The organism is Hymenobacter bucti (assembly GCF_042681145.1).
Lineage (GTDB): Bacteria > Bacteroidota > Bacteroidia > Cytophagales > Hymenobacteraceae > Hymenobacter > Hymenobacter bucti.
Genome location: NZ_JBHUFD010000001.1, coordinates 1,278,907 through 1,319,317, shown reverse-complemented (window position 1 = coordinate 1,319,317; position 40,411 = coordinate 1,278,907). Strand labels below are relative to the sequence as shown.

At 61.9% G+C, this 40,411-nt stretch carries 27 protein-coding genes (1 of these 27 cut by a window edge); 15 read left to right on the top strand and 12 right to left on the bottom strand.

Features of this window, described 5'->3' with window-relative positions:
• Positions 1–62: 62 nt before the first annotated feature.
• A complete protein-coding gene (locus ACFSDX_RS05410) occupies positions 63–1,226 on the bottom strand; it encodes an endonuclease/exonuclease/phosphatase family protein (protein ID WP_382312180.1) in 1,164 nt (387 codons plus the stop codon).
• Between the two features lie 155 nt (positions 1,227–1,381).
• Between ACFSDX_RS05410 and ACFSDX_RS05405 the strand changes: the two genes are divergently transcribed.
• The 3 genes from ACFSDX_RS05405 to ACFSDX_RS05395 all read left to right on the top strand — a co-directional run bounded on the left by ACFSDX_RS05405 (position 1,382) and on the right by ACFSDX_RS05395 (position 8,345).
• Positions 1,382–5,509, top strand: a complete 4,128-nt coding sequence (locus ACFSDX_RS05405; protein ID WP_382312179.1) for a DUF7948 domain-containing protein — start codon at positions 1,382–1,384, stop codon at positions 5,507–5,509.
• 546 nt (positions 5,510–6,055) lie between these two features.
• Complete coding sequence (locus ACFSDX_RS05400) at positions 6,056–7,426, top strand: flippase (protein WP_382312178.1); 1,371 nt, start codon at positions 6,056–6,058, stop codon at positions 7,424–7,426.
• Positions 7,427–7,430: 4 nt separating this feature from the next.
• Positions 7,431–8,345 carry a glycosyltransferase family 2 protein gene (locus ACFSDX_RS05395; protein WP_382312177.1) on the top strand — a complete coding sequence of 305 codons (915 nt, stop codon included), beginning with the start codon at positions 7,431–7,433 and terminating at the stop codon, positions 8,343–8,345.
• Between the two features lie 78 nt (positions 8,346–8,423).
• On the opposite strand, the gene ACFSDX_RS05390 is transcribed toward ACFSDX_RS05395, so the two are convergent.
• From ACFSDX_RS05390 to ACFSDX_RS05380, 3 genes are all read right to left on the bottom strand, one after another.
• Positions 8,424–10,049: a hypothetical protein gene (locus ACFSDX_RS05390; RefSeq protein WP_382312176.1), complete on the bottom strand. Its 1,626-nt coding sequence runs from the start codon at positions 10,047–10,049 to the stop codon at positions 8,424–8,426.
• Positions 10,050–10,201: 152 nt separating this feature from the next.
• A complete protein-coding gene (locus ACFSDX_RS05385) occupies positions 10,202–11,434 on the bottom strand; it encodes an OmpA family protein (RefSeq protein ID WP_382312175.1) in 1,233 nt (410 codons plus the stop codon).
• 267 nt (positions 11,435–11,701) lie between these two features.
• On the bottom strand, positions 11,702–12,250 hold the full coding sequence (locus tag ACFSDX_RS05380) for a hypothetical protein (protein ID WP_382312174.1): 549 nt from the start codon (positions 12,248–12,250) through the stop codon (positions 11,702–11,704).
• A gap of 365 nt (positions 12,251–12,615) precedes the next feature.
• Here ACFSDX_RS05380 and ACFSDX_RS05375 point away from each other — a divergent pair, with 365 nt between their 5' ends.
• The 11 genes from ACFSDX_RS05375 (at position 12,616) to ACFSDX_RS05325 (ending at position 26,971) form a co-directional block, all read left to right on the top strand.
• On the top strand, positions 12,616–13,398 hold the full coding sequence (locus tag ACFSDX_RS05375) for a polysaccharide biosynthesis/export family protein (protein ID WP_382312173.1): 783 nt from the start codon (positions 12,616–12,618) through the stop codon (positions 13,396–13,398).
• 47 nt (positions 13,399–13,445) lie between these two features.
• Positions 13,446–15,833 carry an exopolysaccharide transport family protein gene (locus ACFSDX_RS05370; RefSeq protein ID WP_382312172.1) on the top strand — a complete coding sequence of 796 codons (2,388 nt, stop codon included), beginning with the start codon at positions 13,446–13,448 and terminating at the stop codon, positions 15,831–15,833.
• Positions 15,834–15,856: 23 nt separating this feature from the next.
• The gene (locus tag ACFSDX_RS05365; protein ID WP_382312171.1) at positions 15,857–17,437 is read left to right on the top strand and encodes a lipopolysaccharide biosynthesis protein; all 1,581 of its coding nucleotides are present in this window, start codon (positions 15,857–15,859) and stop codon (positions 17,435–17,437) included.
• Positions 17,434–18,648 carry a glycosyltransferase family 4 protein gene (locus ACFSDX_RS05360; protein ID WP_382312170.1) on the top strand — a complete coding sequence of 405 codons (1,215 nt, stop codon included), beginning with the start codon at positions 17,434–17,436 and terminating at the stop codon, positions 18,646–18,648. The genes ACFSDX_RS05365 and ACFSDX_RS05360 overlap by 4 nt, the downstream gene beginning before the upstream one ends.
• A gap of 65 nt (positions 18,649–18,713) precedes the next feature.
• Positions 18,714–20,009, top strand: a complete 1,296-nt coding sequence (locus ACFSDX_RS05355) for an O-antigen ligase family protein (protein ID WP_382312169.1) — start codon at positions 18,714–18,716, stop codon at positions 20,007–20,009.
• Between the two features lie 90 nt (positions 20,010–20,099).
• Complete coding sequence (locus ACFSDX_RS05350; RefSeq protein WP_382312168.1) at positions 20,100–21,122, top strand: nucleotide-diphospho-sugar transferase; 1,023 nt, start codon at positions 20,100–20,102, stop codon at positions 21,120–21,122.
• Positions 21,119–22,402: a glycosyltransferase family 4 protein gene (locus ACFSDX_RS05345; RefSeq protein WP_382312167.1), complete on the top strand. Its 1,284-nt coding sequence runs from the start codon at positions 21,119–21,121 to the stop codon at positions 22,400–22,402. The genes ACFSDX_RS05350 and ACFSDX_RS05345 overlap by 4 nt, the downstream gene beginning before the upstream one ends.
• Positions 22,399–23,694: a glycosyltransferase family 4 protein gene (locus ACFSDX_RS05340; protein WP_382312166.1), complete on the top strand. Its 1,296-nt coding sequence runs from the start codon at positions 22,399–22,401 to the stop codon at positions 23,692–23,694. Before ACFSDX_RS05345 ends, ACFSDX_RS05340 begins: the two co-directional genes overlap by 4 nt.
• A 35-nt stretch (positions 23,695–23,729) precedes the next feature.
• Positions 23,730–24,569, top strand: coding sequence for a glycosyltransferase family 2 protein (locus tag ACFSDX_RS05335; RefSeq protein ID WP_382312164.1), 840 nt, complete (start codon positions 23,730–23,732; stop codon positions 24,567–24,569).
• A 5-nt stretch (positions 24,570–24,574) separates the two neighbouring features.
• On the top strand, positions 24,575–25,774 hold the full coding sequence (locus tag ACFSDX_RS05330; RefSeq protein ID WP_382312163.1) for a right-handed parallel beta-helix repeat-containing protein: 1,200 nt from the start codon (positions 24,575–24,577) through the stop codon (positions 25,772–25,774).
• 9 nt (positions 25,775–25,783) lie between these two features.
• Positions 25,784–26,971 carry a glycosyltransferase family 4 protein gene (locus tag ACFSDX_RS05325; protein WP_382312162.1) on the top strand — a complete coding sequence of 396 codons (1,188 nt, stop codon included), beginning with the start codon at positions 25,784–25,786 and terminating at the stop codon, positions 26,969–26,971.
• Positions 26,972–27,106: 135 nt separating this feature from the next.
• Here ACFSDX_RS05325 and ACFSDX_RS05320 read toward each other — a convergent pair whose 3' ends face one another.
• Positions 27,107–28,210: a glycosyltransferase family 4 protein gene (locus ACFSDX_RS05320; RefSeq protein ID WP_382312161.1), complete on the bottom strand. Its 1,104-nt coding sequence runs from the start codon at positions 28,208–28,210 to the stop codon at positions 27,107–27,109.
• A gap of 126 nt (positions 28,211–28,336) precedes the next feature.
• Positions 28,337–29,206 carry a polysaccharide deacetylase family protein gene (locus tag ACFSDX_RS05315; protein WP_382312159.1) on the bottom strand — a complete coding sequence of 290 codons (870 nt, stop codon included), beginning with the start codon at positions 29,204–29,206 and terminating at the stop codon, positions 28,337–28,339.
• Positions 29,207–29,728: 522 nt separating this feature from the next.
• Between ACFSDX_RS05315 and ACFSDX_RS05310 the strand changes: the two genes are divergently transcribed.
• Positions 29,729–32,926: a T9SS type A sorting domain-containing protein gene (locus ACFSDX_RS05310; RefSeq protein ID WP_382312157.1), complete on the top strand. Its 3,198-nt coding sequence runs from the start codon at positions 29,729–29,731 to the stop codon at positions 32,924–32,926.
• A gap of 51 nt (positions 32,927–32,977) precedes the next feature.
• Here ACFSDX_RS05310 and ACFSDX_RS05305 read toward each other — a convergent pair whose 3' ends face one another.
• From ACFSDX_RS05305 to ACFSDX_RS05280, 6 genes are all read right to left on the bottom strand, one after another.
• Complete coding sequence (locus tag ACFSDX_RS05305) at positions 32,978–33,724, bottom strand: WecB/TagA/CpsF family glycosyltransferase (RefSeq protein ID WP_382312156.1); 747 nt, start codon at positions 33,722–33,724, stop codon at positions 32,978–32,980.
• A gap of 50 nt (positions 33,725–33,774) precedes the next feature.
• Complete coding sequence (locus tag ACFSDX_RS05300) at positions 33,775–35,172, bottom strand: exopolysaccharide biosynthesis polyprenyl glycosylphosphotransferase (RefSeq protein WP_382312155.1); 1,398 nt, start codon at positions 35,170–35,172, stop codon at positions 33,775–33,777.
• 732 nt (positions 35,173–35,904) lie between these two features.
• On the bottom strand, positions 35,905–37,398 hold the full coding sequence (locus tag ACFSDX_RS05295; RefSeq protein WP_382312154.1) for a murein hydrolase activator EnvC family protein: 1,494 nt from the start codon (positions 37,396–37,398) through the stop codon (positions 35,905–35,907).
• Positions 37,399–37,658: 260 nt separating this feature from the next.
• Positions 37,659–38,450, bottom strand: coding sequence for a lipoprotein insertase outer membrane protein LolB1 (gene lolB1 / locus ACFSDX_RS05290; protein WP_382312153.1), 792 nt, complete (start codon positions 38,448–38,450; stop codon positions 37,659–37,661).
• Positions 38,443–40,257 carry a tetratricopeptide repeat protein gene (locus ACFSDX_RS05285; RefSeq protein WP_382312152.1) on the bottom strand — a complete coding sequence of 605 codons (1,815 nt, stop codon included), beginning with the start codon at positions 40,255–40,257 and terminating at the stop codon, positions 38,443–38,445. Before ACFSDX_RS05285 ends, lolB1 begins: the two co-directional genes overlap by 8 nt.
• 114 nt (positions 40,258–40,371) lie before the next feature.
• Positions 40,372–40,411 carry the 3' end of a sugar phosphate nucleotidyltransferase gene (locus ACFSDX_RS05280; protein WP_382312151.1) on the bottom strand. It continues 971 nt past the right edge of the window, so only the last 40 of its 1,011 coding nucleotides appear in the window; its start codon lies beyond the right edge, outside the window — the gene reads right to left on this strand; its stop codon occupies positions 40,372–40,374.

Genomic DNA, 40,411 nt, shown 5'->3' with positions numbered 1-40,411 from the left:
AAGAACGAGCCGTTGGGGTGCGATTGCTTCGTCGTTCCTCCTCGCAACGACAGACACTATATTTACTCCTTACCCCGGCCCAACTGATACAATCCTTCGACGGGAAAATGGTCGGCGTACGGAATTTCGGAATGGATGCGGCATGCCAGCACCCGCCACTGCGGGCCGGCAAACTGCTGGTCGATGCGCAGCACCGGCGGCAGGCGCCCGTGGTAGGTATTGCCGAGCCCGAAGCCTACCGTGGCCCAGGCGTTTTGCAACTCGCTGGCCAGCTGCGAGTACGCGTAGGAATACGGCAGGTCGTTGAGGTCGCCGGCCAGCAGCACCGGGTAGGGCGAGCGCCGCACGTGGGCCAGCAGCGTATCGGCCTGCCAGGCGCGGGCCGCGGCGCCGCGCGCAAAGCGACCCAGCAGGCTGCGGCCCTTGCGCTGGAAGCCCGCCCGCGACGAGCCCGCCGCCACAATGTCGCCCTCATCAAGGCTCATGCTTTGCAAATGAGTATTGAAGATGCGCACCGTGTCGCCGCGGCCGGGGCCCGCCACATCGACCCACATGGCGTGGTTCTGGGTGAGGCGGCCAAACGTGATTTCGCCCCGCCCCACAATGGGCAGCCGCGAGAAAATAGCTAGCCCAAACTCGGCCCCTATGCTGTTGGTGAGCGTTTTGGACACGAATACCTGGCGGCCGCTGCCTGCCCCCAGCCGCTCGCCCACCCGGTAGAGCTGGCCATCGTTGGAGTGCGTGCCGGCCGGCTCCTGGTAGTATTCCTGCAGGCACAGCACGTCGGCTGGGCTGGCCGCCAGCCACGCAATGGCCTTGGCCGGGGCGGCGGGGTCGAGCTGCCGCAGCTGCGGGTACACGTTGAAAATGCGCACGTTGTAGGAAAGCAGGCGCAGGGTGTTGCTTCGGGCCTGGTGCCTAGGTGCCTGGGAGGTGGCGGTAGCTCCTTCGGCCAGCGTAGCTGATGCGGCGCTACCTAGGTGCAGCGGCAGGCCGCGCTGCACCTGCGGCCAGGCCAGCGCCAGCCCCGCCAGTGGCAGCAGCGCCACGCGCCAGTTGCGGCGCAGCCAGTAAAGCGCCACCAGCGCCACCAGCCCCAGCCACAGTGGCACGGTGAGGGCCAGCAGCGGGGCCAGCGACCAACTGCCGGCGGGCACCCGCTCGCCCAGCAGCACGCTTAGGGCCAGGCCCAGGAGCACCAACCAGGTAAAACGATAACGAAACAAGCGGCGCACCAAGGCAACAGGGCCGCCGGCCGAGTGGCCACCGGAACGGCAAAAATACGCCCGGCCCCACCGGCGTCCCTAACTTAATTTTCGGCTGGTGCTGGCGCGTGGGCGGCGCTAGCGTAGCTTTACCAGTAGTTTGGCCGGTCCATTTTATGCAAAAAAACCTTTACTTGCTCCTCTCCATCTTGCTATTGGCAAGCCGCTTAGCTACGGCCCAGGTTACGCCCGTTACCGATGGGCGCACGCTGCAGTTTATCCCTAACCAGGGCCAGTGGCCCGCGGCGGTGCGCTACGCCGGGGCGGTGCCGGGCGGCCACCTGTACCTAGAGCCGACCGGGCTGCACTACGTGCTGCTGGAAGCCATTAGGCACCCGCACGAGCCGGCGGGCCACGCCCCCAACGCCGGGCAGCTAACCCGCCCGGCCGCGGCCCTAAAAGCGGCCAACCTGCCCGCCGCCGATAGTCCCATTCGGGGCCACCAGCTGCGAGTGCGCTTCGTGGGCGCCGATGTTACGACGCCGCTCGTGCCCGCCGAAACAACCGGCGAAACCTACAATTACTTGCAGGGCAATGACCCGGCGCGCTGGGCCAAGGGCGTGCCGAGCTACCGCCAGGTGCGCTACCAGGCGCCGTGGCCGGGCATCGGGGCGCGGTTTTATGAGAATAAGCAGCAGCAGCTGGAATACGATTTTGAGCTGGCCGCCGGCGCCAACCCGGCCCTGGTGAAGCTCAAGTACCAGGGCGCCAGCAGCCTGCGCCTGGGTAGCGACGGCCGCTTGCACGTAGGCACCAGCGTGGCCAATCTGACCGAGCTGGCGCCGCAGGCTTACCAAACTAACCCCGCCACCGGGCAGCCGCAGCCCGTGGCCTGCCACTACCGCCTGAACCTCGCCGACTCGACGGTGACCTTTGCCCTAGGGCAGTACGACCGCAGCCGGCCGTTGGTCATCGACCCCACGGTGCAGTTTTCGACTTACACCGGAGCGCGGAGCGATAACTGGGGCTTTACGGCGACCTACGACGCGGCGGGCAACATGTATTCGGGCGGCATTGTGCTGAGCGAGTTTCAAGCTTCGCTCACCAGCTTTCCGACTACGGTCGGGGCCTTCCAAACTCAGTTTGGCGGCGTCATTGACATTGCCATCATCAAGTATAATACGGCGGCGAACGGGGCGGCTTCGCGGGTCTGGGCCACCTACCTGGGGGGCGACTCGCACGACTACCCCAGCAGCCTGGTTGTGAACAGCCAAAATGAGCTGGTGATGCTGGGCACCACCTCGTCGAGCAACTACCCCACCAGCGCTTCGGCAGTGCAGCGGAATTTTCGGGGAGGCACGGCGGCCGACCCATTTGGCGACGCGACGGGCGACAGCTTCTTTCTCGTCTCGCGCGGCACCGACATCGTGGTGACGCGCCTGAACAGCAACGGCGGGCTGGCCGCCTCGACCTACCTAGGGGGCAGCGGCACCGACGGGCTGGTGCCCTTCGTGCAGAACTCGACCGCCCGCCAGCTGCCGCAGAACTACGGCGACGCGTTTCGGGGCGATGTGCTGACCGATGCGGCGGGCAACATCTACGTGGCCTCGGTAACGAGCTCCACCGATTTTCCGACGACCAGCGGCAGCTTCGGCACCAGCAGCCGGGGCGGCACCAGCGACGCGGTGGTGCTGAAGCTGCCCGCCGCTCTCAACACCGTGACCTGGAGCGGCTACCTAGGGGGCAACGCGGCCGATGCGGCCTACTCGCTCCAGCTCGATGCCAGCAGCAACGTGTACGTGACCGGGGGCACGCTCAGCCCCAACTTTCCGGTGACCAGCGGCGCGCTCCTTACCGCTGCCCAGGGCAACGTGGATGGCTTCGTGGCGCGCATCGCGGCCAATGGGGCCAGCATTCAGCGGGCTACCTACCTAGGCACCAGCAGCTACGACCAGTCGTACTTTTTGCAGCTCGGGGCCGATGGCGGGGTGTACTTGCTGGGCCAAACGATGGGTCCCTGGCCCATAACGGCCGGCGCGTACAGCAACGCGGGCAGCCACCAGTTTATTCAGAAGCTGAGCGCCGACCTCGACCAGCGCCTGCTGAGCACGGTATTTGGCAGCGGGCGCACCACGATAGACATCTCGCCCACGGCCTTTCTGGTTGACCAGTGCGACCGGGTGTACGTGTGCGGCTGGGGTGGCAACAACAACCAGGCTATCTACACCTCGGCCACCTTCCGGTTCAACGGGTACACGCACGGCCTGCCCGTGACCACCAACGCGGTGCGCAGCGCGCCCGATACGCCGGGGGCCGGCTCCGACTTTTACCTGGCGCAGTTTTCGCCGGGCCTCACCCGCCTGCTCTACGGCACTTACTACGGCAATGCGGGCGTGAACTCTGTGGGCGACCACGTGGACGGGGGTACCTCGCGCTTCGACCCTAGGGGGGTGGTTTACACCGCTGTGTGCTCGTGCAGCAACAACGCCAGCTTTCCCATTCCGGCCGGCGCCTACAGCTACTCTACCACTAATAATAGCTCGAACTGCAACAACGCGGCCTTCAAGCTCAATTTCGAGCCGCAAACGGCCACCGTGGGCCTCGACCAGACGGTGTGCGCCACCGCGGCGGCCGTGCCGCTGGTGGGCACGCCCAGCGGCGGCGTGTGGACGGGCGCCGGCGTGACGGGCTCGGTAACCGCGGGCTACGTCTTCACGCCCAGCACGGCGCTGGTGGGGGTGCAGACCCTGACCTACACCCTGGCCGGCGTTATTCCGGTGTGCACGGCCACGGGCACGCAGCGCATTACGGTGGCGGCGGTGGGGCCGGCGGTGCTCAGCGCGTTGCCCCAGGCCGCTTACTGCCTGCAACCCGGCACTACTATCGCGCCCGTGGCGCTGGTGGGCAGCCCGGCGGGCGGCGTCTTTAGCGGGCCCGGCGTCACGGGCAATCAGTTTTCGCCTACTGCCGCGGGGCCGGGCCGGCATACCATTACGTATGCTATCAGCGCGGGCACGCCCTGCGCCAGCCTCGCCACGCAGGTAGTGACGGTGGTGCAGGCCACGGCCGGCGCCGCGCTCACGCTCTGCGTCAGCAGCCCGGCGGTAGCCCTCACGAGCGGGCAGCCGGCGGGTGGCACGTGGTCGGGCCCCGGCGTGAGTGGGTCGGCCGCCACGGGCTACGTCTTCGCGCCCACCGCCGCCATGAGCGGCACCACCCAAATCTTGACCTACAGCGTGCCTGCCCCCGATGGCTCGTGCGCCGCCACTACCACCCAGAGCGTGACGGTGGTGGCTGGGCCGCAGGTGAGCGTGCGCAGCCTACCCGGCGTGTGCGCGGGCAGCGGGGCGCTGGCCCTCACGGCGGGCCAGCCGGCGGGCGGCACGTGGTCGGGCCCCGGCGTGAGCGGGTCGGCCGCCACGGGCTACGTCTTCACGCCCACGGCGGCTCTACTAGGTACCCAAACGCTAACGTATACCCTCACCTCGGTGCTGGGCTGCACGGGCCAGGCCACGCTCACCGTAGAGGTGTCGCCGGCTGCGGTGCAGATAGCAATGCCCGCCGACACAGCGCTCTGCCCCGGCAGCAGCCGCGCGTTTCAGCTGCGTGCCTCGCCCGCGGGCGGCGTTTGGAGCGGCACGGGCGTCACGGCCAGCGGTTTGTTTACACCACCTAGCGCGCCGGGCACAGTGGCGATGCTTTATACGATGGGGAGCGGCACGCCCTGCGCCACGTCGGCCACGCGGCGCATTACGCTGCTGGCGGCCCCCACGCTGGCGCCCACCGAGCAGCCCCTAGTATGCCGCGCCGATTCGTCGGTGGCTAGCAGCTCCGCGCCGGCCGTGGCGCCGTACACGGTGCGCTTCAGCCAGCCCAGCGTTTCGCTGCTGGCCGATGCGGTGCTAACCTGGGACTTTGGCGATGGCAGCGCCCCGGCCACCGGCCTAAGCGTGTCGCACACGTATACTAAGCCCGGCAGCTTCCAGCCCACGGCCACGCTGCGCTACAGCGGCAGCCACTGCTCGGTGCAGGTGTCACTGGCGCCAGTCCAGGTGCAGGAACCCTTGATACCCAACGTCTTTACACCGAACGGCGACCAGCAAAATGACTTCTTCGCGCCGCGCCTGGGCGGCTGCCAGCCGCGCCTGCAAGTGTTCACGCGCTGGGGCCAGAAGGTATACGAAAGCCCCGCCTACTTCAACAACTGGGACGGCCAGGGCCAAGCGGCGGGCATCTACTACTTCCTCATTACCCCCACCGATGGCCGCGCGCCCATTAAGGGCTGGGTCGAGCTGATTCGGTAAAAACGGCCGGTAGCAAGACCACCCCAACGCGGCGGGCGGCTCCCTAGGGGGCCGCCCGCTTTTGTTTGCGGCGTAGTGAGCGGGTAGTTAAAGCAGTCTTCAGGTTAGGGCTCAGTCGTTATTCAAAGGGTCGAAACTCCAGCTGGTGCGCCCCTGCACCTTGCGCACACTAACCTGAAAACCACTCTGGGCCAGTGCCTCGTTGCGTTTGCCAGCCAGCGTACGCTGCTCCCTTGCCTTAAAATAGCCTTAAAATATATAAGCCGCACGAGCTGAATTCTGCGCCTGCCTAAGCGCGGGCGGGGCAGCGGCTCAGCGCGCACCTGTCAGCGGCCTAGGCTTACAACTCAGCGGCTAAGCTCGACGTTAGTAAGCGCTACCCACGGACGAGTTAACAATTACTTAACATACTGGTCGCGCCACTCGGGCACCCTATTTGCCGTACATGTAGCTGAATAATAGCTATTTTAATATGAATAGTTCTATATTATCTCCCGCCCATTAGCCTACTTATCACGCTGCTTCATCACCGACTTCTGCTACTTAGTGAGTAACGACATTACCATTGTAAAAAACGAGGCGGGCGTGGCCAAGCCCACCATGAAACGCTTCGCCGTGAATGTGGCGTCGCTCTTCAGCGTCCAAATCGCCAACTTCCTGCTGCCCCTCCTGACCGTACCCTACGTGGTGCGCATCATCGGGCCCGACAAGCTGGGCCTGCTCAACTTCTCGCAGGCCTACGTCACGTACTTCAGCCTGCTGATTAACTACGGCTTTGACATGGCCGCCGTGCGCTCCATCGCTGCCAACCGCGACGACAAGGAAGCCACCAACCGCATTTTTAGCCAGGTAATGGCCGGCAAAGCCCTGCTGTGGGTGCTCTCGACCATTGTCTTCACCATCGTCACGATGGCCAACCCCGAGTTTCGGGGGCATCTGTTTTTGCACGTCTGCACCTACCTCGTGTGCATTGGCACAGTACTGTCGCCCTTCTGGCTCTACCAGGCCATGGAGGACCTAGGGCGGGTGGCCATCTTCAACCTAGCCGTCAAGCTCATTTTATCGCTCTCGGTATTCTTGCTCATTCACAAGGCCGAGGACTATTTCTACCAGAACCTGGCCATCAGCGCCTCGCAGATTATCGTGAGTGTGGCGGCGCTCTACGTGGCTATGCGGCGCTTCCACATCAAGTTTACCTGGCCCACCGGCCCCGAGCTGCGCACCCGCTTCAAGGAAGACCGCACGATATTCTTCTCGTCGGTGATGATTACGATTTACGCCAGCTCCAACGTCTTCATCCTGGGGCTCATCAGCCTGCCCTACAACGTGGGTATCTACTCGGCCGGCACCCGGCTCGAGAGCATGGCCGACTCGTTTGTGGGCTTGGCCCTCAACCAAGCGCTGTTTCCGGTGGTGGCGCAGGCCTTCGGGCAGGGCCGCGAGCAGGGGCTAAAAATGGTGCGTACCACGTTTTTTCCGCTGTTCTTTTTGATGGTGCTCGTGGCGATTGGGCTCTGGATAGTGGCGCCCTTCTTCATCACACTGCTCTACGGGGCCAAGTTTCAGGAAGCCATTACCATTCTGCGCATTGTATGCGTGCTGCCGCTCATCATCGGCCTGAGTAGCCTGTTTGGGCTGCACACCATGCTCAACCTGCGCCTCGACCGGGCCTTTTTCATGGTTACGGCCGTGGGTTCGGTTGTCGGGCTGGGGTTGAATTTACTGCTCGTCAACCGCTTCGCGCACATTGGGGCGGCCTACGCCCTTGTTCTCACCGAGCTCTACATCACGCTGGCCATGTACGGCTACCTGCGCTGGAAGGGCTACGATGTCGTCAAGCTCTCGCACTTGCACGAGGCCATTGCTTTTACCAAGGCCCGCGCGCAAACCCTATTAAATCGTAAACCTAGCGTATAATATAATGTCTAAGGAAACTGTTGCAGCTGTGCTGGTTACGTATAACCGCCTCGCCGACCTCAAGAAATGCGTGGATACCCTGCGCGAGCAAACCCGGCCGCTCGAGGCCATTTTTGTCATCAACAACGGCAGCACCGACGGCACCGAGGAGTGGCTGGCCACCCAGCCCGACCTGCGCGTGACCACCCAGGCCAACCTAGGCGGCGCGGGCGGCTTTGCCACCGGCCTCGACACGGCCTACCGGGCCGGCTACACCTGGCTCTGGTGCATGGACGATGATTGCCTGGCCGCGCCCGACGCGCTGGCCAACCTGCTAAATTCGCCCAACCTAGGGCCGTGCATCAAGAACTCGATGTCGGTGAGCGTGAACAGCCGCGACGAGCTGGCCTTTTTTGTGGACCGCCCCAACCAGTCGTACCGCAAGGTGAGCGACATGGAAGGTCTGGACTTGATTTACGGCGTGGCCTCGTTCTTCAACGGTACGCTGGTGCACTCGGGCGTAGTCGAGGCCATTGGCGTACCCGATAAGAACCTGTTTATTTGGGGCGATGAAGTTGAGTACATGACCCGCGCCCAGAAAATGGGCTTCCCCGTGGTGACGGTGCCCAGCAGCGTCTTCTACCACCCCGCCTCGTTCGACCGCGACGGCATTCCGTGGCCCGCCGCCTGGAAGCAGTACTACGCCGTGCGCAACCAGCGCCGCGTGCTCCAAAACCAGTTTGGCAACACCTTAGGGCGCGTGCTTTTCGCCAGCTGGGCCACCAAAGCCACCTTTCAGCAGGCCATGTCGAAGCGCCAAAACCGCTTCTACAACTTCTTGCTCTACGGCGAGGCCACGCTCGACAGCCTGACCAACAACTTTCGCAAGCGGCCCGATACCATCAAGACCTTGCAGCTGTATAAGCGCAATCATAAGTAACCTAGGCTACTTTAGCCAAAAGGAAAGGTCGCCCTGGATTATCCAGGGCGACCTTTCCTTTTGGCTAAAGTAGCAGAGCTACAGACCTATCGAGGGCGGCGGCGGACCCTGGTCACCCCGGGCCACGGGCGCGGCCACGCCCGTGAAAGTGCATTCCAGGATGCGGTGCCCGGCAATGCTGGTGGGAATGGTGCGCACCACGCGCACTTGGCCCGTTTCCAGAAACTCCTCAATCTGATAGTGGCTGCGCTGGTCCATCACGTAGAAGCGCGGGAAGCGCTGGGTATTGAACTCGTTGAGCCGCACCACCTGCGGCACGTGGTAAATATTGCGCAGCGACACGATGATGCCGTAGTCGATGGTCGAGCTGAGCGTGGGCGACTTCAGCGCCGCTGGCCAGTCGAGCAGGAAGTACGTGTTGGGCCGCAGGTGCTGGTACCACACCGGCAGGAAGTAGTCGGCCGACTCGAAGAACAGCGGGTACTGCGGATTGAGCCCCGCCAGGGGCGGCAGAATCACGCTCGGGAAGATAACCGTCTTGCGGTTTTGGTAGAAGATAAACGGCAGCAGCAGCACCGCGTAGGCGGGCAGCCAAAGCCCCCGGCCCGGCACGGTGCCCGCCCGGAAGAAATAGTGGTAGGCGTAGATAACCACCGCCGCAAATAGCAGGTGGTTGGGCCACATGTAGCGGTTCAAAAACACCGAGGCTACCGTGAACGAGGCCACCAGCGTGAGCACCGTAGTACCCAGGGCCACGAAGCTGGCTTGCAGAAAAAACAGCGCCGCCGGGTCCTTCACCAGGTCGGCGTAGCCCTGGCGCAGCCGCGGCACCCCTAGGTAGAGGATGAGCCCCACCACGGCCGCTACCCGCAGCACCGGCAGAAATTGCAGATAGGGCCGGGCCTCCAGGCTGGCCGACACGGTGGGCAGCAGGTCGCCGACGGTGTGGAAAAACGACTGCAACGTGGGCAGCGGAATCCAAGAATGGGGCTTGCCAATCTGCGATTGCAGCCGAAAATTGGTAAACCAGCCCCCAAACCAGATGCCGGCCACGGCCGCCAGCGCGCCCAGCACGCGCAGGTACTCCCAGCGCCGCGACCACAGCAGCAGGCCGAAGAAAAAGGCCGCCATCGTGGCCACGTAGAGCAGGCCGAAGTTGTGGGCATACACCACGGCCGTGCCCAGTGCCACCTCCAGCAGCAGTACCCCCAGGCGCGTGGGCGCGGTGGTAAGGCGATGCGAATTGAGAAAAAACAGCATGTGGAGCAGCGAGAACAGCGCGTAGCTCCGCACCTGGGTGGCGAGGGTAAAGTTGAGGTAGGTGAGGCACACAAAACCCGTCAGCACCACAAAATTGGCCACCGGCCTACCTAGCAAACCCGTGATGTAGCGGTAAAACAGCGCCACCGTGAGGGCAAAAAACACCACCGAGCACGAGCGCAGAAACAGCGGGCTCATGCTGATGCCGTGGCCCAGCAGCCAATAAGCGTTCATGGTCAGGGGCGGGTTGGCCTCCAGGCCGCTGACCACCGCCTTATTGGCGTGGGCCAGCGAGGCATCCGAAAGCAGCACGTAGCTACTCACCTCGTCCATCCACAGCCACCGCTCCTTGAAAAAGAGCGAGACTATCAGGCCCGCCGCCAGAATAATTAAAATTGCTACACTCAGCCTAGTAGTTTGCCACCGAGTAGAAGGTATTATCATAGAGCTGATAAAGAGGTATGTATTGCTAAAAGTCAAAAATAAAGCTGGACTGTAGTTGGCCACCGCCCACGCGCACACCGAGCGGCCTTGGTGGCCGCCCGGTGCGGGAAAAATTACGTAAGTAGCTGGGTGAGTTGCTTAGCGGCTGCAGGTTATTTCTGTATCACCTGCAAGCTGACGCGGGGGTTGGGGTCCGTGTCGCTACCGGCCGTGGGGTCGGGGGCCTCGTAGGCCGTAGCCGCTAGGTGGTCGGCAGGTACCCCTAGGCGCACTAGCACCCTCTTGATAGCCTCGGCCCGTTGCTGGTACAGGCGCGGGTTAGGGCTAGGCTTGCCGGCCGCGCCGGTGTAGTCGCCAATCTTGACTTTGGCCGCCGGAAAGCGCTTCAGAATGCTGGCCACGTTGGCCAGTTGCCACAGCGACTCACTGGTAAGCGTGGCTTTGCCAGCATCGAAGGCAATGCGGTCAAACCCAATCCGGTTTTTCGTAGGGTCGACTAAGTTCACTTCCTGGCTTGGGTCAATCAAAAACCGGTAGAGCTTGCTTTCAGTTGAAGTAGCCTTGATAAACTGGCGCGTCCCATTCTTGAGCCTGAGCACCACCGGCATTACTAACCTAGGGGGCGCCGCCCGGTTAGCCACTGGCCCGGCCGCGTAGCGCTCCGAAGTTGCCCCCGAGCTGACCACTGGTCCGGCTACCGGGGTGCGCGCTATCGTCTCAGTGGCTGCGCTGCCCTCCGGCCGCGTGGCGAGGATGTAGCCAAATTCGGCGGCGGCTACCACGCTCATCACCACCAGCAGCACATTGGTTGGCTTGGTAAACCAGGACGCAAGGCCGGGTGTGGCCGCGGGCGCGAGCGCGGGCCGGGCCACCACCCTAGGTGCCACCGGCGGCGCCAGAGATACTGGTGCCGGCACCGGCACCACCGGCACCTGGTGGCGCGGCCGCAGCCATTCGGCCAGCTGCTGGGCCGTCCAGCGCTGCTCGGCCACCAGCGCACCGATAATTACTAATGCGGCAGCGGGCACCAGCCCGAGCAAATAGCTCACCGTGGCCACCGATACGCCCGTTGCGGCGGCCGTGGCGCTCACCGTGCCGTGGTAGCGGTCGTCGAGCACCTTCCGGAGTAGGTTACCGCCTGGGGCGGCGGTAGCGGCGGTGGCCGGCTCCACCGCGGCGGCTTCGCTCGCGGCGTGCCAGAGCGCGTCGAGGGTGCTGGGCTGGCCCGCCAGCTCGGCAAAGCTACGCATCACCAAACCAGCTACTTGTGTTATGGCTCGCTGCAACGACTCGGGCTGCTCCAGGGCTTGCACATCGGCTCGCACCAGGTTATGCTGAGAGATGAAACGGAGTACTTCATCTGGCATTTGTTGCAGCAAGACCATACGGCGGGAAGGAGCGGATGTGAGGCGAGGGAGCGTCTTTACTTCAATAAGTATTTCTTAGTTACGAGAATAATTAGTCGGGCAGTTTGATAACCTTTAATTATGCAAAACCTGTAGATACCGGCTGGCCGTTCGCAAGAAGGCAAACGCAACTGCTCGGCGGAAACCGATTCCGGCTTTAGTTAACCTAAACCGTTGCGTTTCTAATCTGGCACTCAACAGGTGAGTAAAGAGTCACTTTGCATTCTCACCCTTTGGCTGGTGTAGCTACAGCCGCTCTACCTGGCCAGTGGTGTACACGACAAACGTGGCGCTATCGAGCAGCATAAACCCGCTTCTAGCTCTCGTGCGGTAGGTGTGCCTAACCGCGGCACCTAGGCGCGCAGTGTCCGCGGCCCCATCAAGCTTGGTGGCGAGGGCGAGCAAAGAGTCGTTGTACCTGTTGGCTTTGCCGTAGCGCGCTTTGAATGCCGCTGTTTTAGCTGGGGCATCGCGGCGGGCCAGCGAGGCTTTGTAGTTGGCAAGTGCCTCTCTACGAGACGCCAGCGCGTTGTCAAACAGCTGCATGGCCACCACGCCTTGGCTGGCTGCTTCGCTCGCTTTGGTGTAAGCCGTGGGGCGGCCCCAGCGCACGGGCTCGTACCCCGCAAAATCGGCGGTGTTGGCCCTGATGTAAGCGGCCACAGCCTGTCGCACAGCGGCAGCATTCGGCTGAGCCTGAGCTAGGGCGCCAACCGGGGCCGCCGCCGCGGGCTCAGACGGCGGGTTGCAGCTGGCAGCAGCAAGCAGCCCGACTAGGGCAAACGCTTGTTTCATAAAAATTAAATTGCACTGACGCGGTAACCGGTACCGAGGTATCAACCCCCTAGTGCTTGCCCCCCACCCGTACGCAGCCCGCCGCGCCAACTGCACTTTACGACAACCTGTAGCCGAGAGTTGCCTCCGCCTGGGCACTTTGTTTATTCTTATTTCTTCTTTGACCAAGCAGGCTTGGCAACGTAGCGGCCTACAACCTAAACTACCCTGAGTTTCGTATCTGCCGCCGGGGCCTGGCCCCTGTCCTCACTTACTTTTGGTAGCCACCTGCATTTTGTTTGGTGCAGCCAAGTAAGTATCTTAGTATTTGAATACTTAGGATATACATCCATTTATTTCATTCTTTAAGTAAAATGCGCCCACGCATGATTTCACGTTTCCGACTGCAACTAATTATTTTAGGGGGGTTACTGTTAGGCTTAGGCGGCTGCGTTACCCAAAGCAAGCTGCCTTATCTGCAAACGGGGGCCTACTCGACGCAGAAGCCTCTTCAAACCGAGAATATTCGCCCCGTATATAAGCTGCAGGCGGGCGATGTGCTGAGCATCCGGGTGCAGAGCGTGCAGCCGGTGCTGAGCGATATCTTCAACGTACCCGGTCCCCAGACTATCACATCGAGCGACCCCGGCACCCTTTACCTCACCGGCTACGCCGTCGACGACACAGGCAGCATCCATCTGCCCACCGTGGGCCGGGTAAAGGTGCAGGGCCTGAGCATGGAAGAAGCCCAGGCTTTTTTACAGCAAAAGGTAGCCGCCTACGTGCGTGATGCCAACGTGCTGGTAAAGCTGCTGAGCTTCAAGATTACGGTGCTGGGCGAAGTTCGCGCCCCGGGCCGCTACTTTATTTACAACCCCCAGGCCACGGTATTTGAGGCTCTGGGCATGGCCGGCGACCTCACCGAATTTGGCAACCGCGAGAACATCAAGCTCATCCGCCAAACTCCCAAAGGCTCAGAGGTAGTGCTCATTAACCTGACGGACGCTAACCTGCTGAAGTCGCCTTACTACTACCTGCTGCCCAACGATGCGCTGTACGTGGAGCCCATGAAAGCCCGCACGAGCCGCGGCAACGCTACCAACCTAGGCATTGTGTTTGCTGGCATTTCAGCGGTAGTGCTGTTGCTCAGCTACATCGTCAACAAATAACTACTCTTGGCCTTCCTTCCGGGCCCCACTTATTTCTGCTATAAAGTATGGACACCCGACCTGCACCTTTCTCTGCTGAACTGGACCTAAATGAGCTATTTTTCAACCTGCGCCGCCGGTGGCCGGTTTTTCTGATTTCGCTGCTGGTAGCCGGCGCGCTGGCCTGGACTTATCTAAAAGTAAAATCGCCGACCTACGACTTCAAGGCCACGCTGCTCATTGGCGACCAATCAACGGGTTCGAAGCAGGCGCAAGAGCTCCTTCAACTGCTCGATAGCAAGCCCAAGGGCCTGAAGCTGGAAGATGAAGTGGGCCTGCTCACTTCCTCCGACATGCTGCGACGTACTCTGGCGCAGCTGCCCTTCTCGGTAAGCTACTTTGCGGAGCCCGACTCGTGGCTAAACCTGGTGAAGCCGCTGCAAGTGCGCGAGCGGGCCGCCGGCGACATGCCTTTTTGGGTGACCGCGGTGCCCAACCGGCCGCAGCTCACGGGCGTGCCCATTTACGTAGAAACGCTGGCCGACAACAAGTTTCGGGTGCACGCCGATGCCAAGCGCGGCGAGCTGCGCCAGCTAGCCACGGGCGACCTGGTGCGCGAAGTGCAGGATGTAAAATTTGACCAGGTGGTAGCCGCTGGCGACACGCTGCGCAGCGCTTTGCTGACGGTAGTATTTCGGCCAGAGCCCGACCAGCTTAGCGGCCAGGGCGGCCATTACTTTTTTAAGCTCAACGACATCAACAGCCTCGTGGGCGAGTATCAGTCGCGGCTCAAGGTGAAGCCCACAGACCACGAGTCGCGCATTCTGGAGCTCACCACTACGGGCACGGTACCAGCCAAGGAAACGCAGTTTCTGAACACGCTGATGACCACCTACGTGCAGGACGACCTGACCCAGAAAAACCAGGTTGGCGGCAAGACTGTGGCTTTTCTGGACAACGAGATTGCCAAGCTGGCCGAGTCGAAATCGCGGGCCGGGCAAAGCCTGAGCAGCTTTCGCGCCTCCAATAACGTGGTGGACGTAAGTGCCCAATCGGGCGCCGGTATCCAGCAGCAAAGCGCCCTAAATTCTGACCGGGCCCGGTTAGCAACCAACCGCCGCGTGTACCAGAATCTGCTGTCCTACCTGAAGGCGCACCGCGACCCCAGCGACGCCGTGGCCCTGAGCAGCAACGGGGTGGAAGACCCCGCCACGACCGGCCTCATCCAGCAGCTATCCGACCTAAACAGCCAGCGCTCGGAGCTGACCGTGAATGCCAGCGACATCAATCCCGTTGTGCGGGTACTGGACGAAAAAATCGGTACTACCAAAGAACTGCTCATTCAAAACCTGAGTAGCCTGGTAGATGCTTCGGCCAGCGCCTTGCGCGACGCCGACCAGCGCTTAGGCGCCGTGCGCGGCGAGCTCAGCCGCATTCCTGAGAACGAGCGCCAGTTGGGTACGCTCACGACCACCAGTAGCTTCAACGAGAAGAACTACAGCTATTTGGTAGAGAAGCGCAACGAGGCCGCCATTGCCCTGGCTACGAACTCGACCGATAAGAAAATCGTGGATGCGGCTAAGCAAAACGGCACCGGGCCTTCGTCGCCCAAGCCGCTACTCATCGGGCTGCTGGCGCTGCTGGCTGGTATAGTACTGCCCGCCGGCGTGGTGCTGATGCAGGAAAAAACCAACAGCCGCGTGCAAAGCAAGGAAGACCTGGCCCGCCTCACCAACATCCCGATGCTGGGTGTAATACCGCACGGCACGACCCAGGACAAGCAGACGATGCTCAACGACCCGCGCAGCCCCATTGCGGAGGCTTTCCGGGCGGTGCGCGTGAACATGCAGTACTTGGCCGCGGGCCTCGACAAGCGCGTGATTGGCGTGACCTCGTCGGTACCCGGCGAAGGCAAGAGCTTCTGCACCGTGAACCTGGCCGCCGAACTGGCCCAGAGCGGCCGCCGCGTGATAGTGTTGGAGTGCGACATGCGCCGGCCCACGCTGGCCAGCTACTTCGACATCGACTCGCGCCGCGAGCACGGTCTGAGCACCTACCTGGCCGGCGACAGCACCTTCGACCAGGCCCGCCACACCACCAGCATTGCCAGCCTTGACGTGATGTGCTGCGGCCCCATCCCCCAGAACCCAACGCGCCTGATTGAAGGCCCCCAGCTGGCCGAGCTGATTCAGCAGCTGCGTGGGGAATACGACTACATTTTGGTCGACATTCCGCCCCTAGGCTACGTTTCGGAGTTCCTGGTGCTGCTGCAATACCTCGACGCCAAGATTTACGTGGTGCGCCAGAACTACACCGACCGGGCCTTGGTGGGGCAGATTGCCGAGATGCACCGCGAGCACAATGTCAAGCAGTTGTACATGGTTATCAACGATGTACACTTTGCCAACACCTACGAGTACCGCTACAAAGCTAATGCTTATAAATACGGAGCCTAGGCTCCCTTTTTACTAGCATTCGTATGGCAGTAACGACTCAGAATCTCGCCTCCACCGCGGTGCGGGGCGTGCAATGGACCACGGCCGCTACCGTGCTCACGGCCGTAATGCAAATCGGCTACACGGCCGTGATGGCGCGCTTGCTTGACCCCGCCGCCTTTGGCCTGGTGGCTATGGCGGGCGTAGTGCTGCGCTTCGGCAGCTACTTCGCCGAAATGGGCCTGGGCCACGCCCTGGTACAGCGCACCGACATCGACGCCGATGATGTGCGCGCCACGTTCACGGCCTCGCTGGGCCTGGGCCTGGCGGTAGCGGGCGTGGCGTGGCTGGCCGCACCGCTGGCCGTGTTTTTCCTCGATAATCAGCACGTGGTGCCACTGGTACGCGTGCAGGCCCTAGGGTTTATTTTGGTGGGCCTGGGCGCCACGGCCACCAGCCTGCTGCGCCGCGAAATGCGCTTCGAGGCCATTGCCAAGATTGAGGTGGCCGCCTACGTGCTGGGCTACGGCGGGGTCGGCATCACGCTGGCCGCGCTGGGCGCGGGCGTGTGGAGCCTGGTAGTGGCCAGCCTGGCCCAGCAGTTTTTTGCGGCCGCGCTGAGCTACGCCGTGGCGCGCCACTCGCTCCGGTTCATCTTCGACCGCGCCCCCTACGCCAAGCTGCTGGGCTACGGCAGCCGGGTATCGGTGGTGGGCTTTCTCGAATTCATCAACGGCAACCTCGACACGCTACTCATCGGACGGCTACTCGGGTCAGTGCTGCTGGGTATTTACAACCGCGCTTACATGCTGCTGTATTTGCCCATGTACTTCCTGACCAACAGCTTGGCACGGGTGGCTTTCCCGGCGTTCAGCAAGATTCAGAACGACTTGCCGCGGGTGCGGGCGCTGTACCTCACCAGCAGCACGCTGGTGGCTACCGTGGTGCTGCCGGTGTGCGCCGGCGTGGCCGTGGCGGCGCCTGAGTTGGTGCAGGTGCTCCTGGGGCCGCGCTGGGCGGCCTCGGTGCCGATTCTGCGCGTGCTTTGCCTCTCCATTCCGCTGAGCATGACCACCTTGTTTGCGGGCGTGGTGGCCGATGCCCGGGCCAACCTGCACCAGAAAATCATTCTGAACCTGGAGTTTACGGCGCTCCTAGGTACGCTATTCTGGCTGCTGAAGGGCTACGGCCTGGCCGGCATTGCCGGCGCCATCGGCACGGGCGAGATAGTGCGCACGTTCCTCTACATGCGCATCACGCACCGCGATATCAAGATTCCTTACTCGCGGCTGCTGGCCATCTACAAGCCTGGCCTGGTCAATGCGGCCGCTGTGGGCCTGGGGCTGCTGGCTGTGGCCACGGTCGTCCGGCCGCTGGGCCTGCCGCCGCTGCTGGCGCTGCTGGCCCAGATGGCAGCCGGGGCGCTGGTGCTGGGCACCGTAATACTGCGCTGGCCCTCGGCCGAGCTGCGGCCCATGCTGCAGACTGCCATCGGCAAGCTGCGCGGGCTGTCGGCCCTGCCCGCCTCGGTGCAGCCGGGCTTGGCCCGCTACACCGACTTTCTGGACCGCCGACCTGGCGTGCTGGCGGCCTTTGACGCCTTCGACCAACCGCTCGTGCCATGAATATCTTATTGACTTCGCTACAGGTACCGGGCGCGGCTTCGGGCGTGCGGGTGCACTACGAGCGGCTGGCCGCCTTGCTGCGTGCGCAGGGCCACCAGGTTACGGTAGTGACGCAGGACAGCCTGCGCCCGTGGGTGCGGCGCTCGATTGGTGCGGTGCGGCGGGCACTGGGGCTGCTGCCCGGCGCCCTAGGCGAGCGCGTGGGTATCGAGCTGGGCAACGTGGCCGAGATATTCTGCGCCATCGACCGCAACCAGCCCTACGACGTGGTGAACGCCCAGGACGTGAGCAGCGGCTGGGCCGCCCGCCTGGCCCTGGCCGACCGCGTGCCGGTGGTAGTGACCGGCCACTACAACGACCACCCCGGCGAGGAAGTCGTGAAGCTGCTCAATCTGCCGCCCACCAGCTGGGCCGCGCGCTTTGAGGTGCGCTGGTATAATTTCCTGCTGCGCCGCACCAGGTTTTCCCTAGGTATCTCCGAATACGCGCTGCGGCTAACGCTGCCCTTCCTGCCCGCCGGGGCGCGCACGGCCGTGGCCCACAATGGCGTGGACATGGCCGCGTTTGCGCCCGTGGCTAGGACGGCCGACACCGCCGGTCCCGACTTGCGGGCCATGTTTCCGGGCCGGCCCATCATTCTGAACATCGGCCAGCTCGAAGCCCGCAAAAACCAGCGCTACCTGGTGGAGGTGGCCGCCGAGCTGCGGCACCGCCACCCCGGCTGCGTAACGGTACTGGTAGGCAAAGGCGAGGACGAGGCGCTACTGCGCGCGCTCATCACCGAGCACGACCTAGGCAACGATGTAGTGCTGCTGGGCTACCACACGCAAATACCGGCCCTGCTGCACGCCGCTGACATCTACGTGCACACGGCGGCCCGCGAAAACTGCCCCTACGCCGTGATTGAGGCGATGGCGGCGGGTTGCCCCACCGTGGCCTTGGCCGCCGGCGGCAGCCCCGAGCTGCTGGCCGCCACGCCCGAGGCCTCGGTGCCCCAAAGCACCGCCCCGGCCGCGCTAGCCACCCAGCTGGCCGCGCTGCTCCAGGACCCGGCCGCGCTGCGCGACCTCCAGCAGCGCCAGTACGCCTACGCCCGCACCCGCTTCGATGTGGCCGCCATGGTGCGTAATACGTTAGCCTTCTATCGGGAAGCGGCCGGACTGGCGCCGCTTACTCCGCCCCAGCCGCAGCCCGTGGCGGCGCACGCTTGACCTTATTCTATCTTCCTCTAGCTATCCTTCTCTCGTTAGTTATTATTCAGTTAGCTCGATTTCTTATGAAAATTAATTTGCGCTTTCTCCTGGTTTTGCCGCTGTTGGCCGTGCTGGCCACCAACGCGGCTTTCTGGGAATTTATTTACGGGCCGCAGGTCGACCAGGAGCCGGAGGGTATTAAGCTTTACACCTACCTGCTGTTTGCGCTGTCGGTAGCATCCCTCGTGTTCTACGGGCGCTACATGGAGCCCTTGGTTCGCAAGTGGATGTACGTGGTGCTCGCCTGCATCGGGGGGCTGATGCTGGAGTCGTACGCCGACCAGGGTTCCTGGATGGCGTACCCGCACGTGTTTAGCAAGCTCTTTGTGCTGCTCATCATGTTCGGGGTCTACGCCTTTCACCGGCGCTTTGGGCTGCCCTCGATGAGCCAGCTCATTGGGGCGCTCACGTTCGTATTGCTGGCCAACCTACTGGTTTTTCACCGTGATTCGCTGAGCTTATCGGCTTTTGCCGAAAACGAGCGAGGCTTCGGCTCGGCGGCGGCCTACCTGTTTGTGCCCGTCACGCTGTACTGCCTCAATCGCTACCTCACCCACGGCAACGTGTTGATGCTGCTGTGCTTTTTTGTGTGCCTGCCGCTCATCATTTTCTTGCAGCACCGCTCGGTCTGGATTGCCACGGCCATTGCCGTGCCGCTCGACTTGTTTCTGCTTTTGCGCACACCGGGCGCTAGGTTTTCTTTCACGAAGGTGGTAATGCTGATTGGCCTGCCCGCCATCCTGGGTTCGCTGGGCGTGACGATGGTGGTGCTCAACAACCCCGAGGTGGTGACGCGCATGCAAACCAACGTGGAGGACATGGCCAACGCCGACAAGCAAGGCACCGGCAGCTGGCGCCTCAAGCAGATAGAATCGTACATGCCGCTGGTGTACAAGCGCCCCGTGGCGGGCTGGCGGCTGGAGGGCTTTGAGGTGCCCATGCAGTTCTATGACCCTAGCAACGACCAGCCCATGTGGGCCGACCGTACCGGCCACCACTTCCACAATTTCTACCTCGACCGGGCTTATTACTTCGGCATCATCGGCATTGTGATGGTGCTGCTGGTGCCCCTCATTCGGGTGGGGCAGCGGCTGTTTCAGCGCGGGCCCATGCGGGCCGATACGGCCTTGCTCATCTCCTATTTTGGCTGTTTGCTGGTATTCGGCGCGTCCTATGACTGGTCGACCTACCACTTTGGGCTGCTGGGGTTGCTGCTGGCCGCCGTGGCCGAGCCCGAACCGGAAACGCTAGCCCAGCCGCTGCCCGCCCACGAAGCCCCGGTGTGGGCCACCGCGCCCGCCGAGCTGGTTGCTTCGTAAAGCCGGGCTCCGGGGCGGCGCACCAACTGCGTAGCGCGGGCGCCCTGGCCCCTAGGTCCAGAAATTCAATCCTTTTAAGCCAAGCTAGTTATGGCCCACGCTACCGCTCCCCTTTCGCCTGCCGAAGTGTTGACTACTCCCGTACTGCTGCTGATTTTCAGCCGCCCCGACACCACCCGGCGCGTGTTCGAAACCATCCGGCAGGCGCGGCCCACCCGGTTATACGTGGCCGCCGATGGCCCGCGCGCCGGCCACCCCACCGACGCCGTGCGCTGTGCCGAAACCCGCGCCGTGGTGCAGGAGGTCGATTGGCCGTGCGAGGTATTCACCCTCTTTCAGGAAGAAAACCTGAACTGCGGGCTAGCGCCGGTCACGGCCATGAACTGGTTTTTTGAGCACGAGCCCGAGGGCATTATCCTGGAAGACGACTGCGTGCCGTCGCCCAGCTTTTTCCGGTTTTGCGCCGAGCTGTTGGCCCGCTACCGCGACGATGCCCGCGTGATGCACATCGGTGGCAACAATTTTGGCTCGGAGGCCAGCCAGCCCCTAGGTCCGAATGACCCGTCGTACCACTTCTCGACCCAGCGCAACAGCTGGGGCTGGGCCACCTGGCGCCGCGCCTGGCAACTCTATGATTATCACCTCACTGATTTTGAAAAAGTAAAGTCCTCGGGCGAAATAGACGGCACCTTTACGGGGCCGCTCGAAAAGCGCTACCGCATGAGTAAGATGGCCGGCGTGCTGGCCCTGCCCCAGCCGCCCGACGTGTGGGACTACCAGTGGGAGTACACCATTGCCCGGCACCAGGGCCTCTACATCGTGCCGGCGGTGAACCTGGTGGGCAATATCGGCTTTGGCAACGGCTCGACGCACACCCACGACGGCGACGACGTGATGAGCGCCGTGCCCGCCCGCGACCTGGCTTTTCCGCTGCGCCACCCGGCCGCGGTGGCCCAGGACCGCAAGCGCGATAACCGCCGCTTCAACGAATTTTTGAGGAGCCGTATTTCTACGATACTGCGGCGCTTGTTTGCGGGGCAGAAGCCCGTAGCTTCGGGTTTGCAGAGCCCTAAACAGCCTGCGCCCAAACTAGCTAGCACTACATCATCATGAACGTTCTGGTCTCGGCTTACGCATGCAACCCCGCCCGTGGGGGCGAGGAAGGTATTGGCTTCAACTGGATGCACGAGTGGCACCACACGGGCCACCACGTGTGGTGCCTCACCACCACCGCCGGCCAGCCGGGCCTAACTGCCTACGTAAACCACCTAGGGCCCGACGAACGGGCGCGCATGCACATCGAGTACGTGCGGGTGCCCCAGGTTATTGACTACCTCTACCGCTGGCAGTTCGGGGTGTATCTGCACTACATCGTGTGGCAGTTTCTGGCCTGGCGCACGGCCCGGCGCCTCAGCCAACAAGTCCATTTTGACTTGGTGCACCACGCTTCCTACGGCAGCCTCCAAATGGCCTCGTGGCTGTGGCGGCTGGGCCGGCCCATGGTTATCGGGCCGCTGGGTGGCGGCCAGCACGCGCCCGTGGCGTTCAAGCGCTACGTGCCCGATTGGTTTAAAACCGAAACCTTGCGCAATGCCATCGCCTGGCTGCTCACCACGTTCGACCCCAACGTGCGGAAATCTTTGCAGCACGCCACGCTGGTACTGACTACTAACAACGAGACCGCGACTAGAGTAAAGCAGCTGGGGGGCCAGCGGGTGCAGATGTTTCTGGACTCGGGCCTGCCGGCCGGGTTTCTCCCCACCGAGTTTCCGGTGCGCGCCCAGGGCGAGGTGCTGCGCATCTTGTGGCTGGGGCGCCTCGTAACGCGCAAAGCGCTGCCGCTGGTATTGGAGGCCCTAGGGCAAGTAAACCCGCGGGTGCCGTTTCACCTCACTATTGTGGGCGACGGCGTGCTAGGCCCGCAATTGCCCGACCTTATCCGCCAAAACGGCCTTGAGGGCCGCGTAACGTGGACTGGCACGCTGCCCTGGACGGAGGTGCACGCCATGTACCTGAGCCACGACGTATTCATGTTTGCTAGCCTGCGCGACTCGTTTGCTATGCAGCTGCTGGAGGCCATGGGCGCGGGCTTACCCATTATTACCCTCGACCACCAGGGCGCGCGCGACTTTATTCCGGCCGCGGCGGCCCTCAAAGCGCCCGTGACCACGCCCGCCGAAACGGTAGCCGCCCTGGCCCGCGCCGTGGAGGTTTGCTACGACAACCCTGCACAGCGCGTGGCGATGGGCCGGGTCGGCTACGCGTTCGCCTGTACCCAAACCTGGTATTTACGTAGTCTAGGCCTCCAACAACTGCTAACCGACCTGGCCCCGCCCGTGGCGGTGGGCCTGCCCAGCATTGCCGCCCGGCAGGCTAGTATTTCTCGTTTATGAAGCTGCTTCTTTCTGCGTATGCCTGCAACCCCAATCACGGTAGTGAGGAGGGCAACGGCTTTAACTGGCTGTGGGAATCGGCCGCCCTGGGCCACGAGGTGTGGTGCCTGACCACGCCCCGCGGCCAGGCCGACCTCACCAAAGTGCTGGCCGACCGCGCCGCCGACCCCATTGCGCAGCGCATTCACCCAGTGTACGTGACGGCCCCCAGGTTCGCAGAATTTGCTTATCGCTGGCAGCCCGGCGTGTATCTGCACTACATCGTGTGGCAGTACCGCGCCTGGCGCGCCGCCCGCGCGCTTGATGCGCAGGTAAATTTCGACGTGGTGCACCACGTCACCTACAACAGCCTGCAAATGGCCTCGTGGTTGTGGCGCCTTAAAAAGCCGCTGCTGCTGGGGCCGCTGGGCGGCGGCATGGTGGCCCCCGAGTCGCTGCGCCAATACCTACCCGAGTGGTTCAAGACCGAAACGGTGCGCAACTTCATCAGCAGCCTATTGAGCACCTTCGACCCCAACGTGCGGCAATCCATGCGCCACGCGGCGCTGGTGCTAACGGCCAATAGTGACACCGCCGCGCTGGCCCGCCGCCTAGGTGCCCCCAAAGTGGCCTTGACCATGAGCGTGGCGTTGCCCGAGAGCTTTCGCACTACCACCTACGTGCCCCGCCCGCCGCTGGCCGGCCGCGAGCTGCGCATCTTGTGGCTAGCGCGCATCTACCCGCGCAAGGGGCTGCACCTCACGCTGGCTGCCCTAGGGCAGGTCGATAAGCGCGTCAAATTTCACCTCGACATTATGGGCGATGGGCCGGTGGGGCACCTGGTGCCCGGCTGGATTGCCGAAGCCGGCCTGCAAGACCGCGTGACCTGGCACGGCAGCGTGCCCTACGAAACCACCCGCGCTGCCTACCTCAGCCACGACCTGTTCATGCTGTGCAGCCTGCGCGACACCTACGCCAACCAGTACCTGGAGTCAATGGCGCTGGGCTTGCCCATCCTCACCCTCGACCACCACGGGGCGGCCGACTTCATTCCGGCCGCCGCGGGCATCAAAGTCCCGGTGCAGTCGGCCGAAGCCACTACGGCGGCCCTGGCGCGGGCCGTGGAACACCTCTACGACCACCCCGCCGAGCTAGCCCAAATGGGCCAGGCCGGCATCGCCTTCGCCACCAACTACACGCTCAAAAAGCTGGTGGCTGGTCTATATCGGCAAGCCGCCGAGCTGGCGCCCGAGCTGGCTGGCCTCGCGCCGGCGCCCCAGGCGTTGGCCGCCGATGCGGCGACGCCCGCCTAGGTCCCGGCCCTATCTGCTTATTTCTGCAATATCCTATGCTTTACATTATTATCCCAGTTTTTAACCGCTGGCACTACACCCGCGAGTGCCTGGAATCGCTGCGCGCCCAAACCAGCCAGGACTTCCGCACCGTGGTGGTAGACGATGGCTCGACCGACGAAACGGCCGCTGCCCTGGCCCGCGACTACCCCGAAGTAGCGGTAGTGACCGGCGACGGCAACCTCTTCTGGACGGCCGGCGTGAACCTGGGTATCCGCCACGCGCTGGCCCTAGGGGCTGACCGCGTGATGACCCTGAACAACGACGTAGTGGCCGCGCCCGACTTCGTAGCCCAGATGCTGGCCGCCGCTGCCCAGCACCCCACCGCCGTACTCGGCGCGCTGGAGTTCGATGCCAACACCGGCGAAACCATCTACGGCGGCGAGCGGCTCGACTTCCGCACCAACACCCGCCACGACCTGCTGGACGAGATACCCGCCAGCCAGCGCACGGGCCTGCACCCGGTCACGTACCTGCCGGGGCGCGGGCTGCTCATTCCGAAGGCCGTGACCGACAAGATTGGCTTGTTTGATGAAAAGCGCCTGCCGCACTACCTCGCCGATTTTGACTATACCAGCGTGGCCCGGCGCGCCGGCTTCCCGGTGTATTGCAACTACGACGCTAAACTGAGCACCTACCCCGAGGAAAGCGGCCAGACCCTCACGCGCAAACAGCGTAGCCTAAAAGGCTACTATCAGCATTTGTTCAGTATCCGGGGCGGCGGCAATATGGTGAATTTCACGCATTTTGCTCTCAAGAACTGTCCCAAGCCCTACTTGCCCTATTTCCTGCTCAATGGGTACGCCCGGCGGCTGGTGGGCTACTTCCTGCACTAGCTTCTATGACGGCCACCACCCGCATCACTGGCTGGCTCTGGCTGGCCTGGGCCAGCGCCGCCCACGGGCTGGCGGCCTGCACGCACCACCACCTAGGCGGCGAGGCGGCCTTGGTGATTACGCACGGCGGCACGTATTCGGGCACTTACCGCAGCACTTCCTCGGCCACGGCCGGCGTGCGCGTGGCCACCACCGAGCCGGTAGTGCTGGAGGGCTGCACCCTCAGCGGGCCGGGCAACCTGATTGAGGCCGGCGAGGGCGCTAACCTCACCGTGCGCAACTGCCGCGGCCAGAGCCTGCCCCCCACTGCCGACCAGCAGGCCCCCGGCCGCTTTCTCGATGTATACAAGCCTAGCCGCTTGGTGGTCGAACACAATGAATTTACCCAAACCAGCGGCATCGTAGTGAACCGCTGGAGCAGCATCAGCCCCACCGGCCCAACCCTGCTGGTGCGTTACAACCGGGTGCGCAACATTGATGGGCGCTGGCGCGATGGCAAGGGCAGTACCCGCAGCAGCTTCCTGATTCTGAACACGGTGCAGCACCTCCCTAGGGTTGATATTGCGTTCAATGAAGTGCTTAATGCCCCCGACCAGAGCTTGGTGGAAGATAATATCAACCTCTACAACTCGTCGGGCACGGCCCAGAGTCCGCTGCACGTGCACGACAACTTTGTGCGCGGGGCCTACCCCTTTCCGGCCACGGCCGACAAGTTTACGGGCACCGGCCTGACCTCGGATGGCGACGCCAAAACGGCGGACGAAGCGGCTTCATTTATCGAGGCCGACCACAACCAGTTTGTGGCCACCGGCAACGCGGCCATGAACCTGGCGGCTGGCCACGACATCTACTACCACCACAACCGCGCCGTGACGAGCGGCACCCTGCCGGGCGGACAGCGCTTTCGGGCGGGCCACGCCGGCCTAGGGGTGTTCAACTACTATCACCAGCCGCCGACCGTATTTTTCAATAACCGGGTAACGCAGAATACGGTGGGCTACGTAAGCTGGGGCGGCCACGCGCCAGGGCCCGACCGCCAGGACCTGAGTGACGGCGCCTGCGCCCCGTGCACGGGTACGGTGCACTTGCCCGGCCCTATCACGGCGGCCACCGAGGCGCGCGAATGGCAAAGCTGGCAACAAAAACTTAGGCAGAAGCACGTCGTTGTCGGACCTTTGCCCCTCAAAAAATCGGCCCGGCCGTAAGCAGCACGCATGTATATTGGAGTAGTCGCGCCCATCGCCACGAATGATTTGCTGCCCTTGGCCGAGCGCCACGCCGGCCCCTACCCCAGGGGGCGCGAAGGGGCACCGCTGATTAGCAACCTGATAAAAGAATATTTGCGCCGCGGGCACCGCGTGGTGGCCATCACCCTCGACGACCAGATGGACGACAACGCGGCGCCCTTCGTGCACGAAAGCCCGCAGCTAACCTACGTAGTGGTACCGGCCCGCAGCCGCACGTTCCGGCTCAATGGCCGGCGGCTGGGCCGCACAGCCGACTTCTTCTGGTATGAGCGCCGCCGCATGCTGGCCCAGCTGCGGCGCTACCGCCCCGAGGTAGTGCACGCCCACTGGACCTACGAGTTTGCGCTGGCCGCCCTGGCCTACGACCCGCAAACCATCGTGACGGTGCACGATAACGCGCTGATTATCTACCAGTACGTGCGCACGCTCAACCGGCTGTTTCACCTGCTTATGGCCCGCTACGTGTTTCGCAAGGGCCACTGGTTCACGGCCGTGTCGCCCTACATGGCCGAAACGGTGCAGCCCTGGACCAAGGCCAAGGTGGCCGTAGTACCCAATCCGGTGGTTATTCCGGAGCGCGCCAGCCTGGTGAAAGCGCCGCTCAGCCAGCCCGTTATCAGCGTGGTGGTGAATGGCTGGGACGACCGCAAGAACAGCAAAAACGCCTTGCTGGCCTTTAAGGCCGTGCAGCAGCAGCACCCGGCGGCCCAGCTCTGGGCCATGGGTACCGCCTTTGTGCCCGATGAGGAAGCCGCCGAGTTTTGCCGCGAGCACGCCATCAACAACGTGGTGTTCCTAGGTCCCACACCCCACGAGGAAGTGCTTAAGAAGATAGCGGCCAGCACGTTAATCCTGCACACCTCGCTCGAAGAGTCGTTCGGCATGGTGCTGGTGGAGGCCATGGCCTACGGCGTGCCCGTGGTGGCGGGCCAGGCAAGCGGCGCCGTGCCGTGGGTGGTGGCCGATGGTGGCTTGCTAGTTGATGTCACTAGTGTAGAGGCCATTGCGAGCGCCGTCAACCGCCTGCTCGCCGACCCCGCGCTATACGCGCAGCTATCGGCGCGGGCAGTGGCCATCGTGGCCGAGCGGTTCCCGTTGGCTACCGTAGCCGACCAGTACTTGGCGCTCTACGAGCAGTGCCTAGCCAAAAAATAAGTATTGCTTCAACCATCTTATAGACAGCTAGATAATAATTATTTAACCACCCATGAGTTTTCTACTGGCGAACGACTACTCATCGACTACCGGCTTGCTTCCAAACGACTAGTCAAGCCGCCTATGTCTGCTTAGTCAGGCAGGAACGCGGACCGTGGCAGCTACTTCGTCGTAGATGGCCAAGGTGCGCGCCACAATCACGGCGGGGTCGTGGCGCTGGCGGGCCACGGCGGCAGCTTGCGTGGCAAGGCGCTGCCGCAGGGCCGGGTCGTCGTAGAGGCGCCGGGCGTGCTGAGCTATGCTGCTGGGTGCTAAGGTACAGAGCAGCCCCGTGACCTCATTTTCAACTAGTGACCGCACTCCCCCCACATCGGCGGCGACGACCGGCAGGCCCGCCACCTGGGCTTCGCACACGCTGTTGGGGCTGTTGTCGACGTAGGACGGGTGCAGCAGGCACAGCGACTCACTGAACAGCTGCGCCAACGCCTCGGCCGAGAGCTGGCCGCGGCATTCTATGGCCGCAGGACCTAGGCGCCGCAAGCCCGCGGCCTGCACCGCCGCTTGCACCCCTTCAGGGCTGGCCTGGCCCGCGATGACCAGCGTCACGTCGAGGTGCTGCCGCAGCATGTCTACGGCAACCAGTACCTCTCGAAAGCCTTTCATGACCTGCGTGCCACCCAAGAAAACTACTTGTAAGCGCTTGGCAGCCAACGGCACTAGCGGCCGAAAAAACGCGGGCCGGATTACTTCCCAGTTGTGGTGAACCGTGCAGCCGGGGCTGAGCTGCCGCACCAGCGCCTGGTCCCAGTGGGTGCGGCAGATGAAGTGGTGCACGGCGGGCAGGTATCGCCGCTCGTAGTAGCCCGCCAGCGTCCAGAGCGCCTTCAGCCACCTTTCGGAGCCGGGCACGAACGGCGGATATTGCGATACCAGCCCCTGCACCGACAGCAGCTGCGGCACGGGCAGGCGGGCCGTCATGGCCGGCACCTGCAGCTCCGACCCGTGCACGTGCAGCAGGTCGTAGTGGTGGCAATGGCGCTTCAGGTAAGCCTTGAGCAGCGCGATGCGCCGCCGGTAAAGCGTGAGAATATCGACCCGCACCGACGGCGCTTTTAAGTAAATAAAGCGAATACCATCGCGCTCAAACTCTTCTACAGCAGTCTCGATTTTAGGAGTCCAGTGCAGGATGGTGAGCTCGATGCCCGGCTGCTGGCGCAGCAGGTGAGCAAGGGTACTCACCCAGGGCACGGGGTGCGCCAGGGGTTCGAGTGGGTGGGGCCAGGGAGCTAGCCAAAGTATTCTCACAGCAGGAAAGGGTGGGAAAAGAAGAGCGTATAGAACCCGTGTGCAGCCCTAGGGTCAGGGTTAGGCGCGGGCCGGGCGAAGGAGTTGCTTTAAATGGAAATCGGTGCGAAAAAGGGCGCATTGCGCCTGCACGTCCTGGTTGCCCCAGAGCAAGAAACGCTTGAGCTGCAAGCAACCTGCCTGCGGCGTCAAAGGCAAGTAATTTTTACCTGCCTGCACGGTGGTTCCCAGCTGCAGGCCCACTTGCGCCGCGGCTGCCAGCACTGCCGGCGAGTGGTTGCCATTGGGATAAGCCACCGCCACCGGCGCGCTACCCGTAAGCTGGGCCAGGTACTGCTGGCACTCGGCCAGCTCTTGCTGGGCGGCGGGCGGCGCGTAGTTGGTGAGCACAGCGTGGTGCGCCGTGTGGTTGCCCAGCACTACTTCCGGCTCGCGGGCAAAAGCCCGCAGCTCGGCGGGCGTGAAGGGCCGGTCCAGGTCACTAACTGGCTGTAGGCAAGCCTCGCCGAAGTGTGCGCGCAGGTAGTCGTCCACCTCATCGTGGCGCAGTGTTTTCAACAAAGCGTGCTCGGCCTGCTGGTCGGCCGGCGACAAGGGCCGCCGCTGCCGCTCGCGGTACACCACATCCCACCAAAATGCCCGGTTGGCTTGTACATGGTGGGTAGAAATGAAAAACGTGGCTGGTACCCCGTAGCGCCGCAGAATAGGCAAGGCCAGGTGATTGTTGTAGTACCCGTCATCAAACGTGATGAGGACGTACTTGCCCCCAGGGTCGAGGCCAGCTAATACGTCGGCCGGCGCAACAAAAGCGTAGCCATGCGCTTGGTAATACGTGATGAACTCGGCAAAAATACGGGTGGTAATGTGCTGCTGCGGGTCTACCAAGTGCCGCGCCGGCACCCGTTCGTCCTCAAAAAGGACGTGGAACATAAAAATTAATAAAGCGGGGCGCTCTGGCACCAGCGCCAGATGCGCGAGAGCGATTTGCTGGTCGAGCCGCTCCAGGGCGCGCTTCCAAACTCTATTCATAGGCTAGCTACCGGTGCACTACTGGGCAAAGCCCTATCGATAGTAAAATTACAGTAAATCTGACAGTTAACAAGCCCGGTATCAAATTAGATTTTCCAACTAGTTACCTATCATTTCCAGCGCCTTGGCGCTGCTTAAATCAGTGCTTATTTACACAAAAACCCGAATATATAAAACGGCCGAATTTTGTAATATTCCAACTTAGCAATCCCGGAATTTTACAAGGGTTTAGCAGCTACGTCCATTTTTAATTTATACTACATACTCAGTCAATAGGTTACGAATGGAATGCTGTGATTATATTTGCAATATTAGCCTTTCCGATTTTATAAAATTTTTTAATTAAAGCCTCTTCTTTCTATGTTATCAATGGCTATCAAGTCAATCGGATTAGCTCGACTGCACCGGCTACGTAAGTCATGGTTGTCGGGTAGTTTACTGACGCTGCTTGCAGCGGGCCTCCCCACCCTAGGGCAAGCCCAATCCGTCAGCTACGCGGCGCCCATCGTTATTACGAGGGGAGGAACGTATACGGGCAACTACCAGAGCTTGTCTTCGGGAACGCCCTGCGTGCGCATCGCCACCAACGAGGCCGTCATCCTGGAAGGCTGTACTTTCTCCGGAGCCGGCAACCTGATTGAGGCGGGGGAAGGCGCTGACCTGACCGTGCGCAACTGCACCGGCCAGGGCCTCGCGCCCACCGTCAATAACCAGGCGCCGGGGCGTTTCCTGGATACCTACCGGGCTAAGAACCTGACGATTGAGCACAATGCCTTTACCCAAACCAGTGGCATTGTGGTAAACCGCTGGAGCGGCTCGGGCCAGGCCGGCCAGACCCTGACGGTGCGCTACAACCGGGTGCGCAACATCGACGGGCGCTGGCTCAACGGTGGCAGCACGCGCAGCAGCTTTTTGATTCTGAACACAGTAGTGCACCTGACGGGGGTTGATATTTCGTACAACGAAGTCATCAATGCGCCCAACGAAAGCCTCGTAGAGGACAATATCAACCTTTACAACTCGTCGGGCACGGCCCAGAGCGCCATTCGCATCCACGACAACTTTGTGCGCGGGGCCTATCCCTACCCGGCTACCTCGGCTAGGTTCACGGGCACCGGCCTGACCACCGACGGCGACGCCAGCACGCTGGCCGAGGCGGCCGGCTACATCGAGGCCGATCACAACCAGTTTGTGGGCACGGCCAATGCGGCGATGAACATCGCGGCGGGCCACGACATCTTTTACCATGATAACCGCCTCGTAACCAGCGGCTCCCTGCCCAATGGCCAGCGCCTCAACGCGGGCTGGGCCGCCCTAGGTGTCTTCAACTACTACAACCAGCCAAGCAGCGTTTATTTTAATAACCGCGTTCAGAACAACACGATAGGGTACGTAAGCTGGAATTCTAACTCGCCTTACACCGACCGCCTCGACCTGAGCCCGGGCGCTTGCGAGCCCTGCACCGGGACCATCCACCTGCCTAACCCCATCACGACTGCCACCGAGGATGCGGAGGCAACCATGTGGCAAACCAAGCTGCAGCAAGCTGGCCTCACGGTGGGCCCGATTGTGGCGGGCACTACGCCGCCGCCGGTTGTTACGGCACCAGTGGGTGGCAACGGGGCGGTGGTGAACCCGGGCTTCGAGCTCGACGGCACCGCCACCGACACCCCCGCCGGCTGGCTCACCTCCGTCGGCAACGGCTCCAACCCCAGCGTCGACTATTCCGAGGCCTACGGCGGCGCCCACTCCGGCACCTACCACGGCACCCACTGGCGCAACGCTGGTGCCTACGAAGTCTACACCTACCAGACCGTCACCGGCCTGCCCAACGGCACCTACGCCCTCAGCGCCTGGGTCAAGAGCAGCGGCGGCCAGCCCGTTGCCCAGCTCCAGGCCCAGAACTTCGGCGCCGGCACTCTCACCCAGTCCCTCGCCGCCACCAACGACAGCTGGGTCCAGGTCACCGTCGGCGGCATCACCGTTACCAACGGCCAGTGCGAAATCGGCTTCTATTCCAAAGCCAAAAACGACCAGTTCATCTACTTCGATGACGTCACACTCACCCCCCAAACTGCCCAAAACAACGCGGCGCCCACTGTTTCGCTAGCTGCCTCTGCCAACCTTGTACTTGGCAATGCGTTGTCCCTCAACGCCACGGCTGCCGATGCCGATGGCACCATTAGCAAAGTTGAGTTTTTTAATGGCTCGACCAGCCTGGGTGCGGCTACCACCGCTCCTTATCAGCTGAACTGGACGCCTGCGGCAATTGGCCTCTACTCGCTCACCGCCCGGGCTACCGATAATAGAGGAGCTAGCACTACCTCTGCGGCAGTAGCAGTGCTGGTAGCAAAGCCAAACGTTGTTACCGTACCTACGCCGACGAGCGGCAACGGGACGGTAGTTAACCCGGGCTTCGAGCTTGACGGCAGTGGCGTGGACGCCCCCACTGGCTGGCTCACCTCCGTCAGCAACGGCTCCAACCCCAGCGTCGACTACTCTGAGGCCTACGGCGGCGCCCACTCCGGCACCTACCACGGCACCCACTGGCGCAACGCTGGTGCCTACGAGGTCTATACCTACCAGACCGTCACCGGCCTGCCCAACGGCACCTACGCCCTCAGCGCCTGGGTTAAGAGCAGCGGCGGTCAGCCCATCGCCCAGCTCAATGCCCAGAACTTTGGCGCCGGCACTTTAAGCACTGCCATCACGGCCACCAACGGCAGCTGGGTCCAGGTCACCGTCGGCGGCATCACCGTCACCAACGGCCAGTGCGAAATTGGCTTCTATTCCAAAGCCAAAAACGACCAGTTCATCTACTTTGATGACGTCACCCTCACCCCCCAAGCTGCGGCAGTCACCGTTGCTTCGGTTGGTAACTTCAGCTTTGAGGACGACCAGGCCGCGGTGCTAGCTCCCCGCCAGTGGCTGACCCAGACCGGGGGCAACACCCAGTCCTACGCTAGCTACACGGAGTCCTATCCTAACGCGCACAACGGCGTGTACCACGGCACGCACTACCGCCCCGAGGCTTACCAGATTTATACCTATCAGACCCTGACGGGCGTTGCAAATGGCACCTACAGCCTCAGCGCCTGGGTAAAAAGCAAGGGAGGCCAGCCCGTAGCCCAGCTGCGCGCCCAGAACTACGGCGGCACTTCCTTGAATGCGGCCATCCCGACTTCGCCCGATACTTGGGTGCAGGTCACCATCGCAAACGTCAACGTTACCAACGGTCAGTGCGAAATCGGTATCTACTCGCAGGCCAATGCAGGGCAGTGGCTTTACTTCGATGACATCGTTCTCGTGCCGACGACGGCGGCTGCCAGCAGCGCTCGGTCAGCAAGCTTAACCGCCCCTGATGCAGCCGCTATTCCGGCGCTATATCCTAACCCAGCCAACGACCAGGTTACCCTCACTACCACCGTGGCCGATGCCACGACCGTCACGATACTGATTAGCGACTTGCAGGGCAATACCCTGGCTACTTACCCACGCAAGGCAGTAGCTGGCGAAAATCAGTTCGTGCTCGACACCAACAACCTGGCCAGCGGGCTATACATCCTGCGCATTCAGGGCAGCGATGCGGCCACCGCACAGCGCTTGGAAGTGAAGCACTAGCAGCCGCATAGGCGCAGGGCTACTAGCTGCGCGTAATTCTCGCTTTCTCTCCTAGGTGCCCGCCAATGTGCGGCGCGCCAGCAGGTAGAGGAAGCGGGAATTTGTGATTAGATACCGGCGCCACAGGCGGCGGGGCTCCAGCCAGAGCCGATAGGCCCACTCCAGCCACAAGCGGCGGGCCCACAGGGGCAGGCGCTGCTCCATGCCAGCGTACACCAGAAAGGCCTGCCCTACTCCGAGCATACACGCCTTGACCTTACCACGGTGCGCGGCCATCCAACGCTCTTGCCGAGGGCAGCCTAGGGCCACAAAAAGCAAGTCGGGGTCCACGGCATTGATAGCGGCAACGTGCGCTTCCTCTTCCTCCGGGGTCAGCGCCCTGAACGGAGGCGCGCACGTGCCCACCAAGCGCAGGGTGGGTAGCTCACGCTTGGCCCGGTCCACGATGGCTTGCAGTACCTCGTCGGTAGTGCCGTAGAAGTACACCGACTGCCCCCGGCGAGCAGCTTCGGCGAGCAGGGCGGGTAGCAAGTCCATACCGGCTACCCGCTCCTGGGGCCGGCCGCTCAGCCAACCGGCCACGCTGGCTACCGGCCCGCCATCAGGCGTCACGAGGTTAGCCTCGTCAAGCACCTGGCGGAAGCTGACATCACGGTGTGCCTCCACAACCATGTGCACGTTGGCGCAGCACACGTAGGCCGAGTTGCGGGCGGCCCCAAGTTGTAAAATCTTATCTACAAAATCGTCAAACGAACCGGTAGAAATTCCTGAATCAAGGACTAGTTGCTTAGCTAGCATAGCTGGGTAATATGATAGAATAAAAAGGCTTGGTTAGCGCTATGCAATGCTTAGTAAGCATTTTTTTCGCCAGCTATCATATTCCAAACTGTCTTGCCAATAATCTGAACGTCGAGTAGCAGCGACCAATTTTCCACGTACTTCAGGTCGTATTCCACGCGCTTTTCCATGGCACCTTCGGCGCGGGTTTCGCCGCGGTAGCCATTCACCTGGGCGTAGCCCGTGATGCCCGGCGTTACCACGTGGCGCTGCGCGTAGGTGCTGATGTGCTTAGAATATTCCTCAAGCTGCGATACCATGTTTGGGCGCGGCCCCACCACCGACATGTGACCAAACCACACGTTAAAGAACTGTGGCAACTCATCAAGGCTCGAAGCGCGCAGGAAGCGGCCCACCCGAGTCACGCGTGCATCGCCCTTGGTAGCCTGAAGCTCCGTGCCGCTAAGGTCGGTACGCATGGTGCGCAGCTTATAGCACGGGAAAAGCTTGTTGCGCTTGCCTGGACGCATTTGCTTGAAGAAAACCGGACCGGGTGAATCAAGCTTGATGAGCAGTGCCAGTATTGGCAGCACCACGGGGAAAATCGTGGCGATAACGAACCCGGAGAAAGCAAGGTCGAACATGCGCTTGGCTATCTGGTTGGGCCGCATACCTAGGGGGTTGCGTTTTACCGTTAGGATAGGTCCACCACTGTGGTAGTGCACGTTAACGCCTTCGTGCAGCGTGCCTTCAAAGTCAGGCACAATGCGGAAAGAAATAAAATTGGCATCTGCAAAGCCCGAAAGCTCCTGGATAAAATCTGCCTGGTTGAGGGGCAACGCAAAATATATTTCATCGACCTGCTCCTGCAAGCAATAGTTTTTCAGCTCGCTTACCTGGCCCAGTACAAGGTGCTTCACATCCTCGGGCGCCGGGGTGTCGGTGAAAAAACCTAGGCACTGGTTTGCTAATGGGTCGTGCACCGTCAAGAACTTGTGTAGCTCACGGCCGCTACGGCTGGTACCTACGATTACGAAACGGCTATGGGGCCGCGCAAACCGGTAGCGGTAGGTGCGGTACAGGAAGGTCATAAATAAGCGGCCCACTACCACGGCCGCCCCAGCCATGCAGTACAGTAGCAGCAGATACCGGATAGGCAAAAGACGCTTCTGCAATACCAATAATCCCGTTGTTAGCAGCACCGCGTGGAGCAGTACGGTACGCATCAAGCTCCAAAACTTCTCGCCGTAGGTGGCTAGCCGGTCAAGCGGCACCGAGCTGGCAAACTGCCCAGCCAATATCCACCATAAAAGCGCGAAAATGGCGAAGAACATGGGGTAATCACCCGAAAATTCCCAATCATTACGCTGGATATAGTTAATTAGTCGGAAGGCTCCGAAAATGAGCACAACATCGACAATAAGCAGCAGAAGCTGATTTACCTGAGTTCGTCGAGCGTAAAGTACCATAATTTTGCAATTGACCTATACTAAGATTTTAGCTACAGCTCCCGGGTTGGGATGCAGGTAATATACGCTCTCAGTTGCAGCGCGGATTAACTATTTTGTGATAAGCATTTACTCGATTGCAATTTTCATACCACCCGGTCAATAATTACTCTAAATACTTATTATAATACAAGTATTAATTTTATGCTAACCCAAAAAATAAATTAAAACATACATATTTTTATATGTAATAAGCTCGCCAGTGAAAACACAGTGACTATAACTTTTTTAAGCTGCCTACCGTAGTTGGATAATGAATTTTATATCTCTGACAGCTTGGTACTTGCGAAACCGCTCTAGTTCGTGCAGCTCTCTTCCATAAGTCTGGTATCGGCTGGCATAAGCATTGACTAAAAAGTTTACCTTTATTTTTAGGTAACTTATTCCGACGTGATTTCCCAGTTCTTTAACTGGACATTGACAAGAATAAGGGTTCGGAATCTACCATTCGGCGCATTCACGAGGCGGCTTCCAGCCGCAGCTATTCAGCCAGCTTATAGCGCTGCCCACAGTCCAGGCAAAAAGTTAAGCCTAGGTGCTCCGGCCGCCATCCAGCGTTGCGCAGTGCGAGCCCCAATTGAGGTTTGGCTTGCCAGGTAGCCGGCTCCCCGGCAAGGGGCTGATGCCACGCTGAGTCCAGGTCGTTATTTATGCGCTGCCTTGCTCAGCCACCTCTCAGTCCGAGGGCATTGCTTACTTGTGTCCCAACCAACCTTCGGGGTTGAGATTGGCCGAATTGCGCCACACCTGAAACTGCACCAGCGCGGTACCATCGGCGTCGGTGGCGGCGCTCCCAATAGTATCGCGGGCGTCTACTTGCTGGCCTTCGTGCACGCTCACCGAGCGCAGGCGAGCGTACACCGTGAAGTATTCGCCGTGCTGAATCATGACGATGGTGTTCATGCCCGGCACCTGCGCTACCGTCAGCACCCGCCCGGCAAACACTGAGCGCACAGGCTCATTAGTGGCCGTTTGGATATCTACGCCGCGGTTTTCTACCACCACGTGCCTAAGCACCGGGTGCGCATGCCGCCCAAAATGCTGCGCCACAAAGCCCCGCGCCACCGGCCAGGGCAGCCGCCCCTTGTTACCCGCAAAGTTGGAAGAGAGCAGCGCCGTTTGGGGCGTGAGGGCCACGCGGCTAGCGTTACGGTCGGCCGAGGTTTCTTCGGGCGCGTCGCTATCGGGGTTGGCGCCGGCGTCATCGTCGTTGTCAGCTGGCGACTCGGTGCGCTGCCCGCGCGAACGGCCGCGGCTGGCCGCGGCGCGGGCGGCCCGGCGGCGCTCGGCCGCAGCCGCGAGGCGAGCGGCCCGGGCGGCCCGCGCTATTTCCTCGCGCACACGCTGGGCTATCAGCTCATCAAGCTGGGCCACGGCCCGCTGGCGTTGGGATAGCTCGGCCCGCAGACCCTGTTCCTGCTGGCTGAGCTGCTGCACCACTTCATCCTGCTCGCTTTTGAGACCTAGGAGATTGCGGTTTTCTACTAGTTGGGTTGTGAGTAAGCTCTTTTGGCGCTGGCGCTGCTGCGTAAGGCCATCAAGCTGGTGGCTGAGCTGCTGCTGTGCGCCCATAATGCGCTGCGCCTGCTTCTGGCGCTCCTCGGTGTACTGGCGCACGTAGCGCAGCCGCAGCACGAACTGATTGAACGACTCGGCCGCAAACAAAAACATGAGCTGATTGAAGCCGCTGCTGGTTTTGGAGGCCGCGTACATCAGCCGGGCGTACTCTACCTTCAGGTTGGCCAGCTGCTGCTGGGTCGTGAGTACCTGGCGCGCCGTTTGGTGCACGTTGGTTTCGATACCTTGCAGTTGCGTCGAAATGTGCTGAATCTGCCCCTGCTTAACCGTCAACTTTTCCTTGATGACGTTGAGCTGTCCTAGGGTCGCCTCTTTCTTCTGGGTGGTCTGGGTCAGCACTTTACCCGCCTCCTGAATGCGTGCCAGGTTGGTCTGGCGCTCCCGCTCCAGCTGCTCCTTCGACTTGGCGCGCTGGCGCGGGCGGCGGGTGGGGACCGGCCGCGAGCGCGTGCGTGAGCGGGTCGCCGTTTTAGGTCTGGCTTTGGCGGGCTGCTTGGCTTTGCTGGTCTTGGCGCGCGCATGGCGCTGGGCAGTGGCCGGCAGCGCGCCCAACAGCAGCAGTAGCCCGAGCAGGCAGTAGAACTTGGAAATTGTCAACGAAGCAGTCACAAAAGCGGACGGCGCACCAGCTACCGCCCTGCAAAATAACGCACGCGCCGCGGGTATAGCGCCGCAGTGCCGTATTGCCACCCTAGGTCAACCCAGTGGCAAGGCCAATCTACGGGCCCTACGCATTGTGCCTTAGGCCGCGTCAGCCTGGCCTTGCTGTCGTAGCGGCTTGGCTACACCAAAACTACCGCAAGCAAAACGGTCGTCAAAAGTACCCTAGGGTGCTTTTGACGACCGTTTTCAACCAAAGTTAGCAGACGCTACTTTTTAATTCTGGTTTCCTTCTTGAAGCCCTTCGGGATGCTGAAGGGAAAGTCTAGGTGCCCCGCACCCACTTCCACTTTTGAGAAGGAGAGCGTAGCGGAAGTGCTTTCGGCGCCACCCTGCTGGCCCACCACGTTGGAAGTGTAGGCAAAAGGCAGGTCGGTGCCATCGGGCTTCTGAAAATCGGTATACGCCACGGTGAGGCTACGCTGAGCGGCGCTCTCACTCACTTTCAACTGCTGCAAACGGCCCGAGTCATTGCTAATCAGTTGCTCAAGCAGCAGCGCGGCCTGCGTGTAGTTTACGGCCTGGTTGGTGCCCTCGGTGGTCACCTTAGGGGTAGTGCCACTGGGAGCAGGCTGATAGTCGCCGAGCAAAATGGCCTGCATCTGCTGGTAGCTTACGGGCACGTTCAGCAACTGGCTGAGGTAAGCATAATCACCAGCGAAATAGGTCTTCTGCAAGCGATTAATCACCCGCACCGAGTCGGGCGTGAGCAGGGCGCGCACGCCCTCAATACCTAGCAGCGAACCCGACAGCCAAATGGCCGAATCGCGCCGCACGCGCAGGTTGAAGTTGGCCGACTGGTCTACCTCCTTACGTTTGAAGTGCACCTTACCGCGGCCGTTCAAGTACTGAAAATTGGTGTTATTAGCTTTTACGCCAGCGGGCGCCTTCACGGGCGCCACGGCAGTAGAGGTACCTGGCCCGAGCTTGCCCGACGACGAGGGCACGCGGTGACAGCTGGCCAAGGCCAGGGCGGCGAGCACGATAGCAGATTTATTCATAAAGCTTTTGGTCTTTGATTTTGCGGTCTAGCAGCGGCGAGGCACCCGGCCCGGCCTTGCGGGCGCGCTGCCATTCAGCTATGGCCTGCGGGTGCTGCCCCAGCTGCCACAGCACGTCGCCGTAGTGCTCGATAACGGCGGCATCTTTGGTGGTTTTGAGGGCGTGCTCCAGACTGGTGCGGGCACCCGCGTAATCTTTCAGCTTATACAGTATCCAGGCGTAGGTATCTAGGTAGGTGTCGTTATCGGGAAACTGCTTGACGGTGCGGCCCGACATTTCCTTAGCCTTCTCCAGCTTTTCGCCGCGCAAACTCAGGTAGTAGCTGTAGTTGTTGAGGGCGCCGTAATTGTTGGGCTCCGCCGCCAAGGCCGATTCATACGCGGCATCCGACTTTGCGTTGTCCTTGAGCTCGTGGTAGGCATCGCCGAGCTGCGCATCAAACTGCGCCTGCAGCTCCAAATTGCCGGCGGCCAGCCGACGGCCGTGCTCCAGGGCCGATACCGCCTGCTTGGGCTGCTGCTTGAGCGAGTGCCCTACCCCATTGAAAAACCACAGCTGCGCCTGGTTAGGGAACAGCTCCAGGGCCCGGTCGCTGTGCGTCACCAGCGAGTCGGCTTGGTTGAGCTCGGCATCGAGTAGCACTACTTGCTGCCACAGCTGGTACTTCGAGTTGTCGAGGCGCAGCGCTTTGAGGTAGGTGTTGCGGGCTTCACGCTTCTTGCCAGTTATGGTTTGCACATCGCCGGCCACGCTGTAGGCCTTGGCTTCTTTGGGGTGGCTGCGCACGGTGGCGGCGGCTAGGTCGAGGGCCAGGGCGTTCAGCTTGTCGTTGGGCAACTGCTTGAGGTAGCCCGCCAGGATACGTACCTGCTGGTCGATGTCGAGCGCCGGGCTCTCGAAAGCCAGCTTCAGCTGCTTTTCCGACTCCTGGGGCTGGTTTTGCTGGCGGTACACCTCGGCCAGAATCAGCCGCGCCTGCGGGTTGTCGGGGTCGGTGCGCAAGGCCTGCTCGGCCATCCGGATGGCCTCGGGTAGGCGGTTATTAGACGCGTACATTTCGGCCTGGGCCAGCACGTAGCGCGGTTCGGTTGGGTTGTTGGCGATGAGGCTTTCGCCTTCCTTCAGCGCCAGGGGCAGGTTATTTTGCCGCAGGTATATCTGCTGCCGCTTAAAGGAAATTTCGTCTAGGGCGCCGAACTGCTGCTGAGCTTTTTCAAGGGTACCTAGGGCCTCGGGCAGCTTGTTTTGGGCCAGGTAAAGGTCGGCCAGCTGAAACAGGTAGTTGCCCGAGCCGGGCACGTCGCGCACCAGGCTGGCGTAGGTGGCCGTGGCGGCATCGTACTGCTTCTGGCTGGCCTGCGCCTGGGCCAGCAGCAAGTAGTAATACGCGTTTTTGGGGTCGAGCTGCACGGCGGCCTGGGCGTAGTTGGTCGCGTCGCGCAGGTTGCCGCTCAGCAGGTTAGCCTCGGCAATCTTGTAGTTGACCGCCGCGTTGTCGGGGCTGAGAGCGTAGGCTTTCAGCAGCCGGTCCAGGGCCTTGGGGTAATCCTCCAGCGTCACGTACTTCACGCCATCCACGAACAGCGCTTCGCTTATCTCTTTATCCTTGGCCGACAGCACCGGGGCGGCGGGGCGCGGGGCGTTGCTGGCGGCGGCCCGCTTAGCTAGCTCGCGCTTTTCCTGGCGGCTGAGCTTGGTGGGCTTGCGGATGACGGCCGCGCTATCGGCCGAGGCACGCCGGCTCTGGGCCCAACCAGCCGGACCGCACAACCCCAAAACCAACAGACTCACAATGAATTGACGCATGGCTATTCTCGCGCAAGCTAGGGCCTGCCTCACGAAAGTACGGGGGAATAAAGACGAACGACGCGACCCTCACCGAGGGCCGCGTCGCCGATAACGTCAGAACTCATCAAAAAATCACACCTTCAACACATTATAATCACCCACGCTCAGGTCG

Excerpts from the sequence above, each read along its gene's own strand:
- ACFSDX_RS05365 (WP_382312171.1), top strand. The coding sequence starts at position 15,857 with ATGGCAGTAACGACTCAGAATCTCGCCTCCACCGCGGTGCGGGGCGTG.
- ACFSDX_RS05355 (WP_382312169.1), top strand. The coding sequence starts at position 18,714 with ATGAAAATTAATTTGCGCTTTCTCCTGGTTTTGCCGCTGTTGGCCGTG.
- ACFSDX_RS05380 (WP_382312174.1), bottom strand. The coding sequence starts at position 12,250 with ATGAAACAAGCGTTTGCCCTAGTCGGGCTGCTTGCTGCTGCCAGCTGC.
- ACFSDX_RS05330 (WP_382312163.1), top strand. The coding sequence starts at position 24,575 with ATGACGGCCACCACCCGCATCACTGGCTGGCTCTGGCTGGCCTGGGCC.
- ACFSDX_RS05405 (WP_382312179.1), top strand. The coding sequence starts at position 1,382 with ATGCAAAAAAACCTTTACTTGCTCCTCTCCATCTTGCTATTGGCAAGC.
- ACFSDX_RS05390 (WP_382312176.1), bottom strand. The coding sequence starts at position 10,049 with ATGATAATACCTTCTACTCGGTGGCAAACTACTAGGCTGAGTGTAGCA.
- ACFSDX_RS05285 (WP_382312152.1), bottom strand. The coding sequence starts at position 40,257 with ATGCGTCAATTCATTGTGAGTCTGTTGGTTTTGGGGTTGTGCGGTCCG.
- ACFSDX_RS05325 (WP_382312162.1), top strand. The coding sequence starts at position 25,784 with ATGTATATTGGAGTAGTCGCGCCCATCGCCACGAATGATTTGCTGCCC.
- ACFSDX_RS05370 (WP_382312172.1), top strand. The coding sequence starts at position 13,446 with ATGGACACCCGACCTGCACCTTTCTCTGCTGAACTGGACCTAAATGAG.
- lolB1 (WP_382312153.1), bottom strand. The coding sequence starts at position 38,450 with ATGAATAAATCTGCTATCGTGCTCGCCGCCCTGGCCTTGGCCAGCTGT.
- ACFSDX_RS05300 (WP_382312155.1), bottom strand. The coding sequence starts at position 35,172 with ATGGTACTTTACGCTCGACGAACTCAGGTAAATCAGCTTCTGCTGCTT.
- ACFSDX_RS05345 (WP_382312167.1), top strand. The coding sequence starts at position 21,119 with ATGAACGTTCTGGTCTCGGCTTACGCATGCAACCCCGCCCGTGGGGGC.
- ACFSDX_RS05375 (WP_382312173.1), top strand. The coding sequence starts at position 12,616 with ATGATTTCACGTTTCCGACTGCAACTAATTATTTTAGGGGGGTTACTG.
- ACFSDX_RS05305 (WP_382312156.1), bottom strand. The coding sequence starts at position 33,724 with ATGCTAGCTAAGCAACTAGTCCTTGATTCAGGAATTTCTACCGGTTCG.
- ACFSDX_RS05315 (WP_382312159.1), bottom strand. The coding sequence starts at position 29,206 with ATGTTCCACGTCCTTTTTGAGGACGAACGGGTGCCGGCGCGGCACTTG.
- ACFSDX_RS05385 (WP_382312175.1), bottom strand. The coding sequence starts at position 11,434 with ATGGTCTTGCTGCAACAAATGCCAGATGAAGTACTCCGTTTCATCTCT.
- ACFSDX_RS05350 (WP_382312168.1), top strand. The coding sequence starts at position 20,100 with ATGGCCCACGCTACCGCTCCCCTTTCGCCTGCCGAAGTGTTGACTACT.
- ACFSDX_RS05340 (WP_382312166.1), top strand. The coding sequence starts at position 22,399 with ATGAAGCTGCTTCTTTCTGCGTATGCCTGCAACCCCAATCACGGTAGT.
- ACFSDX_RS05395 (WP_382312177.1), top strand. The coding sequence starts at position 7,431 with ATGTCTAAGGAAACTGTTGCAGCTGTGCTGGTTACGTATAACCGCCTC.
- ACFSDX_RS05335 (WP_382312164.1), top strand. The coding sequence starts at position 23,730 with ATGCTTTACATTATTATCCCAGTTTTTAACCGCTGGCACTACACCCGC.
- ACFSDX_RS05360 (WP_382312170.1), top strand. The coding sequence starts at position 17,434 with ATGAATATCTTATTGACTTCGCTACAGGTACCGGGCGCGGCTTCGGGC.